The sequence below is a fragment of the Paenibacillus kobensis NBRC 15729 genome (assembly GCF_004000825.1).
GTDB lineage: Bacteria > Bacillota > Bacilli > Paenibacillales > Paenibacillaceae > Paenibacillus_T > Paenibacillus_T kobensis.
Genome location: NZ_BILZ01000048.1, coordinates 1 through 48,087, shown reverse-complemented (window position 1 = coordinate 48,087; position 48,087 = coordinate 1). Strand labels below are relative to the sequence as shown.

General features: G+C 53.0%; 49 protein-coding genes, 2 pseudogenes and 1 riboswitch. Of the genes and pseudogenes, 31 read left to right on the top strand and 20 right to left on the bottom strand.

Annotation, left to right across the window (positions count from 1 at the left end):
• On the top strand, positions 1-275 hold a 275-nt coding region (locus PKO01S_RS29150; RefSeq protein ID WP_218031497.1), incomplete at its 5' end, for a hypothetical protein.
• Between the two features lie 233 nt (positions 276-508).
• On the opposite strand, the gene PKO01S_RS21980 is transcribed toward PKO01S_RS29150, so the two are convergent.
• A complete protein-coding gene (locus tag PKO01S_RS21980; RefSeq protein ID WP_127533587.1) occupies positions 509-1,555 on the bottom strand; it encodes a substrate-binding domain-containing protein in 1,047 nt (348 codons plus the stop codon).
• 81 nt (positions 1,556-1,636) lie between these two features.
• On the opposite strand from PKO01S_RS21980, the gene modA reads away from it, so the two are divergent.
• Together modA and modB are read left to right on the top strand one after the other, a co-directional pair.
• Positions 1,637-2,551: a molybdate ABC transporter substrate-binding protein gene (gene modA, locus PKO01S_RS21975; protein ID WP_407669691.1), complete on the top strand. Its 915-nt coding sequence runs from the start codon at positions 1,637-1,639 to the stop codon at positions 2,549-2,551.
• The gene (modB, locus tag PKO01S_RS21970; protein ID WP_127533586.1) at positions 2,551-3,219 is read left to right on the top strand and encodes a molybdate ABC transporter permease subunit; all 669 of its coding nucleotides are present in this window, start codon (positions 2,551-2,553) and stop codon (positions 3,217-3,219) included. The genes modA and modB overlap by 1 nt, the downstream gene beginning before the upstream one ends.
• Positions 3,220-3,343: 124 nt before the next feature.
• On the opposite strand, the gene PKO01S_RS21965 is transcribed toward modB, so the two are convergent.
• The 4 genes from PKO01S_RS21965 to PKO01S_RS21950 all read right to left on the bottom strand — a co-directional run bounded on the left by PKO01S_RS21965 (position 3,344) and on the right by PKO01S_RS21950 (position 6,435).
• A complete protein-coding gene (locus PKO01S_RS21965) occupies positions 3,344-3,805 on the bottom strand; it encodes a hypothetical protein (protein ID WP_127533585.1) in 462 nt (153 codons plus the stop codon).
• A 57-nt stretch (positions 3,806-3,862) separates the two neighbouring features.
• Positions 3,863-4,594 carry a hypothetical protein gene (locus tag PKO01S_RS21960; protein ID WP_127533584.1) on the bottom strand — a complete coding sequence of 244 codons (732 nt, stop codon included), beginning with the start codon at positions 4,592-4,594 and terminating at the stop codon, positions 3,863-3,865.
• Positions 4,595-4,612: 18 nt separating this feature from the next.
• Positions 4,613-5,278: a hypothetical protein gene (locus PKO01S_RS21955; protein ID WP_127533583.1), complete on the bottom strand. Its 666-nt coding sequence runs from the start codon at positions 5,276-5,278 to the stop codon at positions 4,613-4,615.
• A 467-nt stretch (positions 5,279-5,745) separates the two neighbouring features.
• Entirely contained in the window at positions 5,746-6,435 is a 690-nt protein-coding gene (locus PKO01S_RS21950; RefSeq protein WP_127533582.1) for a YqaA family protein, read from the bottom strand.
• Positions 6,436-6,574: 139 nt separating this feature from the next.
• Between PKO01S_RS21950 and PKO01S_RS21945 the strand changes: the two genes are divergently transcribed.
• The 7 genes from PKO01S_RS21945 to trhA all read left to right on the top strand — a co-directional run bounded on the left by PKO01S_RS21945 (position 6,575) and on the right by trhA (position 11,187).
• On the top strand, positions 6,575-6,802 hold the full coding sequence (locus PKO01S_RS21945; protein WP_127533581.1) for a hypothetical protein: 228 nt from the start codon (positions 6,575-6,577) through the stop codon (positions 6,800-6,802).
• Positions 6,803-6,840: 38 nt separating this feature from the next.
• Positions 6,841-7,341, top strand: coding sequence for an MEKHLA domain-containing protein (locus PKO01S_RS21940; RefSeq protein ID WP_127533580.1), 501 nt, complete (start codon positions 6,841-6,843; stop codon positions 7,339-7,341).
• Complete coding sequence (locus PKO01S_RS21935; protein ID WP_246070679.1) at positions 7,338-8,330, top strand: TRM11 family SAM-dependent methyltransferase; 993 nt, start codon at positions 7,338-7,340, stop codon at positions 8,328-8,330. Before PKO01S_RS21940 ends, PKO01S_RS21935 begins: the two co-directional genes overlap by 4 nt.
• A gap of 332 nt (positions 8,331-8,662) precedes the next feature.
• Positions 8,663-9,361: a hypothetical protein gene (locus tag PKO01S_RS21930; RefSeq protein WP_246070678.1), complete on the top strand. Its 699-nt coding sequence runs from the start codon at positions 8,663-8,665 to the stop codon at positions 9,359-9,361.
• A 43-nt stretch (positions 9,362-9,404) separates the two neighbouring features.
• A complete protein-coding gene (locus PKO01S_RS21925; protein WP_127533578.1) occupies positions 9,405-10,166 on the top strand; it encodes a pirin family protein in 762 nt (253 codons plus the stop codon).
• Positions 10,163-10,543, top strand: coding sequence for a hypothetical protein (locus PKO01S_RS21920; protein ID WP_127533577.1), 381 nt, complete (start codon positions 10,163-10,165; stop codon positions 10,541-10,543). The genes PKO01S_RS21925 and PKO01S_RS21920 overlap by 4 nt, the downstream gene beginning before the upstream one ends.
• Before the next feature lie 5 nt (positions 10,544-10,548).
• Positions 10,549-11,187 (top strand): PAQR family membrane homeostasis protein TrhA, encoded by a 639-nt coding sequence (gene trhA / locus PKO01S_RS21915; RefSeq protein ID WP_127533576.1) that lies wholly within the window; start codon positions 10,549-10,551, stop codon positions 11,185-11,187.
• A 53-nt stretch (positions 11,188-11,240) separates the two neighbouring features.
• Here trhA and PKO01S_RS21910 read toward each other — a convergent pair whose 3' ends face one another.
• A complete protein-coding gene (locus PKO01S_RS21910) occupies positions 11,241-12,911 on the bottom strand; it encodes a glycerol-3-phosphate dehydrogenase/oxidase (protein WP_127533589.1) in 1,671 nt (556 codons plus the stop codon).
• 96 nt (positions 12,912-13,007) lie between these two features.
• Complete coding sequence (gene glpK / locus PKO01S_RS21905) at positions 13,008-14,504, bottom strand: glycerol kinase GlpK (protein ID WP_127533575.1); 1,497 nt, start codon at positions 14,502-14,504, stop codon at positions 13,008-13,010.
• A gap of 389 nt (positions 14,505-14,893) precedes the next feature.
• Between glpK and PKO01S_RS21900 the strand changes: the two genes are divergently transcribed.
• Positions 14,894-15,670, top strand: coding sequence for a GTP cyclohydrolase II (locus PKO01S_RS21900; protein WP_127533574.1), 777 nt, complete (start codon positions 14,894-14,896; stop codon positions 15,668-15,670).
• Between the two features lie 94 nt (positions 15,671-15,764).
• On the opposite strand, the gene PKO01S_RS21895 is transcribed toward PKO01S_RS21900, so the two are convergent.
• On the bottom strand, positions 15,765-16,592 hold the full coding sequence (locus PKO01S_RS21895; RefSeq protein ID WP_127533573.1) for a lipase family protein: 828 nt from the start codon (positions 16,590-16,592) through the stop codon (positions 15,765-15,767).
• Positions 16,593-16,870: 278 nt separating this feature from the next.
• Here PKO01S_RS21895 and PKO01S_RS21890 point away from each other — a divergent pair, with 278 nt between their 5' ends.
• From PKO01S_RS21890 to PKO01S_RS21870, 5 genes are all read left to right on the top strand, one after another.
• A complete protein-coding gene (locus tag PKO01S_RS21890; RefSeq protein WP_127533572.1) occupies positions 16,871-18,217 on the top strand; it encodes a GH1 family beta-glucosidase in 1,347 nt (448 codons plus the stop codon).
• 144 nt (positions 18,218-18,361) lie between these two features.
• The gene (locus PKO01S_RS21885; RefSeq protein WP_127533571.1) at positions 18,362-19,678 is read left to right on the top strand and encodes a glycosyltransferase family 2 protein; all 1,317 of its coding nucleotides are present in this window, start codon (positions 18,362-18,364) and stop codon (positions 19,676-19,678) included.
• 95 nt (positions 19,679-19,773) lie between these two features.
• Positions 19,774-20,508 (top strand): DsbA family protein, encoded by a 735-nt coding sequence (locus PKO01S_RS21880; protein ID WP_127533570.1) that lies wholly within the window; start codon positions 19,774-19,776, stop codon positions 20,506-20,508.
• 4 nt (positions 20,509-20,512) lie between these two features.
• Positions 20,513-20,986, top strand: a complete 474-nt coding sequence (locus tag PKO01S_RS21875) for a disulfide oxidoreductase (protein ID WP_127533569.1) — start codon at positions 20,513-20,515, stop codon at positions 20,984-20,986.
• Between the two features lie 252 nt (positions 20,987-21,238).
• A complete protein-coding gene (locus PKO01S_RS21870; RefSeq protein ID WP_127533588.1) occupies positions 21,239-22,417 on the top strand; it encodes a PP2C family protein-serine/threonine phosphatase in 1,179 nt (392 codons plus the stop codon).
• A gap of 506 nt (positions 22,418-22,923) precedes the next feature.
• On the opposite strand, the gene PKO01S_RS21865 is transcribed toward PKO01S_RS21870, so the two are convergent.
• From PKO01S_RS21865 to PKO01S_RS29830, 5 genes and pseudogenes are all read right to left on the bottom strand, one after another.
• Complete coding sequence (locus PKO01S_RS21865; protein WP_127533568.1) at positions 22,924-24,228, bottom strand: magnesium transporter CorA family protein; 1,305 nt, start codon at positions 24,226-24,228, stop codon at positions 22,924-22,926.
• Between the two features lie 213 nt (positions 24,229-24,441).
• Positions 24,442-25,215 (bottom strand): sigma-70 family RNA polymerase sigma factor, encoded by a 774-nt coding sequence (locus PKO01S_RS21860; protein WP_246070676.1) that lies wholly within the window; start codon positions 25,213-25,215, stop codon positions 24,442-24,444.
• Positions 25,212-25,691 (bottom strand): anti-sigma B factor RsbW, encoded by a 480-nt coding sequence (rsbW, locus tag PKO01S_RS21855; RefSeq protein WP_127533566.1) that lies wholly within the window; start codon positions 25,689-25,691, stop codon positions 25,212-25,214. The genes PKO01S_RS21860 and rsbW overlap by 4 nt, the downstream gene beginning before the upstream one ends.
• Before the next feature lie 23 nt (positions 25,692-25,714).
• Positions 25,715-26,044, bottom strand: a complete 330-nt coding sequence (locus PKO01S_RS21850; RefSeq protein WP_246070675.1) for an STAS domain-containing protein — start codon at positions 26,042-26,044, stop codon at positions 25,715-25,717.
• A gap of 207 nt (positions 26,045-26,251) precedes the next feature.
• Positions 26,252-26,302: pseudogene (locus PKO01S_RS29830) on the bottom strand (hypothetical protein); the annotation flags it as partial.
• An 18-nt stretch (positions 26,303-26,320) separates the two neighbouring features.
• On the opposite strand from PKO01S_RS29830, the gene PKO01S_RS21845 reads away from it, so the two are divergent.
• Positions 26,321-26,884 (top strand): general stress protein, encoded by a 564-nt coding sequence (locus PKO01S_RS21845; protein WP_164779707.1) that lies wholly within the window; start codon positions 26,321-26,323, stop codon positions 26,882-26,884.
• An 87-nt stretch (positions 26,885-26,971) separates the two neighbouring features.
• On the opposite strand, the gene PKO01S_RS21840 is transcribed toward PKO01S_RS21845, so the two are convergent.
• Entirely contained in the window at positions 26,972-28,213 is a 1,242-nt protein-coding gene (locus PKO01S_RS21840) for an NAD(P)/FAD-dependent oxidoreductase (protein WP_127533563.1), read from the bottom strand.
• A 169-nt stretch (positions 28,214-28,382) separates the two neighbouring features.
• On the opposite strand from PKO01S_RS21840, the gene PKO01S_RS21835 reads away from it, so the two are divergent.
• The gene (locus tag PKO01S_RS21835; protein ID WP_164779706.1) at positions 28,383-29,456 is read left to right on the top strand and encodes an asparaginase; all 1,074 of its coding nucleotides are present in this window, start codon (positions 28,383-28,385) and stop codon (positions 29,454-29,456) included.
• Here the strand turns inward: PKO01S_RS21835 and PKO01S_RS21830 are convergent.
• On the bottom strand, positions 29,432-30,304 hold the full coding sequence (locus tag PKO01S_RS21830; protein WP_127533561.1) for an AraC family transcriptional regulator: 873 nt from the start codon (positions 30,302-30,304) through the stop codon (positions 29,432-29,434). The genes PKO01S_RS21835 and PKO01S_RS21830 overlap by 25 nt on opposite strands.
• 259 nt (positions 30,305-30,563) lie before the next feature.
• Between PKO01S_RS21830 and PKO01S_RS21825 the strand changes: the two genes are divergently transcribed.
• The 4 genes from PKO01S_RS21825 (at position 30,564) to PKO01S_RS21810 (ending at position 35,122) form a co-directional block, all read left to right on the top strand.
• Complete coding sequence (locus PKO01S_RS21825) at positions 30,564-31,736, top strand: galactokinase (RefSeq protein ID WP_127533560.1); 1,173 nt, start codon at positions 30,564-30,566, stop codon at positions 31,734-31,736.
• A gap of 35 nt (positions 31,737-31,771) precedes the next feature.
• Complete coding sequence (galE, locus tag PKO01S_RS21820; RefSeq protein WP_127533559.1) at positions 31,772-32,761, top strand: UDP-glucose 4-epimerase GalE; 990 nt, start codon at positions 31,772-31,774, stop codon at positions 32,759-32,761.
• Positions 32,762-32,824: 63 nt separating this feature from the next.
• Complete coding sequence (locus PKO01S_RS21815; protein ID WP_127533558.1) at positions 32,825-34,414, top strand: UDP-glucose--hexose-1-phosphate uridylyltransferase; 1,590 nt, start codon at positions 32,825-32,827, stop codon at positions 34,412-34,414.
• Between the two features lie 243 nt (positions 34,415-34,657).
• A complete protein-coding gene (locus PKO01S_RS21810) occupies positions 34,658-35,122 on the top strand; it encodes a hypothetical protein (protein WP_127533557.1) in 465 nt (154 codons plus the stop codon).
• A 102-nt stretch (positions 35,123-35,224) separates the two neighbouring features.
• On the opposite strand, the gene PKO01S_RS21805 is transcribed toward PKO01S_RS21810, so the two are convergent.
• On the bottom strand, positions 35,225-35,455 hold the full coding sequence (locus PKO01S_RS21805) for a DUF1128 domain-containing protein (RefSeq protein ID WP_127533556.1): 231 nt from the start codon (positions 35,453-35,455) through the stop codon (positions 35,225-35,227).
• A gap of 178 nt (positions 35,456-35,633) precedes the next feature.
• Here PKO01S_RS21805 and yyaC point away from each other — a divergent pair, with 178 nt between their 5' ends.
• The 7 genes from yyaC to PKO01S_RS21770 all read left to right on the top strand — a co-directional run bounded on the left by yyaC (position 35,634) and on the right by PKO01S_RS21770 (position 43,024).
• Entirely contained in the window at positions 35,634-36,191 is a 558-nt protein-coding gene (yyaC, locus tag PKO01S_RS21800; protein WP_127533555.1) for a spore protease YyaC, read from the top strand.
• A 61-nt stretch (positions 36,192-36,252) separates the two neighbouring features.
• Positions 36,253-37,080 (top strand): alpha/beta fold hydrolase, encoded by an 828-nt coding sequence (locus PKO01S_RS21795; protein ID WP_127533554.1) that lies wholly within the window; start codon positions 36,253-36,255, stop codon positions 37,078-37,080.
• A gap of 11 nt (positions 37,081-37,091) precedes the next feature.
• Entirely contained in the window at positions 37,092-37,805 is a 714-nt protein-coding gene (locus tag PKO01S_RS21790; protein WP_127533553.1) for a DUF6483 family protein, read from the top strand.
• A 12-nt stretch (positions 37,806-37,817) separates the two neighbouring features.
• Positions 37,818-39,014: a class I SAM-dependent methyltransferase gene (locus PKO01S_RS21785; RefSeq protein ID WP_127533552.1), complete on the top strand. Its 1,197-nt coding sequence runs from the start codon at positions 37,818-37,820 to the stop codon at positions 39,012-39,014.
• Entirely contained in the window at positions 39,011-40,771 is a 1,761-nt protein-coding gene (locus PKO01S_RS21780) for a histidine kinase N-terminal 7TM domain-containing diguanylate cyclase (protein ID WP_127533551.1), read from the top strand. Before PKO01S_RS21785 ends, PKO01S_RS21780 begins: the two co-directional genes overlap by 4 nt.
• Positions 40,772-40,882: 111 nt before the next feature.
• Complete coding sequence (locus tag PKO01S_RS21775) at positions 40,883-41,965, top strand: HD-GYP domain-containing protein (protein ID WP_127533550.1); 1,083 nt, start codon at positions 40,883-40,885, stop codon at positions 41,963-41,965.
• 33 nt (positions 41,966-41,998) lie between these two features.
• A riboswitch (cyclic di-GMP riboswitch) is annotated at positions 41,999-42,092 on the top strand.
• A gap of 92 nt (positions 42,093-42,184) precedes the next feature.
• On the top strand, positions 42,185-43,024 hold the full coding sequence (locus PKO01S_RS21770; protein ID WP_127533549.1) for a PilZ domain-containing protein: 840 nt from the start codon (positions 42,185-42,187) through the stop codon (positions 43,022-43,024).
• A gap of 87 nt (positions 43,025-43,111) precedes the next feature.
• Here the strand turns inward: PKO01S_RS21770 and PKO01S_RS29825 are convergent, their stop codons facing one another.
• The 4 genes from PKO01S_RS29825 to PKO01S_RS21750 all read right to left on the bottom strand — a co-directional run bounded on the left by PKO01S_RS29825 (position 43,112) and on the right by PKO01S_RS21750 (position 46,238).
• Positions 43,112-43,333: a hypothetical protein gene (locus PKO01S_RS29825; protein ID WP_127533548.1), complete on the bottom strand. Its 222-nt coding sequence runs from the start codon at positions 43,331-43,333 to the stop codon at positions 43,112-43,114.
• A gap of 1 nt (position 43,334) precedes the next feature.
• Positions 43,335-43,634, bottom strand: coding sequence for a hypothetical protein (locus PKO01S_RS29820; RefSeq protein WP_127533547.1), 300 nt, complete (start codon positions 43,632-43,634; stop codon positions 43,335-43,337).
• 607 nt (positions 43,635-44,241) lie between these two features.
• Positions 44,242-45,501: an ABC transporter permease gene (locus PKO01S_RS21755; protein WP_127533546.1), complete on the bottom strand. Its 1,260-nt coding sequence runs from the start codon at positions 45,499-45,501 to the stop codon at positions 44,242-44,244.
• A complete protein-coding gene (locus PKO01S_RS21750; RefSeq protein ID WP_127533545.1) occupies positions 45,498-46,238 on the bottom strand; it encodes an ABC transporter ATP-binding protein in 741 nt (246 codons plus the stop codon). The genes PKO01S_RS21755 and PKO01S_RS21750 overlap by 4 nt, the downstream gene beginning before the upstream one ends.
• A 274-nt stretch (positions 46,239-46,512) precedes the next feature.
• On the opposite strand from PKO01S_RS21750, the gene PKO01S_RS21745 reads away from it, so the two are divergent.
• Both PKO01S_RS21745 and PKO01S_RS21740 read left to right on the top strand, forming a co-directional pair.
• A complete protein-coding gene (locus tag PKO01S_RS21745; protein WP_127533544.1) occupies positions 46,513-47,028 on the top strand; it encodes a hypothetical protein in 516 nt (171 codons plus the stop codon).
• Positions 47,029-47,129: 101 nt separating this feature from the next.
• Positions 47,130-48,087: pseudogene (locus PKO01S_RS21740) on the top strand (hypothetical protein); the annotation flags it as partial.

Here is a 48,087-nt window from a genome sequence, read left to right as displayed (position 1 = left end):
AATGGGGCTCGCTGAATCTCTATCGGACGACCTCATTGCATTTGATACAACGAAAAATCAGCCCATCTGCTAAAAAGCCTTGGATTTGCCTTAATCCGTGGATTTCCATTGTACGTAATACAACGGGGCGCGGCTCATCGAAAGATACGGTCTTATTTCGTTGTATAAATTACAAGGAAGAGAAGAGCGGAGAAGTAGAAGTAGAAGTAGAAGCTCCATGGGGCAACCCGCGAAGCGGGCGGTGTATCCGCTCTCTTCGCTGCCGGTCCGGTTAAGTTGTTTACTATGTTTCCTAATAAAAACAGGCTGCCGATGAGATGGCAGCCTGTTTTTATTAGGTCATACGCTACATGTGGCGTACGTTTCACACTTCATTAAACGAAATGTCACAAAACTTAACACAACCATATTGACTTTGTGAAGGATCAAGCTATATTAATTATAACTAGTTATAATTAGTTATAATTAATTCGATTTTGTTGGCGATTGATTATTCGGTGTGAAAGCTTTAGTTCTCTAACAGCACGTTTCCGGTCATCGACAGGTCATAACCCGACAACGCCTGCAGCTCCTGCTTGAACGGCTTGGACGCAAGAATGTTCAGCAACGAGTCGATCATCGCTTGGTTGTCGTCCTTCTTCATGACGACAAGATCATAACGTTCCTTAATGAGCGGAATGAAATCAACCCCGCCCACGATGCTGGCCGCTCTCTCCGTTCCGACGCCGATGTCAGCGCCGCCGGAGGCCACGGCAGCCGCAACGGACCAATGGTTCGTCTGCTCGTAGGCATAGCCTGCGAGCTGCGCAGGTTTAATGCCATGCAGGCGAAGCTGCTCATCCAGCAGCACACGGGCGCCTGAGCCTCTTTCGCGATTGACGAGTCTCAGTCCAGGCTGCTCCAGATCGGCCCATCCGCGGATGCCTCTCGGGTTGCCTTTCGCAACGTAAAGACCGGCATTGCGCGACAGCAAGTTGACGACGAGGTACGGGAAGCCGACGAGAAGCCTGCGAACATACGGCAAGTTGTATTCGCCTGTGTCTCCGTCCAGCAGATGCGTGCTGACGATGTCGGATTCCCCGCGGTACATACTGATCAAGCTGTCGAGACTGCCGACGTAAGAACGAAGCGGGCGGAAGCTGCCGGATGCCTGTCCTTCCATATGCTTCGCAAGCAAGTCCAGACTCATATCCTGCCCGGTAATGACGACCGATCGCGCAGCAGCTCCGGACGTGTGCCCGGCGGGGGCCGGAGCGGCGGAACCGGCAGCATTGGCTGAGATATGGCCCGACAAGGTCAGGTCCGAAGAAGAGGGGGGCGACAAGGCGGATGCTGCGGACGGCGCTGATAGAGCGGCTGCAGCGGAAGCAGAAGCGGCAGCGGATGTTTTGCTCCGCTGCTTATAAGCTTCCAGATCCGATGCGTCTACGCGCATTTGTTTGCCGACCCGATAGGACGGCAGCAAGCCTTTCTTTATCAGATCGTAGACGGTCAGCTTTGATATTTTTAACAGGGCGGCTATTTCTTCTGCAGTGTATGAGACGTCTTGTGACATCATGTACCTCCCAAATGAACGGTCGATTATGGCATTGTGTGTATTGTATCATAACCCAATAGAGAGAGTGGAGGGATTCCCATGTTGATGAAATCCCATAAAGCTATCGTACTTTCACTGATGCTGATCCTTATGCTGCTGCTTGCAGCTTGCGGTTCCAATTCCGATAAGTCCCCGGATACGGAATCGAATTCTTCATCGGTTTCCTTGGCTGCGGATACAGCAGATTCGACGAAGGATGACGTATCGGATACGCCGGCTGCGGAGCAGCAACCGGATCCGGCGAACCAGTCGAAGCCGTTAGTCGAGCTGACTGTGTCGGCTGCGGCAAGCTTGACCGATGCGTTGAAAGAGCTCGAGATGAATTACGAGCAGCAGAACCCGAATATTGAGCTGACGTTCAACTTCGGCGCATCCGGCGCTCTTCAGAAGCAGATCGAGCAAGGGGCGCCGGCCGATTTGTTCCTGTCGGCTTCTCCTAAGAATATGAATGCGCTTGTCGATCAGTCGCTGATCGAAGCTGACCACCACGCCGATCTGCTTGCGAATAAGCTGGTGGCGGTCGTTCCGGCAGACAGCAGTGCGGCGATTGACGCAATGGACGATCTGGGCCCAAAAGACCTTTACCGTATCGCCATCGGCATTCCGGAGAGCGTGCCGGCTGGCCAATACGCACAGGAAGCGCTGACGAAGGCGAATCTGTGGGGCACGCTGAAAAGCGATATCGTCCAAGGCAAGGACGTTCGGCAAGTGCTGCAATACGTCGAGACCGGAAATGCAGACGTCGGATTCGTGTACAAGACCGATGCGTTAAGCTCGACGAAGTCGAAGGTGGCTTTCGAAGTCGATCCGGCTAGCTACTCGCCGATCGTATATCCTGCGGGCGTGGTGGCATCCACGAAGCATGCCGAGGAAGCGGAAGCGTTGTATACGTATTTGCAGACGGATGAGGCTATAGCGATATTTGAGAAATACGGATTTTCCGTTCCGAACTAATGCCGTTCTCCATTGACTGGACTGCGTTGTGGCCGCCGATCCGTCTGTCGCTTCAGGTTACTTTCTTGTCCAGTCTTATCGTGATCGCGCTTGGAACGGCTGCCGCTTGGCGTTTGTCCCGGTCAAAACGGAAGGGACGCATCGTGATTGAGACGCTCTTCATGCTGCCGCTCGTGCTGCCGCCGACGGTCGTCGGCTTCATCCTTCTGGTGCTGCTTGGAAGAAGAAGTACCGTCGGGAGGTTCATCGAATGGTTATTCGGCGCTCCTGTCGTGTTCACTTGGTGGGCTGCCGTCATTGCGACCTTCGTCGTCGCGTTTCCTCTCGTCTATCAGGCGATGAGGGCGGGCTTCGACTCCGTCGATCCCGAGCTGGAGGCGGCCGCGCGTGCTAGCGGAGCGAGCGAGTGGCAAGTGCTCCGTTACATTAGTCTGCCGCTTGCGTCCCGCTCACTTGTAACGGCGTACATTCTAGGCTTCGCCCGCGGGCTTGGCGAATTCGGCGCGACGCTTATGATAGCAGGCAACATCCCGGGCCGTACCCAGACGGTCCCGACCGCGATTTATGTTGCGGTAGATGCCGGCCATAATTCGATGGCATGGGCGTGGACGATCAGTATGATTGTTTTCTCGTTCCTGATGCTCCTGATCGCTAGAAAACGATACTGACAAGCAACTTAATATAATGTAGACATTATTAAGAAAGGATGAGTCATGTGGAGGGAGTTCCCTTTACATGACTCATCCTTTTCTGACTTATCGATGACAATCAATTACTCTTTATGTCATTAAACTACGAGGTCGAATATTCTTTCCAGAAAAATTGTGCTACGGAACTCGTCACCCATATTTCGTCCTTTTTTGTCAGTATTATTTTATAAACAAATTGATCTTGTGTGATAACGGCAAAAGTGTGAAATAATTCGTTCGACTCTTCTCCTATCGACTGATACGATTCGATTTTCTTTTGCAATTCGTCCTCCACGAAAGAGACAAGAACATGTTTGTAACTTTTCGACTCTGGTACATTTCTCATGTCTGTTAGTTGCTTTTCTGTATAAGTTACCGCGTCGTAATCGTCTATTTGTCGAATTTTCTCAATCAGTGAGTCCCTGTCTTTTATTAACTCCGGATGAACGCTATACTCTGCTTGAACTTCCTCTTTCTGCTCATTAACAAGAGAACAAGCTGAGAACAGTCCCACAATAAGTGAGAGTACGCAAATGCGAATCAAAACAACAGAAACTTTTTTCATCTGTTCCTCCCTCCCCTCTTCCTTCATAAAATAATGTTATAGATTATGCGTATTAGGTTACCCTTCTTTACTTAAGAACGCTTTTTTTTGCAACTCGTCTTTTTTGATCTGATCATGTTGTGCGGAGGTTAATTGACCTTGTTCGAATCCAAAGCGCTTAAGAATTTCTTTTTCCAGATAGTTCACTTCATTTCCCGAAACCTCATCTGGAGTAAGATAAATCCCAGATGTAACCTCTACACACTCGTTGTGTTCACACAACATTTCTTCCGGACTCCATCGATCAGGAGCATTTTTAAAGTGTTTATCAACAACTGACTGATCTACGATAAATATCCCTAGTTGTTCCTTGCTTGCTGTGGAAATAACTCTGTCCAGTTTCTTATTCATATCTCCCGAATAGACAGGATGGGCAGTACCGTTGTCCAACAAAAACGGAGCAAAGGAACATCCTTCTACAATATCGATCTGCTCTTTAGAATAGCCGCTATTTTTCCACTTTATATGTTTTTTTACTTTTTCATTAATGATATTATTAGTTTTCAACTTTAGTTCTTCCGATAATGCCTTATTTGAAGTAGATTGTGTATAGTCTTCAATGCACACAGTGATTTTATCTCTATTAGAAGTTAGCGTTGCCCGATTGGTGAAATTGGAATGGTATTCTTCAGAGTGAGTGTCGTCAGACTCATGTCCTTCATGAGCTAGGCCGCCTTTCCCATAGACCGTAACTCCTAATAGCACTAACGCAGCAAATATTGTTAGAGTAAAATATTTTTTTCTTGTCATCGTTTCTACACCTCACAATTAGCTTTTGTTACTTTCAGCAATTACAGAATTAATATCCGCAGTAGTTGGCCATGCTGGATTGGTTGTACAACCATAAGCGACACTATGCATAATACTAGTTGGGGTACACGTGCCATCTCCATCAATAAGTCCCAGCAAATGACCTGTTTCGTGATTAATGGTATGAGTAGTGGTTGTACTAATCGCGGTATGTTTTAAGTAAGCATGTCCATAGTCATAATGAGTATGGCCACTAACGGAAGTTGGACCATATCGCTTTACGCAGTTCGTGCTGCAGTCGATTACTGCCGACGTCCCCCCGCTGAAATCCTCAGGATTGTCCAATACGTAATATCTAAATTTATATATGGATAACAGAGTGGAGGTCATATCGGAGCAATTTTGACCGCTGGAATGTCCGACAAAAGAAATTTTACCGTTATTCAATTCATCCCATCCATCGTCAGTATTGTATAACACAGTTGTCAGCGTGTTCATAGCCGTGGTGTATGTTACTCTGGATGTATTTTTAACATCTACACAAAATGATTCCCCATCCGTAGAAGAATGAATGCTAGGAATATGTCTTTCGGGGTTGTATGGATGGCTTGCTTGAACTGTACTTATTTGTAACATGATAAGAATAAAAGTGATGGTAAAAAGCTTAAATAGAGTTCTCGTCATCTTGATGACCTCCCTTAATTAATGAGAATAATCTTTCATTACTATCGATTATTCTTATTCTTCATGGATAACGATTGAGATGCTACAGTTTCGGATCTAACCACCTCCAACAAGATACAAAATAATCATATTAGTTGAAGAATTATACATAATTTCAATTTACGTAAAATCAAAGAGGGGGTAAATAGGGCGTGAGAATCAATATTTCTAATTTTTAGATAAATACATAATTTTTATCAAAAAGATCAATGCATTATAGCAGTTGCTTCATCTACGATCATGGTAAATCAGTATGAAATGTCGGTTCTACGAGAAATTGACAATCAAATAAGCACTTAATAAAAAATGGATAAAGATTCAGATGTTATCTGAAATCTCTATCCATTTTAATTTAGCTAGTAAAATGACTATCATATTATTCGATTTCTGGTATTACTGGGTGGTTTATTGGGCTTTCTGTTCTTGCTCTAGCTCGATTGCTCCTGCTCTTGTAATAGAACCTGCTCTTGTCCATGCTCTTGGACTAGCGGCCGGTCTTGAATAGGCTCTTGCACAGTCTTTTGCTGCAGCGCTAGATTCTGTTCTTGCTTGCGGTTCCGTCTGATTCTCCACCTGCGGCGAAGCCAGAGGAACAGAACGATGAGCGGGAATCCGATAGCGAAAATGTACAGCGAGACATCCTTCACCATGCCTTCGGCTGAACGGCCATACATATAGAAGAGAGTCCCGACGGCATAAAATTTGACTGCCCTGCCGACCGCGGCATATGCGAGCAGCTTCCACAGCGGAAACTTAAGGGCGCCGGATAGAATAGTAAATACTTTGAACGGAATCGGCGTGAACGAACCAAGCAGGATGGCGGCCTCGCCGTTCTTGGAGAACAGCTTCTCGGCGGAGTCGACCCAGCTGCGCTTTACGATCCGGTACAGGACAGGTGTGCCGATCGAACGTCCGATCCAGTAGCCGATCGGGGTTCCGATCAAACATCCGATGAAGCCGACTGTCGCGAGCCACAGCGCGTCTGAAGGATGAACGGCGCTGAGCGGAATTTGTAGAAACAGTGCTGGAATCGGGAAAATGATCGCGTCGATCATGCCGTGAATAAACAGTCCAAGCGCGCCGAACTTCTCCAGCAAATCGATAAAGCCCTGGAACATGGGACATAACCTCTTCTCTGTTGCGATTGACAGTACCTAGCAAGAGTCCATTCTCATATATACGTTTAAGCAAACAGCCCGGTTTCATATGGTACAATGGACCTTATTGAAGATTTGGTTAAGGGAGCGATTACGGAACATGCCTAACGAAACGAACGGAACGGACGAACTGCAGCGGCTGGCTGCCGACAATGCCCGGCTCGTGAACGAGAATGAGTCATTATCGCAGCAGTTGGCGAAGTGCAAGGAAGAACTGGCGGCGGCAAGACGGGAGCTGTCTAGACTTAGAGGAAGAAGCGGCGCCGGACGGTCGCCGGAGGCGATGTCGACGATGGCTTCGCGGCTGCGCGACGCGCTGAGGGAATAATACATTTTATTCAAGACATAAGGGAGACAGACTTAATCATGATACAGAATCGGTTAAATGGAACGGGAGCTACCGAAGAGCATGCGCAACTGATCGTGGAGAGCTTCAACAAGTTGCTTGGAAGAGAACTGTTGGTAGCAACGCCGGAAGGCGGCGCTGATATCCCGTTGAGCGAGAGGCTGTTCCAACTGCCGGTCGTCGTATTGTCGCACGGTACGGAAGATGACCCGGTGCTGAATTACGGGAATGCGGCTGCGCTTGCGTTATGGGAGCGGGATTGGGATACGTTCACTTCCATCCCATCCCGATTGACGGCGGAGCCGCTGCTGCGGGAGGAACGGGACAGGCTGCTGAAGCAGGTGGCTGATCAAGGGTACGTGGATGACTTCAGCGGTGTTCGAATATCTTCGACGGGAAGACGCTACTTCGTCCGCGGCGGCATTGTGTGGAATTTGATCGACGAGCATGGCGTATATCAGGGTCAGGCTGCCGCTTTTGCATCCTATGAGGAGTTAGCGTCGAAGGGAACAAGGCAGTGACGGAGCTGCGTTCGCAAGTGAGGATGGAAGGCGAAAGGTCCTATTTGTACATATGGTCATGCCATGAGGATGAGCGGCAGTTGTGCCTGATGGAGCTGCGTACGCTGCTGGCCGTGCCGGAGGCGGATGAACAGGCCCGTTATATCGAAAGCAAGGCGGACATCGAGCCGTCGCGGAGCCCTTTTCTCAAAATGAAAATCGCTGTCCATGCGCAGCATGACGAATTGCAAGGACTAATCGAGCAGGCAGCAGAGCTGGATATCGGGGGCGGCACTTTCAAAGTACGCTATGTCGAAGCAGGGGAAGCCGATTCGGAGAACCGGCCGGAGTATAAGGACCAGCGCAGGATAGAACGGCTCGTTGGAGCCGTTATCCGCGGCAAGGCCGATATGCGGCAACCGGACAAGCTGCTTGGCGTTGCGTTCGCGGGCGGACGCTGGGTGCTTGGTATGGCTGTCGAAGGCGAAGCGGTGTGGCTTAAGCATAATAATAAGCCTAGGCCGTATTCTACTGCGCTAAGTACGAAAGTCGCCCGGGCAGTCGCGAACATCGCCGTGCCGAATCCGTCTGACGGGATCGTAGCGGTCGATCCTTGCTGCGGGATCGGCACCGTCATCATCGAAGCGTTGTCGATGGGCATTCGGATGCGGGGCTTCGACCGGAATCCGCTCGCTGCAATTGGAGCTAGAGAGAACTTGGCGCATTTCGGCTATTCGCCGTCTCTTATCGTTAAGGCGGATATGCTGACGCTTCAAGGCGGCTATTCGGCGGCCGTGCTCGATCTGCCTTACAATCTATGCTCCAAGCTGCCGGAGGAGGAAGAACTCGCTATGCTGCGCGCCCTTGCACGGCTGGCGCCCAGAGCGGTCGTGATCGCAACCGAACCGCTGAACAGCAAGCTCGCGGAGTGCGGCTGGTCGATTGCAGACAGCTGCGAGGTGCGGAAGAGCCAGTTCGTGCGGTATGTTTATTTGGTTCAATGTGCTTAATTATCGGGGTAGATCCTTAGGCGGGCTATAATGCAGCCTAGGTTTCTATCGAATGATTGGCCCCTGGATAGCGCCGGGGGCTTTTGTCGTTATTACAATGATTTTGGAGTAAACTGAAATGAGGAATAAGGACTGAGGAGACAGAATTAGGGCAGCCATTGTATGGTACGCAAGCTTAAACAAAACGGATAGTGCTGTACGCCTGAACCTGGTATACCGTCCGGCCTTTATCTAACTTTCTGTTGTATGAAACCGTACGCAACCTTCAAATAATGTAGATGCGGCATATTTAATCTCTAGTTTGAGCAGTCAATCAGATGGAGGAAAACATCATGACGATGCCTTTAACTGTATACTTGATGGCAGGTGTAGCGACGGCAAGCCAGATGTTCTCGGAATGCTGCCGTAAGCTGGAAGAGTTGCTCGGCCATGAAGCCGGCAAGCTTGATATTCATGTGCTGTTCCCGTATGGGGACAACAGCCGCAATTTATGGGCGCAGGTGCTGGAAGTGGGCAGCGACTTGACGAACGGCATTCGGCTGAGCCGGGTCGGGGGGCGCAAAGCGGCCGAAAGCATTCAAGCGACGTATAAAGGAGCCGGACGGGTGTTGCTGATCGGGCACAGCGGCGGAGGAGCGGCAGCTTATCAAGCTGCTGTCAAGCTGCAACGAAACGGGACGCTCCGCGATTTTCGCGTCGTGCAGATCGGTTCCCCGCGTATTCGGGTGCTTCCCGAGCTGAAGGACCGAGTTAGCTATTTTCATTCGGTCGATGCCGAAGGCAAAGTGAGCGATCCGATCAGCCGGATCGGCACTTGGGGAGGCTGGAGCGTGAGCGGCGGACAGCGGAAGCGGAATGTTCCTTATTGGAACCGGTTGAAGTATGCGCCAGGACTTGTAGAGGGGATTCCGGTTATTGGCGGGCATGCAGACTATTTTCGGCATCAGAATCCGTTTGTGGACAGCCAATCCGTCTGTAATCTTGATAAAACGGTCGACCGGATCGGCAGTTGGTTGAAAGGCTGGGTTTGATCCGATACACTAAGGGTAATTGTATGTATCGGAGGGGATCGCAATGATCGATATTCGGAGGGCGGACACAATCTATGCCCAAGACGCAGGATGGCTGAATAGCCGGCATCATTTCTCGTTCAGCAGTTATTACGACGAGAGTAACCGGTTCTTCGGTCCTCTTTGCGTGTTCAATCACGACATTATTGAAGGCGGACGAGGCTTCGGCGCACATCCGCACCGCGAGATGGAGATCGTATCGGTCGTGCTTCGCGGCGAGCTTCAGCATGAGGACAGCACGGGTCATAAAGCCGTTACGACGTTCGGCGGCATTCAGCGGATGAGTGCCGGAACCGGCATTATTCATTCGGAAGTCAATCCAGGTGCAGAGCCAGTCGAGTTGATGCAAATATGGTTTGCGCCGGCTGAGACTCGCTTAGCGCCGTCATACGAGACGTCGCATTACGATGTAGAGCAATTGCCCGGGAAATGGCTGCCGGTTGTGACGCCCGAAGGCGGAGCGGGTACGGCTGCCATTCATCAAAATGTAACGATATACTTAACAAAGATTGAGCCGGGAACGGAGCTTGGCTTCGACTCTAAGGATGGCCGGCTGCAATACTTGTACGTCATTGAAGGATCGGCTGCGCTGAAATCACCGGAAGGCGGAACAGAGGATAAGCTGGAGCAGGGGGACACGGTCCGGATGACGGGAGAAACCGGATTCCGGCTTTCGGTGTCTGCAGCTGAGCAGCAAGCTTTTGTACTGCTGATCGATTTGCCGGCTTATACGCCGCCAGGCCTTGAAGGAGGCGAAAAGCAGTGACACAACAACCGATAACGGAGCTGCGGCCAGGCCGAATTTCACCTCCGCCAGCTGGCTCGAAGGCGCTTATTAAGCTGGCGATTGGCCGGCTGCTGATCGATACGGCAATAGATGGCTTGGCATTCGACGTCCTGGAAGCGGACGGGTGCTGGACGATCAAGGTAGAGGGGGTAGGAGCTGATCAAGCTTCCTACATTCAATCGAATGCGCCGTATTTGAACTTGTTCTATTTTGAAGGACTGCCGGAAGGCAATGGAGCGGTTCAGAAGTTCTGGATGTATGATCAGGACAAGCCGAAGGCTGGTTACGATGCGCAGCGGTCGACATTGACGCTCACCGTTGATTCTTATATGGCATACTCGAACGAGAAGGTGTAAGGAATATGGCCAACACCCATACTTTTACGAGGCGTGAAGAAGTTGCGAACGCGCTGACACATGGCGTTGGCGCATTGCTAAGCGTTGCTGCGTTGTCGCTGCTTATCGTGTTCGCCGCGCTGAAAGGCAGTGCGACGCATGTTGTGAGCTTTACGATCTATGGCGCTTCCATGTTGCTGCTGTATACTGCGTCGACGCTTGTTCACAGCTTTCCGGAAGGCAAAGCGAAGAAAGTGTTCGAGGTACTCGATCATTCATTTATTTACGTGTTTATTGCGGGAACGTACACACCGATTTTGTTCCATATCGTGAAGGGCGCGTTAGGATGGACGTTGTTCGGCATCGTCTGGGGTGTAGCGGTTGCGGGGGTCATATTCAAATCGTTCTTCGCTTCCAAGTTTCTGTTCACATCGACGCTGCTGTACATTGCCATGGGCTGGATTATCGTCTTCGCATGGGGGCCGCTCGTCGAAGGATTGGCGCCTGGCGGACTGCATTTGCTTATTACGGGCGGCGTGCTCTACACGGCAGGAACAGTGTTTTACGTATGGCGCAGCTTCCCGTACCATCATGCCGTATGGCATCTGTTCGTGCTGGCGGGCTCGATCCTGCATTTCTTTGCAATATTGCTGTTTGTTCTGTAAAAAGGAGCCGCAAGCGACTAAAACATCCGTTCAGTCGCTTGCGGCTTTTGAGCTTACACCACGTCATCCCCTAGCACTGGCGTGACTGCATAATGCAGCTCTGCTTCGAGCTCGGCGTCATATGCCGCGCGCACATGGTCCGGCCAGCCGAACTGGCAGGCCATCACGGCTGAGACGGCGTCTTTCCAGCGTAGAACGAGCGCCCGGTCGAACAGCAGGGCGCCGGTGCGCCGAATCCAGAAGTCGGTTGGCTTGAGAGTCATTTCGTAGCGGATGGCATAATGCAGCTGCGCCAGCAAATCGGGCGCCAAGCCGGTTGCCGCGGCATCGTCGCGGCACTGCGGCACAAGGGCGAACAGCAGCGGCGCGTTCGAGCCGTACCGGCGCACCAGCCGCTCGGCATCTGACGCCTCCAGCCCTGCCTCGATTCCGGCGGCGGTTGCTGCGCGGACGAATGCGGGCATGCCGGCAGAGCCGCCGACATCACCGCCCGATAATGCGAGCGATTGCGTTCGGCACGGACCGAAGCTGCCGGCGCCTTCGGCTTGCAATAGGAGGGCGGCTTTGTCGACGACGTGTTGTGCCATTTTGCGGTAGCCCGTCAGCTTGCCGCCTGCGATGGAGATCATGCCGGAAGGAGAGATGAATATTTCGTCGCGGCGGGATATTTCGGACGGCCCTTTGCCTTCTTGATGGATGAGCGGACGAAGACCGGCCCAGCTTGATTCGACATCACGCGGCTTAAGGGCCAGTCCCGGAAACATTGTATTCGCCGCGTGCAGCAGGTAAGCGAGATCGACCGACGTCATTCGCGGATGAGCAATGTTCGCTTTGTAGGTCGTATCCGTGGTGCCGACATATGTTTTACCGTCCCGAGGGATTGCGAATATCATGCGGCCGTCCGGGGCATCGAAATAGACGGCTTGGCGAAGCGGGAACCTTTCCTTGCTGATCACGACGTGTACGCCCTTCGTCAAATGAAGCGTTTTGCCCCGCTTGGAGCCGTCCGCTTCCCGAACCTTATCGACCCAAGGCCCCGCTGCGTTAATGACTTTGGCCGGTTGAATCAAGGCGGAGCCGCCGTTTATCCGGTCGCGTACCGATACGCTGATCAGTCGGCCGATTTCATCGTACCGGAACGAATCGGCTTCGGCATAAGACAGCGCGACAGCGCCAAGCTCAACCGCTTTCTTGACCGCCTCGATCGTGAGTCGTGCGTCATCGGTCCGGTATTCGACGTAACAGCCGCCTCCTCTTAGCCCTTCTTGCCGCAGCAAAGGTTCTAGCAAAGCTGTCTCTCGGACGTTCAACATCCGTCTTCGCTCCTGCTTCTTTACACCTGCTAACCAGTCGTACAGTCTTAGCCCTAGCGAAGTAGATAGGCGGCCGAACGTCCCGCCTTCATGGATAGGCAGCAGCATTCGCTCGGGCACCGTAACATGGGGACCGTTCTCATAGACGACTGCGCGTTCTCGGCCGACTTCCGCTACGACACCGAATTCAAGCTGCTTCAGATAGCGCAGCCCGCCATGAACAAGCTTGGTCGAGCGGCTGGACGTTCCGGCAGCAAAATCTTGCATATCGATAATAGCGGTCCGCATGCCGCGCGATTGCGCGTCAAGCGCGATCCCGGCGCCGGTAATGCCGCCGCCTATAATGAGCAAATCGAACGATTGCTTCTGAAGGCGTTCGAACAGCGCCGTCCGCGATAAGGCGGACCACATACAGCTGGCTGACGGCTTATCGTTATCGATTCCTGCATTCCGGTATCCATGATCATCCAGAAGGCTCTGCTCCGCCATCGTATCCGCTCCTCTTCGTTAACGGAAAGCTTGCGCGGCTTTAACGGCCCGCTGCCAGCCGTCGTACAGTGCAGTGCGTACGCCGTCATCCATCGCAGGGGAGAAAGTGCGTTCTGATGCAATAAGCGCTGCGACTTCCTCGCGGCTGGTCCAATAACCGACGGCTAGGCCGGCCAAATAGGCTGCGCCAAGCGCTGTTGCTTCGTTGAAGGACGGGCGCTCCACCTTGGCGCCAAGCAGGTCGCTCTGGAACTGCATGAGCCAATCGTTGCCGATGGCGCCTCCGTCGACGCGCAGTGTATTCAACTTGATGCCGGATGAATGCTCCATCGCGTCAAGCACATCCTTCGTCTGATAGGCGATCGATTCAAGCGTAGCACGGACGAAATGCTCCCGTCTCGTTCCGCGCGTCATGCCGAAGGCTGCACCTCGGACGTCGCTGTCCCAGTAAGGCGTTCCCAGACCGACGAAGGCAGGAACGACATAGACGCCCTCCGTCGAATCGACGGACCGTGCGAGTGATTCTGTCTCATCCGCAGACACGATAAGGCCAAGCCCATCGCGAAGCCATTGAATGGCGGAGCCAGCGACGAATACACTGCCTTCGAGCGCATATTCGACCTGGCCGTCTATCCCCCATGCAATAGTCGTAAGCAGCCCATTCTGCGTGAACATTGCTTCCGTACCGGTGTTCATGAGCATAAAGCAGCCGGTGCCGTACGTATTCTTGGCGTCGCCCTTGCCGAAGCAGCCGTGGCCGAACAGAGCAGCCTGCTGATCGCCTGCTGCGCCGGCAATTGGAATCGCTGCTCCGCCCAGCAGATCTGCGTCTGTGCAGCCGTACCATTCGGAAGAGGAACGAACCTCAGGGAGCATCGCCTGCGGAATTTGCAGCAGAGACAGCAAATGATCGTCCCAGTATAGCTCGTTAATGTTATACAGCAGCGTACGCGAAGCGTTCGAATAGTCGGTAATATGCTCCCGGCCGCCTGTCAAATTCCATATCAGCCAGCTGTCGACCGTGCCGAACAGCAACTCGCCCCGTTCCGCTTGCTCTTGCGCACCGGGCACGTGATCGAGCAGCCAGCGGATTTTGGTCCCGGCAAAATAAGGGTCGATCAGCAATCCTGTACGGGAACGGAATGCCTGTTCATGTCCGGCTTCTTTCAATCGTTCGCAAATTGCATCCGTCTGACGGGATTGCCATACGATTGCGCTGGCAATAGGTTGGCCTGTTGCCTTGTTCCAGACGACGGTCGTCTCGCGTTGATTCGTGATGCCGATGGCCGCGATTTGCTCAAAGCCGATGCCGGCCTTCGACACCGCGTTCCGTATGGCTGCCAGCGATGTATGCCACAGTTGAAGGGCATCCTGCTCAACCCAACCAGGCTCGGGGAACAGGCAATCGACCGGCAATTGGGATGAAGCGATGACTCCAGCGCGTTGATTGAATATAATGGCTCTTGTACTTGTCGTACCCTGGTCGAGCGCTAATATGTAAGACGCTTGTTTCATAAGAATAGCCTCCCGTCCAATGATCCAATGTTCGTTCCTCATGCTACAGAGATGGTACTTAGAAACGGGACAAAAGTAAAGAATTGCAGCAAGGAGACTTCTTATATTCGTATTCGGCATCGAACATCCGCATTCGGCCTCTGCAAGACGTGACGAATTGCGTAAGATGTCTAGTCCAGAAGGCTTGCCGTGACGTACAATATAAGAACAATGCAGGTTGCTCCTGAAATCGACGACTTTAGACCGCGCACGGACGATTTGACAAATGAATGGTTAATTCATATACTTACAAAAAGTAACCATTGAATTGAAAGTAACGGATTTGATCGGTACCTTAAGGCTAAACTAGATATACCCGAACGCCGGCGGTATGGAGGGGAGCAATACTTATGCATACGATTCAGACGGACATCATTTCGATATTGAAACGTAAAATAACGGCGGTGCCGAGCGGCGACAAGATGATTTACCTCGTCGGTCCGGTCCGGCTGCCCGTTAACCTTGGCGGCGAGACGCACATCTTCCAATGGTATTGCTGGCTGCGTTGCGACAATATGGCGGGCGATGCATGCGATGACGAAACCGTGTCGACGGAGAAAATGATCGCAAGGCTGAACGCTTCCAATTTGGCGGAAATGCAACAATCGAGCGTGCTCGTCTATGGCGATTTCGCGAACGTCCCGGATGCTGTGATCCGGATGCACAGCATTTGTCATACAGGCGATATTTTCGGCAGCAAACGATGCGATTGCGGTTATCAGTTGAAGCAATCGATGAAGATGATCGTCGCGCATGGCGCAGGCGCATTGTTCTACCTGGCCAATCATGAAGGACGCGGCATCGGCCTATTCAGCAAAGCAATGGCTTATGTGCTGCAAGAGGAAGGCTACGATACGGTCGACGCCAACCTGCAACTTGGCTTCCAGGACGATATTCGCAGCTACGATGATGCGATTCAAGTGCTGAAGACACTTCGTTCGAAGCCGGTAACGCTCATCACGAACAATCCCCGCAAGCTTGATGCTCTCGTTGCATCGGGAGCGGACGTATCCGGACGTGTGCCTCTGTGGGGCGATGTGTCGGAATTTAATAAACGGTATTTGGAGACGAAAGTGAACCGTTCTGGCCACTTCGACAGTTCCACCCGCAGTAACTCAACAACATAATAGACGGTTCATGCCGATATAGGATATATCCAGGACGAGCGAATACTGCTCGTCCTTTGTTGTTTGGAAAGAAGCGGCCGCTTGCGGCAAGCGGTCACTCATCTGCTGGCGGCGGATCGGGCGGCGACGGGCACCAGCCCATCGGGCTTGCGCACAGCGCTGCTGCATAGGAAGGATCGTCCTTCGCCAAGTCGGCGAAATAGCTCCTGAGTACATGATTGCCTGAGACGGTACCCATTCGGAAAGAACGCTTCACTTCACCGCGAACATGCATGTAATAAAATATGTTTTTCGTCTTCGGCTGCCGGTAGACGACCGGAGGCAAATGCGAAACGATATCGTATTCGTTCTGAACGCGCCAATGATGTTTCACTATCCGGTTGTAGGTTCGGGCGAATTTCGGATCTCCGACCCTCGGGGAACCAAACGTATAAACAATCGGCTCTCGCTTTACATTCAGTGCTATATCGAAAGCGGCCAGCGTGGCGAGCGCTCCCCCGAGACTATGCCCTGTTACGAAAAGTTGTTTGTCAGGATCACTAGCCTTTATTAGTGATCTGACTTCCTCTTGGCAACTTGTATAGATGTCTGTAAATCCTTTATGGCACAAGCATCGCGGTTTAACGGGCTTGAACAAAATTTGCTGAGAGATAAAGTCGGATACCCAGTCCATCGTAGAGCGTGTACCTCGAAATGCAAGTATGGCTGCCCGGTCTGATTCGATGAGAAACCCAAAGAAAGCGGGCTCGCTATCATAAGCCTGCGCCTTGAACGAGCCTACAGTACGATAACCATTCGGCATTAGAAACATGCCGGCAGGATTGTAATACTGCACGTAAGATTGTTCGCAAATCGCCGCCATGAACAGCGCCGTACGGGTATCGAATACTCCCTTCTCGTCCACTTCGGTTCTCCATGCCATCCGAAAGCCGCCTCCCTTTAAAACCGCGCGTCTGCCCGTCGGTCATTCTCCCACATTGTATGTGGGCGGCTGTGGATTCGGAACTGCACGGCTGTGTCTAATTCCCTATTCAATGGCAAAATGACATCAAGAAGTGACAAAATGCCACATAGGATGCATCCCGGTAAAGCACTATAATGTTAGGATGATGTATGTCGGACTGGCATGCACGGGTGAGTGGGGCGGTAATAGTGATGTCTGCCGCACGATTATAGAGAAAGATAGGTGACTTCAAGAGCATGGCAATTATTCAGTTTCCGGAAGGCTTCAAGTGGGGCGCAGCAACGGCTTCGTATCAAGTAGAAGGCGCATATCAAGAAGGCGGCCGCGGTCCGTCGATTTGGGATACGTTCTCCCGCACGCCGGGTCGCGTATTTATGGGAGACAACGGGGATGTCGCATGCGACATGTATCACAAGTATCCGGAAGACGTCAAAATGATGGCGGACATGGGCCTTCAAACGTACCGGTTCTCGATCGCTTGGCCTCGCATTATTCCGGATGGTTCAGGTGCTGTTAACGAAGAAGGATTGGCATTCTACCACCGGTTGGTTGATGAACTGCTGAAATATGGCATCGAGCCGATGTGCACACTGTACCATTGGGACCTGCCGCAAGCGCTTCAAGACCAGGGAGGATGGGACAACCGGGAAACGATCGAGCATTTCCTTCGGTACGCCGAAACCGTTTTCGATTCCTTCAAAGGCAAAATCAAGCTGTGGTCGACGTTCAACGAGCCTTGGTGCATTTCGTTCCTGTCGAACTATCTCGGCGAGCATGCGCCAGGCAACCGCGATCTGCAGCTGGCAACGAATGTTGCGCACCATCTGCTTGTTGCGCACGGACGTACGGTCCGTCTGTTCCGCGAACGCGGCATCGGGGGCGAGATCGGCATCGTGCCGAACGTGGACTGGCAAGAGCCTTACAGCTCCCGCCAAGAAGATATCGACGCTTGCTGGCGTAAAGCAGCGTGGCAGAACGAATGGTTCATTCGTCCGGTCATGCACGGCCATTATCCGGAGAAGCTCGTCGAATGGTTCCGCGGCAAAGGCGTCGAGGTGCCGATCCTGCCGGGCGACATGGAAGACATTTCACAGAAGATCGATTTCCTTGGCATTAACTACTACACCGGCGGAGTAGGTAAATATAAAGAGAACGAAGGGTTGTTCGACTGGGAAGAAGTCGATATGGGCTGGGACCGTACGGACATCGGTTGGACGTACTACCCGCAAGGCTTGTACAACTTCCTCGTATTTATTAAAGACCAGTATGGCGACATCCCGGTATACATCACGGAGAACGGCGCATGCTACAACGACGGGCCTTCCGCTGACGGCAAAGTGCACGACGAACGCCGCGTCCGCTATATTAAGTCGCATCTGGCGTCCGTTGCGCGTGCGATCGAATCCGGCGTGAACGTGAAGGGTTACTACGCGTGGTCGCTCATGGACAACTATGAGTGGGCGTTCGGCTATTCGATGCGCTTCGGCATGACGTATGTCGATTACGATACGCAAGTACGCATTCCGAAGGACAGCTTTAAGTTCTATAGCCGTGTAGCGGCATACAACTGGTTTAAAGTATAAATAAAGAGAAAAGTACGGCGATAAAGCCGGTCTGGAAGGTAGCCATTGGATACCTCTCAGGCCGGCTTTTTTGCGTGTTCCGGGCATGATAACAACGAAGTCCTTAAGGATGAATGACACACAGCTGACAGCCAGGTGAACCGTATGCAGTCAAACCAACGCAGATTTTATATATCCGTTGCCGCCAAATTTACAATCAGCCAGGCAGCCGCGATGGTGTGGACGGCTCTATCCGTTTATTTGTCTCTCCCGTGGGTGCATGATTTAGGCGAGCTCGTCACTGTACCGGTTAGTGCCGCCATTATTGCAGGTATTGCTTATATTCCTGGTTATATGAATGCATTCATGGTCGTCAGTCTGCTGCTGGACCGCCAACCGCCGCTTGCGGTCAAATCGCCGGACGATCCGCTTACGATATTGATTGCGTGCCGCAACGAGGAGCCGTCGATCGGTGTCACCCTCTCTTATGTGTGCAAACAAAAATACGCCGGGCCGCTCCGCATCCTTGTAATCGACAACGGCTCGACCGATCGGACAGCGGACGCTGCGGCGGAAGCAGGAGAACGGCTCGGTCTCCATGTCGAAGTGTTGCACGTCGATCGGCCAGGCAAACATTACGCGCTTAATGAGGCGCTTGCGAAGGTGGAAACCCCGCTGCTGCTGACGCTGGATGCGGATACGCTGCTTCATGAGCAAGCGCTGAACCATATCGTATCCCGCTACCGTTCCTCGCCTGGTTCGGTATGTGCCGTGGCGGGCACCGTACTGGTGCGGAACAGCCGCCATAATCTGGTGACGAGAGTGCAGGAATGGGACTATTTTCTCGGCATTGCAAGCATTAAGAGGCTTCAAGGGCTGTTCCAAGGGACGCTCGTCGCGCAAGGGGCATTCTCGTTATACAAGACGGACGCCGTGCGTGCCGTAGGCGGCTGGCCGGATGCGATAGGAGAGGATATCGTTCTCACATGGCGGTTTCTCGGCAACGGCTGGAACGTTTATTTCGAGCCGCTTGCGGTCGCGTTTACCGATGTGCCGGATACGCTGAAACATTTTGTGCGCCAGCGCAGCAGGTGGGCGAGGGGGATGGTTGAGGCGTTGAAGCTGATAAAGCCATGGAATCAGCCTATTCCGTTCGTCAAATATTTGACTGGCGTCAATCTGCTGATGCCGTATATCGACCTTGTTTACACGCTTTGCTGGATGCCTGGACTTGTGCTTGCGCTATTCGGCCATTATTGGATCGTTGGACCGGCGACGTTATTGGTGCTTCCGCTGGCTATACTGCAGAATTATATTTTGTACCGGTATCAGAGAAGGGTGTTCCGCTCGCTTAATTTGAAGATACGCAAAAACCGTTTTGCCTTTGTGTTGTATGTGCTGTTTTACCAAATGATTATGAGTCCGGTGTCGGTGCTTGGCTATTTGCAGGAGACTCTCAAGCGGAATCGGGTATGGAAGTGAACCCCTTAAACTTTTCACTTGTTTTAATGTCATTTTAACAATTGGCAGTTATAATGAGGGTATCTATGCCATTTTGGTGATACGGAGGGGAATTGATGGGACAAGCAGTCAGCAAGTTAGAGCAGAAGAACACCCGCAAGGAGCAACGAGAGCGCGCCAAGAAAAGACAGCAGACGATTCGCCGGTTGATGTATGCGACGGGCGGAATCGTAATTATAGCGGTAATTCTGGTGTTGGTATTGATGCCGAAGCCGGATCCAGCCGATTTCGACTACGACAATTTGCCGACGCTCGGCAGCAAGGACGCGAAGGTGAAGATCGTTGAGTTCGGCGATTTCAAATGTCCGGCATGCCAAATCTTTACCAAAGACGTAAAGCCTGAATTGATTAAGGAATATATCGATAAAGGGATCGTATCGCTATCGTTCATGAACTATCATTTCATCGGACTGGATTCGGAGACAGCGGCGCTTGCAGGCCTTGCCGTCTATCATCAGAACAATGATGCATTCTGGAAATATTACGATGCCCTCTACGCGAATCAGCCGCCGGAAACGGAGACATGGGCGACGGTCGACAATCTCGTGAAGATCGCACAGGATGCGCAGCTGGACATCGATTTCGATAAGCTTCGTTCCGACATCGAGAATAAGACGTATGCGAAAGAATTGAAGGATCAAATGTCGAAGGTACGTCCACTCGGCATTACAGGTACGCCGACGCTGTTCGTGAATGGAACGAAAGTAGGCGGCGGCAACGCAATGCAATACGCTCCGGTGAAGGTCGCTATCGAGAAGGCGCTGAAGGAGCTGGAGGAAGCGGGGAAATAAGCCGATGAGCGCTGAGCGTTCCTCTTTCTTCTACAACTACGGCATTCTGATGGCTTGGATCGTCGCGTTTGTGGCGACCGCAAGCAGCTTGTTTCTAAGCGAAGTGATGCATTTTGAGCCATGCCGCTTGTGCTGGTTCCAACGTATCTTTATGTACCCGATGGTCATCCTGCTTGGAATGGCAGCATACAAAGGAGACCGGAGAATGGCCTCGTACGTGCTGCCGCTCAGCATCATTGGCGGTCTGATCTCCATCTATCATTATGCCGAGCAGAAGATTCCGGGTCTTGCGAGGCTGCTGCCTTGCTCCGTCGGCGTTCCGTGCAACGAGGACTACCTGGATTGGTTCGGCGTCATTACGATTCCGTTAATGGCGTTCGTTGCCTTCGTCCTTATTGCTGGCAATTTGTGGCTTACGGTTCGCGCGGTCAAGTCGGAAGAAGCAGATCAATCGGTCGAATCCTCTTATAATTCTTAATGTGGCACAGACTGTCCCGGAGCGAGCATATCGCGGACCGGGGCAGTTTTTTTGTACAATGAAGTCGGAATGTTAGTGCGGGCGGCAATCGTTTATGATTCGCGGGCGGAAGCGGCGGGTATTAGAGAAAGACGAGAAGAACCGGCGCAAGTTGTAGGTAGAGCGGCTGGAATGCCGCGACAAGCAAGTACAGCGGAAGAGAAACGAGGGTAAGGAATGAGAGGTCAAGAACGGAGCAACGGACGGCATAATATGCGGATTATTGTCGTGGACGACAATGCGATGAACGTAACGGTAGTACAGGAAATGCTGAAGAGGGCAGGCTATCACAACATCAGCTCCTGTTCATCGGCGCTTGAGCTGTATGAACGGCTCGGGTTGGCGGAGGACGGAACGGACCAGCGGCCCGCTTCAGAGGAGCCAGTCGCTGATTTGATTTTGCTCGACATGATGATGCCCCGCGTCGACGGCATTACCGCATGCCGGACGATCCATGGGTTGGAGCGGCTGAAGGATGTGCCGATCATTATGGTTACGGCAATCGGAGATTCGAAGAAGCTGGCAGAGGCGCTTGATGCGGGGGCTGCCGATTATGTGACCAAGCCGATCAATCGGGTGGAACTGATGGCGCGAATCCGTTCGGCGCTCAGGCTGAAACAAGAGAAGAATTGGCATAAGGAGCGGGACCGCCGCCTGCGCGACGAGCTTCGGCTTGCACGGGAGGTGCAATATGCCGTTCTGCCGCAGCGCTTAGAGAATGAGAGGATCGTTATCGATGCGATCTACCGACCGTCAGAGGAGCTGTCAGGCGATTTGTACGCCTGGCACCGGATCGACGACCACCGCTATGCCGTCGCCGTTATCGACGCGATGGGCCACGGGATTTCGTCTTCGCTTGTCTGCATGTTTATCGCCTCGGTGTTGAAGGAAGTGATGAGCAAACTGACCGATCCGGAAGATGTCATTATGGAACTGAACCGCCGGGCGATGCAGCTGCATTTCTCTGATCAGTTGATTCAGTATTATTTTACGGGAATCTACATGATCATCGATTTGGAACAAGGGACAGCCGAGTATGTGAATGCCGGCCATCCGCCGGGACTCGTTATCCGCTGCGGCAAGGAAGAGACGGTTCGTATTGAGGGCGGCAGTCCTGCAATCGGCTTGTTCGACGGCATTACGGTGCGCAAGCAGTCGGTCAGCATCGCATCCGGCGACCGGATCGTGATTGTTACCGACGGTCTGCTCGATTGGTCGTCCGGCGGAACAGAGGATGAGGACGATTCCGATCCGGTGGAACGGCTTCGCTGCACTCTATCGAGCGGAAGCGAGGCGTCCTACCTGGAGCAGTGGACGAACGAACTGTTCGGCAGCGAGGAGCCGGGGGGCAACTCGGACGATCAATGCCTGCTGTGGATCGAGTTGAAGTAAGTAAGGCTCTAGTAGCTGAACGGAAAATGCCTCCCGCTGCCGATTGCCCGGCGGCGGGAGGCATTTTAGTATGTTGAAACTAATTTAACGTCCATTTAATACTCAGCTACACGGTGTAAGGCTGTCCGCTCAACATAGATGACCTTTTTCCACCGCGCGCAGCTCCCCTGCACGCGGTGCTCGGCGTCACATGACGGCGGTCAACCACATTGCTCATTGCATTCTGTACAGCGAATAAGCAGATGATAGCGGACTGTCCGTATTTCATTGTATTCTATACAATCATGATTCAGCTAATTTGCACTTAAAGTGCGGATTTCCCCGTTTCAGCTAATGATAGATTGTACAAAATACAATCAAACTTGCTAATCAGCTCGCCCGATGCTTGTTCATTGTATGCAATACAATGAACGGGTGTCCGGACCTTACAGTTGCCTGGACATCGCGGCGGCAGCCGGCAGCCGGAAGCCGGCTGCCGGAAGTCTCCGAAGCAAGTAAGGGTGCCATTAACCGTTCGTTTTACTGCGTCTGCGAGGTTTATCGGAGCTGAGCGTCAACTCGCTCACCGTGCGGGAAGCGAGCACGCTGGCAGCGTTGTTGTGGGTGTCGGCGTGATTGGCAGGAGGCTTGGTGCCGCTGCGGCCTTTGCGGGACCGGCGAAGCTCCTGCGGCGGGAATTGCTCGGGTATGGCCGCTTGCTTATCGGTAATTCGGGTATTCAGCAGGTCGCCGGTCCAGCCCTTGCGCCATACCCACAAATAGATAAGCGCCGTTGCGATGACTACGGCCGCGCACATGCCGATGAAGCCCCATTCATTTGAAGCCCATGGCAGGTTGATAAAGTTCATCCCCCACAATGTTCCGGCTACGGTCGCCGGCGTGAACAGGACGGTGATGATCGTCAGCGTCTTCATAATGTCGTTGCCGCGAAAGCTGGATATTGCATCATCCATAGAGATAAGCGTATCAATCTCAGAAGCATACGACTGAAGCAGAGACTCGATCCGTTCCAGCTTATGCTGCAATCGTTGAAACGGCTCGCTGCCGCATAGCGGCAACGAGACGAACGCTTCCTTGACGGCTCCGTTCAATTCTTTGATCGGCATGAACAAATGACTCCAGTGCAGCAGATCATATCTCCGCTCGAATATGGCCGTCATCAGGTTCATCCGGTTGCGGCGTCTCATGGCGTGTTCCAGCTCGCCGAGTCTCTTCTCGAAGCCGTCCAGTCCGTGGTGGACATGTTCAAGCAGCGCGCTTAGCAACGTGACGAACGCCTCCTGACCGGAGGCACACTGCTGCATTTGCACTTCCCAAGGAGGCTGCTGCAGCCGAATCGATAAACGCCAATCTTCGTGGATCGTAATAAGACGATCGGCCGTTACCCAGAACCGGAACGGCTGAATGTCCGCTTTATCGGTCGATTGCTGAATCTGCAGCGTTCCGTACAGAACGGGCTCGCCGCTCTGCAGCCGGTGCACGACAATGTGATTGGCGCTTCTCTCGAAGCAATCGTCCAGCCAGGCCGCACATTCCGGCAATCGCTGTTTCAGATTCAGAAGCTGTGCCTGCGCCCGGTCGCGTTCCAGCTTCGTCCGGCTGGCGTCGATCTGTATGCGGCCAGCATCCGTGTGCTTGTCCGAAGCAGCCGCCCGGCTAGACCGCGGCGGTATCGCTTGTGAGGGAGCGAACTCCGCTTGCACGCCCGGCTGGGTGTCCATCATCAGCAGCGGATGCAGCTCTTGGGCGAATGGCTGCCGAAGCAGCAGCCATTCCCAGCCGGACGGAAACCGAAACGTTCGTTCGTTCATACATAGCCTCCTGCCCTTATTCCCTGTCCGAAACCAAAATTTCTTCTCCCATCATAACCCGAACGGGCGAAATAGTTCAACAGAAGCCGCCAGTTCCTGTGTGTGAACAGCTGTAATTGGAATGGGAGGGTAAAGCTTCAAACAGAGCAGCGCACCGGCTTCTGCCTGCATTGCGGGCGGAGGTCGGTGCGCTTCATGTCTGTTTATTTATGATTATGTCTCGTCGCGGGGATGCTCAGCCAGGCTTCGGCGGAGCTTCTCAATGGCACGCCGTTGAATGCGGGAGATGCTCATTTGTGATACGCCAAGCTGTTCGGCGATTAGTCTCTGCGGTTCACCGTCCTCGAAGACGAGTTTCAGTACAGTCCGTTCTTCGGGCTTTAAGGTTGCCATGGCCGATTCAATATCGAGCTTCTTGTCGATATGCTCGAAATCGTCGATCTGCGTACCGATCAGCTCGCCGAGCGTCGTCGTGCTTTCTTCCTCGCTAATAGGCGTATCTAGCGACACATAGTGATACAGATCGCGGCCGCCCAGTATTTCGACGGTCTCCTCGACGGTAAGTTCCATGGCCTCCGCGATTTCTTCCACTTTAGGCGAGCGTTCCAACCGGACCGTTAATTCGTCGATCGCTTGTTGGACAGCAATACCCTTTTCTTTAATGCGCCGCGGCACTTGAATGTACCACGATTTGTCGCGGAGATAATTTTTCATATGGCCGATGATGCTCTTCATAGCGTAAGGCTCGAATTGAACGCCTACGGACGGATCATATTGGCGGAACAGCTTCAGAAGCGACATTTGGCCGACCTGCACGAGATCCTCGAACAGATCAGGGCGGTTTCGGGCGATTTTGCCGGCGGCCATCCGTACCATCGGCGTATGCCGCTCGATAAGCACGGTTGCGATTTCGTTGTTCGGGGCTCGCTGGTAAGCTGCAATCAGCTCGATGCTGTCTTGCAACTGAAGCGAAGAAGGGTTCGTCATGCCCATTCCCCGCTTTTCGTTAATCGCTTCGTCATCATGACCTGCGTGCCCTCGCCGCTTAATACCTCCACCTGATCCATTAATGCTTGCATGAGATAAAGACCGAGCCCGCCTGCCTCGATGTCAGTGATCGACTTGCCGTGCATCGATTCAGCCCGCCGCGCGGCGGCTGCTGCGTCGAAGCTTGTACCGTCGTCTTTCACGACGATCGACAGTGCGTCCGCTTGTTTGATAAACCGGATTTCGACCCTCGGCTCTTGCGCCGCGGCGATAACCGACGCTCCGTCAGGCAAGTCGCCGTATGCATGCAGGACGGCATTGTTGCACGCTTCCGACAGTGCAACTTTCATATCCTCGATTTCTTCGTAGGAGAAGCCCATCTTGCAAGCGATGCCGTAAAGCGCGAGGCGAGCGAGATCGACATATTCGGCGGCAGCAGGAACGAAGATCGTTACGACTTCATCTTTCGTATTCATCGGACCCATGTTCTCCTCTCGGCTCATGATGTAGCAGTGCCCGTCAAGAAAGGCGTTATGCCCGTCATGTCGAACAGCTTGCGGATATTGGGCGGAATGGCTTCCACAATGAATGGCGCTTCTTTCGCATGGCGTGCCTTGAGCACCGAGACCAGAATGCCGATGCCGGTGCTGTCTATATAACGAAGTTCCCGAAGATTAAGCACAAGCTCGCGGTCAGTCAACTCGACAAGAGTAGCCATGGCTGCACGCATCTGCGAAGCGGACTCCAGATCCAGCTCGCCGTTTACATAGACTGTACAGCGTCCTTCTTGATTCTCGGTTCTAAGATAAAACTTATCGGGTGCTTTCATGACCATACCCCACTTTATTGGAATCGTACGTTCATTCTACTATTATCTATGAAATAACCATAACCGCAAATGCGGAGACTTGAAACAGGACGGCGTCCATGGGGCTGCTGGAGAGTGCTGGAACAACCTCGGATTGCTCTCATACTGCCTGAGCGTGCGGCTGTAAATGCGGGATAGAAGAGGCGGCTTCGGGCATAATGTAACCGATTATCTAAGGCAAGCCGCCGGCAGCTTCGTCTGCAAACTTGAGTGCGGCTTATGACAGGGGGCACATCCATGGCGAGCAAAATAGGGCTATTCGCGTCAGAGCGCGAAGCGGTCAATGCGGTGCAGCAATTGCTTCAAGCCGGATTTACGCCGGGCGAGATAAAAGTTATTGCGAAGGACGGCTATCATTCCCGGGCGCTTGAAGCGGAAAGTGGCGTCCATGTCGATGAAATGATGGAGCTGGTCGACACGCGGGAGCATCTGTCGGACAGCGATTATGAGAGCGGCGAGCTGCGGCGTACTTCGCTCGTCGGCAGTTCGATCACTTCGGCAGGGATTACGATGGGCAGCATTACGTATGCCGGCTCGGCTCCGCTTGCCGCTGCCGCTTACTTGTCCGGTAACGGGTATAACGAGGATAACGGGCCTTATGACCGCGCCTTATCATCGCTTGGCATCGAAGAAGACCACTTATCGGCATGCCGGGACGCCGTGAAAGCAGGCAATGCGCTCGTCGTCGTCTCGACGACCGAGAGCAAGACGCTGCTGGAAGTCGACGGAGGCCCCGAACTGTCGGTGCTCAGCAACGCTGAGGCAATCTATCGTTCCTGCGGGGCGAAGCAAATTTATTGAGCGATTATGACCGTTATGACCGCTGCCCTCTGGCTGACTTGCTCAGTCCAGAGGGCTTTTGGCGCGGTGATTATGATTTTGGTTTTATTAAACCGTTGTCAAAGATGGACGGTCTAATGCGACGATGGAAGCCAGGGGCGGAGTCTCGCCGCGGATCATGTCGCGGATCAGCCTGCAGGCCATCAGACTGTAGACTGTACCGTTGCCGCCGTACCCAAGACTATAGTAAACGCCAGACCGGGCTGGGTCGCGTCCGATGAAAGGAAGCCCGTCCCGCGATTCGCCGAACGTAGCGCTCCATTCGTAAGCAACGGGAGCGGTCATGGTCGGAAACATTTCCGTTAGCCGTTGATATAGTTCGTCAATCCGGTCTTTACGCGAATGAACGCCTGCTAGCGGCGCGGGCGTCTCCTCATCCAATCCGCCGATTACGATCCGGTTGTCCTTCATCGTGCGCAAGTACAAGTAGGGACGGGCGGTCTCCCATATCATGAAACGTTCGTGCCAGACGTCGAAAGAAGCGGTCTGAGGCTCCGTTACGAGCGCGAAGCTGCGGTTCAGCCGCGCTTTGATTAATTGGCCTCGAAGCTCCTCGGGCTCGTAACCGACGGCGTAGATGACATTCGAGCAAGTTAAGCTTCCTCCTTCGCTAGACGTGAGCTGGTGTGTCCCATCGCCTGACGTTTCATGCGAAGTGATGTCGGTATGCTCATAGAACGTCAAGCCCGAGGCTGCGGCATCTTCGGCGATGCCGTGAACGAACCGGTATGGATTGACCTCCGCATCACCATGCGTGATGATCGCGCCCGGCTTGGTGAACGGAAACTTCGACCGGATCATGGAAGGCGTCCACCATTCCACGTCGAAGCCGTGCCGATGAAGCATTTCGTATTCCCGCCGAAGCTTCGGCAGATCTTGCTCGGAGCTGGCGGCATACAGGCTGGAACGACGTTTGAAGTCGACTCCACCCGGTATTTTTCCAGAGAGAAGGGCTAGGTATTCGACAGCATGCTTGCAAGCGGCATAGAACATGACGGCGTTGCTTTCTCCAATCTGGTCGGCCAGCTCGGACATCATCATGTCGTTGGAGAATTGAATTATGCCGGTATTGGCGGAGGTGCTACCTCCAGCAATGTCTCCCCGTTCGACGACTGCTGTTCGAATGCCGCTGCAAGCGAGCGTATGCCCGCATAAAATGCCGGACATGCCGCCTCCGATGACGACCGCTTCGAATTGTTCATGTTGTGAGCCGAGCGGCGGATATGACTTCACTTTGCCAATGGTTGTTGGCCAATATAATGATCCCGTATACAATGTTTTACGTGACATTCTGTCGATCACTCCCGCTCCTTACTATGTCCAATCCACGTTATCCAATGCCGGAACGGTGGGGGTTCAGGGGTTCGACGATTAAGCGGGCGGGCTGGAGAATATAATCGAAGCAGGGATGGGAACAGTAGAACAAATAATCGGAAGCAATTCGAAAGGGGAAGACCCGATGGCAGCAAACAGCAGTCAGCTTCGGGACGGTTCGGGCGGCGTACCGTTGGCGGTGTCGCTTCGCGGCGGAGAGATCGAGAATATTCACTACGGACATATAGCGGTCGTGCATACGGACGACCGCCTGTCGGCATGGACGGGCGACCCGGACGTTATGACGTATATGCGCTCAACGGCAAAGCTGGTTCAAGCTATCCCGATACTCCAATCGGGCGTCATGGAAGCTTTCGGCTTGCCGGAAGCGGCGATTGCCATGATGGCGGCCTCGCATCGGGGGGAACAACCTCATGCCGAGATGTTGAAGACGATGTTGAGTTTAACCGGTGTTCTAGAGCAGGAGCTCGTCTTCCATGCCGGGCTTCCGCTTGATCTGGATGCAAGAGATGTCTACATCCGCGAAGGAGGAAGCCCGCGCAAGCTGTTTCATAACTGCGCAGGCAAGCATATCGGTCTGCTAGCGGCTTGCAAGCTAAGAGGCTGGCCCGTGAATGGCTATGCCGACCCGGACCATCCAATTCAGCAAGAGATCAAGCGGCTGATAGCTGAGCTTGCCGATGTACAGACAAGCGGGCTGAACAGCGGCTTCGACGGCTGCGGACTTCCCGTCTATGCCATTCCGCTTAGGAAGCTCGCCGGATTGTATGCAAGGCTTGCTTCGCCTCGGTCTCATGACGTATACGCTGAAGAAGATTGTATGGCAATAGAACGAATTACCGAAGCGATGAATAGCCGTCCCGAACTCGTAGAAGGAAGCGGAAGGCTTGCAAGTCTGCTGCTGAGGGACGTAAATTGCGTGGCGAAGAGCGGCGCCCAAGGGGTATTCGCTATCGGTCTGCGTTATGAGCAACTCGGCATCGTGGTTAAGCTATCGGACGGCACGGAGTCCGCATGGCCGGTCATCGTGTCGCTTGCGCTGCGCCAATTGTCGGAGCAGGGGAAAATCGGGGAACGCGAGGCCGAAGCGATGTGCGCCCGAATCGAAGAGACTTTCCCTGTCGAGATGGCGAATGATGCGGGCCGGGTCATCGGCCGCCGCGAAGCGGTATTTCAATTGAACGGCTCCTCCACCTGAAGCACCTCCCGCCGATAGGCGGAAGGCGACTGCTCATAGAAACGTTTGAACTGCTTCGAGAAATAAAGTGCATCGGGAATGCCCACTGAGGCTGCAATTTGCTCCACGGTCAGCTCTGGCCGTTCCCGGAGCAACTGACGGGCCTTATCGATCCGCAGCCGCAGAAGAAAGGCAACGGGCGTTACGCCAGTTTCGCGCTTGAAGACGCGAGACAAGTACGCCCGGTTATAACCGAGTGCATCAGCCATTTGTTCAATCGATACTGGTACCGCATATTGAGTGGACAAATAATGGGTGACCATCTTAATCAGCGAATCTCCGCGTTCTCCGGTTCGTTCCGCGTCTTTGTCCGTTTTCGCCGCAGAATCGGCGTATGCTCCGAGCAACAGCTGCAAGTAGCCGGCCGCCCGGGAGGCGGCTGCGTCTCCTCCTTCCCGAAGCGCCCGGAATACGTTCCGGTACAGCACGCCGATGCGCCGGTCACGGCCGCTGTCCTTGACCGGTCCCGCCGCAAGCAGGCCGCTTGCCGACAACAGCATTGCGGCATCGTTTCCTTCGAATGCAATCCACCGGTACTGCCATGGATCCGAATCGCTTGAAGCATAGCTGATCAGATTCTCTGGTTCTATCAGAAACGTACTGCCTTGCTGCAGTTCGTATTCATGATCTCCGTCTGTGAATGTGCCGCATCCTGACAGCACGTAGTGCATTAAGTAATAATCGTATACTTTCGGACCCAGCTTATGGCCCGGCTTCGTCTGGCTTTCTCCTGCGAACAATACATTCAGGCCTTTCGGCCGTTCGGAGGCATGATTGGAAGCAACGGCGTACGAGTAAGGATGCCTCATGGGGTTCTTAACCTCCTACTCTTATAGTCACATCTGAACGTCTAGGGATGAAATGAATTCGGAAGATCAGTTAAGTAAATCTTACATTATTGTGCAATATCCAAGTCTTGCGTGCAAGCGGAAGTCACATAAGTCCATGTATTGAGCATTTCCCGCCATTCTCGGAACATTTCCTGATCCTTTATACTGAGTGCATAACACGAACAGCTAACACGTAATCGAATACGACTATGAAATGTAAAGGAATGTGATCGCAGCGATGGCTAATCTTGATCAGTTGAAGCAGCAGTTTGTTGAGCTTTATGGCGGTTCGGACAACGAAATTCGAGTCTATCATGCCCCCGGCCGTGTGAATCTCATCGGCGAGCACACGGACTATAACGGCGGCTACGTATTCCCTGCGGCGCTTACATTCGGAACGACGCTGCTGCTCCGCCCGCGGCCGGATCGGATGCTGGCGCTTGCCTCGACCAATTTCGAATTGCGAGGCTTGCTGTCGCTCGACGCGATTGTATACGATAAGAAAGATGACTGGATGAATTATCCAAAAGGAATTGTGAACGAGCTGCACCAGCGCGGCGTTCAGTTGAGCAGCGGCTTTGAACTGCTGTATCACGGCGAGATTCCGAACGGCTCAGGGCTGTCCTCCTCCGCTTCGATCGAGGTCGTTACCGCTTATGCTCTGCTCCATGCTGCCGGATTGCCGATTGATACAGTTGAAATTGCCAAGCTTGCACAACGGTCCGAGAATGAGTTCAACGGTGTCCAATGCGGCATAATGGACCAATTCGCTGTGGCGAACGGCCGAAAAGATCACGCGATCCTGTTAATGTGTGATACGCTCGAATACGATCTTATTCCGTTCCAACCGGGGGCGTACAAGCTCGTTATCGGCAACACCAACAAACGCCGCGGACTTGTCGATTCCAAATATAACGAGCGCCGCAGCGAATGCGAACGGGCGGTGGCCGATCTGCGCACGGCGTTCCCGGAGCTTACGCTGCTCGGACAGTTGTCGCTTGAGCAATTCAATGCAAATAAGCATTTGATCGCCGATGAGACGGTGCGCCGGCGCGCGCAGCATGTTGTCGAAGAGATTGGCCGGGTACTCCAGTCGATCGAAGTACTCAAAGCAGGCGATCTTGCTGCCTTCGGGTCGCTGATGAACGGGTCGCATGATTCGCTTCGCGATTTGTATGAAGTAACAGGCAAGGAGCTCGACGCAATGGTTGAGGCGGCACGTACGATCGATGGTGTACTGGGTTCGCGGATGACGGGAGCTGGTTTCGGAGGCTGCACCGTATCGCTTGTACATGAGAACGCCGTCGAGCAGTTCAAATCAGAGGTCGGACGCAAGTATACCGAAGCAACCGGCTTAATCGCAGACTTCTACGTCTGCAGCATCGGAAACGGTGTTGAGGAGCTTGCGTAGTCTGAACCTCATTCACATACAGGGAGAGGATTGGGATGGCAGTATTAGTAACAGGCGGAGCGGGTTATATCGGCTCGCATACGGTAGCGGCATTGGCAGAACGCGGCGAAGAGATCGTCGTTATCGATAATTTGGAGCAAGGCCACCGCGATGCGGTTATCAGCGGCAAGCTGTACGTCGGCGACCTGCGTGACGAATCATTCGTTGAGGGTGTCTTTAAAGAGAACAACATCGATGCGGTCATTCATTTCGCGGCGAACTCGCTTGTCGGCGAGAGTATGACGAATCCCGGCAAATATTATCATAACAACGTCTACGGCACGCTCTGCTTGCTTGAGGCGATGAACAAACACGGCGTGAAATCGATCGTCTTCTCCTCTACGGCAGCGACGTACGGTGAGCCTGAGAACGTGCCGATTAACGAATCGGACCGAACGGTACCGACGAATGCATACGGCGAGACGAAGCTGGCGATGGAGAAAATGATGAAATGGTTCGATACCGCACACGGCATCCGGTATGTATCGCTGCGTTATTTTAACGCTGCCGGAGCGCATGAGAGCGGCAGAATCGGCGAAGACCACACCCCGGAAACGCATCTGGTTCCGATTGTCCTCCAAGCGGCGCTCGGTAAACGGTCGCATATCTCGGTGTTCGGCGATGATTATGCGACAGAGGACGGCACCTGTGTCCGCGATTACATCCATGTAAGCGATCTGGCAGACGCGCATCTGCTTGCGGTGGACCGGCTGCGCCGCGGTGAGGCAAGCGCGATTTATAACCTTGGCAGCGGTCAAGGCTTCTCCGTTAAGCAAGTCATCGATATTGCAAGAGCAGTTACGGAGCGTGAAATTCCCGTCGTCTTAGAACAACGCCGCTCCGGCGACCCTGCGGTATTGATCGCTTCCTCTGAGAAGGCGCGGACAGAACTCGGCTGGAAGCCGAAAAGGGACAAGATGGAAGACATTATCCGCAGCGCATGGCAGTGGCACTTATCGAAACCGGAAGGATACGGCGACCGGTAATTCAATCCGAGACGCAGCAAGGCAATCGGCGCTGATCGGATATACAGAAAGGAAGCGACAGTTATGACAGAACGCGAACAACCGGCAATTACGGCTGAGCAGGCTGCGCTGCTGATCGAACGATTGGTCCGATTTGCTTTGCAGCGCGGCATGATCGACGCATTCGACGAATCGTATGCACGCAACGCGCTGCTGGACTTATTCCGGTTCACAGCTCCATATGAAGGGGAACTCCCGCTGGAGTCGCTGGACAGTCCGGTATCATTGCTGGAACCGCTGCTCGATTATGCGGCAGCGAGCGGCTTCATGCCGGACAATACATTGACGCAGCGGGATCAGTTCGATGCTCGCATAATGGGTCTTCTCGTCCCGAGACCATCCGAAGTGGCAAAATCGTTCCGCGAGACGGCACAAGCAGTTGGAATCGAGGCGGCTACGGACCGTTTCTACCAGCTCAGCATCGACTCGAACTATATTCAGATGAACCGTATACGCAAGAACGAGTATTGGCGCCATGAGACGCCTTATGGCAGTCTCGAAATTACGATCAACCTGTCCAAACCAGAGAAGGATCCGAAGGAAATTGCTCTGCTCAAGACGCTGCCGCCGAGCCGTTATCCGAAATGCTTGCTGTGCGAATCGAACGTCGGTTACGCAGGCAGACCGGATCATCCTGCAAGGCAAAATCACCGCGTCATTCCGTTGGAGCTGAACGGCGAGAGTTGGTTGTACCAATATTCACCTTACGTTTATTACAATGAGCACAGCATTGTGCTCAAGAGCGCTCATGAGCCGATGCGAATTTCGCACGCGACGTTCCGCCGGCTGCTCGATTTCATCGAGCAGATGCCGCATTATTTTATAGGCTCGAATGCGGATTTGCCGATCGTTGGCGGTTCGATCTTGAACCATGACCATTTCCAAGCGGGCAGACATTCGTTTCCTATGGAGGAAGCGCCGGTCGAAGCGCTATATGCGGATCAATCGGAGCCTAGCGTCCGGTACGGCATTGTGAATTGGCCGATGTCGGTCGTGCGTCTTACCGGTCCCGACCGCGAAGCGGTGCTTAGAGCGGCGAACCGTCTGCACGACGCTTGGCGGGACTATTCTGATGACAGTGCGCAAGTTGCTGCATATAGCGAAGAAGCCGGCGGCACCAGCACCCCGCACAATACGATTACGCCAATTGCCCGCCGCCGCGGCAGCGAGTATGAGCTTGATCTCGTGCTTCGCAATAACCGTACGAGCGAAGAGCATCCAGACGGCATTTTTCATCCTCATCAAGAGCTGCATCATATCAAGAAGGAAAATATCGGCTTGATCGAAGTGATGGGGCTTGCGATCTTGCCCGGCAGGCTGAAGGCAGAGCTGGAATCGATCGCTTCGTATTTAACCGGGGAGACGGTGTGGAATGAGGCCGACGCTCAACAGAAGTCGCTACCGCTGCATCAACATGCGGCATGGATCGGAGAGCTAATCGACCGTTATGGAACGGGTATGAGCCGAGAGGAGGCCGCCCTGTCGCTGCGTCAGGAGACGGGCGTTAAGTTTGCAGCTGTGTTGCAGGACGCAGGGGTATTTAAGTCGGACGGCCAAGGAAGAGCGGCTTTCCATCGTTTTATGGAATCGTTGGAACTATTCATTTGTAAATAATTATGATCGTCATACAATAAACCGTTTTCGTTCGTCATAATTTGGCAAACGGGAACGGTTCTTTTTGTATACAAAGCGCTATTGCACTCGAATCGTGTCTGAAAGTTTTTAATTGCGGCTGTTGGCAGTCTTAGAAAAATTATGGTATTATTTTATATAAATTTAATAATAAATGAATGGTTATTATTGAATGTTTATTTTACTGCCGAATTATAGGTGAATAGCAGATAGGAGGATCCAATTATGACAAGCACGATCATTCCATTGGATGATTTTTTAAAGCTTGAAACGGACGACCAGATTGAGAATTTGAAACGCTGGAAGATGGATTACACGCTGAAAGATATTCGCGATGCGTGGGGATTTAAGCATTCCGCTCAGTACTATATGCTGCTGAAGAAGCTCCGCATTTATGAACGCGTCGTGAACAAGTCGGATAAGTTCTTTCCTGGTGAGGCTGTCGCTCCTGCGCAATTCGGCGGGGACCGTTACTCTTCCCCATCCGTTTATAACGCAGCAAGACAATCCGGCGATCATTTCTCTTATAACTTAAATGTAACGCTTAGCGGCAATGAGCTCGCAGAGAAGCTTGAACGCGCAGCGCAGTTCCTTAAAGGCGAGAACAAGCAAGTAACGGTGAAGCTGTCGATCGAGACGATCGCAGCGGTTGAAGCGGCAGAGCCTGCTAACGTCAGTACGGAAGAATAGCATCATAACAGCTTTAAAGAAACAAAAACCGGGGCGTTCGACAACGCCTCGGTTTTGTTTGATTATTTTATGTCGAATACTATAAAATAATGTTATAAAATGTTAATCTTGATTCGATCTCAGCTTGCCTAATTCAGATACAAGCGCCTCTACTTCCGAAATACTGAACGATGGCTTGGAAACGACAACGTCATACAAATCTTTAATGTCCTCGTACAGGTCCATATTGAAGTGCGAAGCTTGCATCGCGGCTGCGGTCGCCATGCGAAGCTTGGATTTGATCGTGTCGATCATATATGCCATATTGTCTGCTGTTGGCTCGTTTAAGTTCATGAGAATCCCCTTCCATCATGCTATTTGAAGTATTGTACCACGCCTTCGCGCCGACCGCCATTCACGGGCTGCCGGCGGTGTCAATAAGACTTTAGATGAGGGCTGGTCGTTCATTGCTGATCGGGCTGAAATCAAGTATCATGAATGAGGATGAAGGAAGGAACGGGACACGGCAATTATGGGAATACGCAAAAGTGACAGACATAAGCGGAAGGCTCCCCAGCGGACGAAAATCACAGTTGATGCAGAGGGTGTTCGCAACTTTCTTGCTCCGGTTGCTGCGCAACTACGACGGGGGGCTGCATGTGCGTTCGTCTGCATCGGTACCGATTGCTCCACCGGTGACGCTTTCGGTCCGTTAGTCGGGACGGCTCTTAAGGCCCGCGGCTGGAGCCGCGTGTACGGCACAATGGAGCATCCGCTGGATGCGGTGCGGCTATCTTCGGAGGGGATAATTGTGCCGGAAGACACAATTGTCGTAACAATAGATGCCTGTCTAGGCAAAGCGGATTCAGTAGGCAAATTCGCAGTCGCAGAAGGGCCGCTGCAGCCTGGCGAAGGAGTAGGGCTTCAGCTTCCGCCGATCGGCGACTATTCCATCGCTGCTGTCGTCAATCAACTGGGACCTAAGCCATATTGGACGCTTCAGACGACATCGCTCCATCTGGTCATGAGATTGGCTGATGAAGCAGCTGAGGCGATCGATGATGCGCTACGGGAAGCGGTTATGTTATAAGTCTATGAATCGGACAACCCGATTATTCTATTAATATAGCATTAATTTAGGAGGAATATAGATGAACGTCCTATCGCTGGCGAACCGTACAGTAGAATGCCATAATGGCGCTCTGACGATTGCTTATGCCGATTCCCTTCCAGAGGGGGGAGCAGAGCAGAATGTTATTCTGCTGCACGGCTTTTGCGGAAGTTCGGCCTATTGGGAGCAGCTTCTGCCGCTGATCAGCAAGCCGGGCAGACGAATCATTGTACCGGATGCGAGAGGGCACGGTCGTTCATCATCACCCCGCTCCGACGTCTATTCGATGGAGATAATGGCCGATGACGTCGCGGCGCTTGCCGATCAACTTGGCATTGCCCGGTTTGTTGTGCTGGGCCATTCAATGGGCGGTTATGCATCGCTAGCATTAGCAGAGCGGCATGCGGACCGACTGCTCGGGTTCGGACTTGTTCATTCCACGGGATACCCGGACGGCGAAGCGGCCAAGGGCAATCGCGATCGTGCAGTGAAGAAGATCGCGGAAGAAGGAATTGAGAAGTTCGCAGAAGGACTCGTCCCGAATTTGTTCGCACCAGAAGCGGAGGCGCGGCTCGTGGAGCATGCGATCCAGATCGGACATCAGACGTCTGCTTCAGGCGCTCAAGCTTCTGCGTTGGGCATGAAGGAGCGTCCAGACCGCCGGAGCGTGATCGATTCGTCTGAGTTGCCGGTGCTGCTGGTCGCAGGGAAGATGGACGGAGTTATTCCGGTGGAAAGAACGTTCACGTCTAGCCGAAGCGGTGTCAGACAAGAACTGCTGGAGCAGGCGGGACATATGGGAATGATCGAAACGCCGCAGCAGATGGCGGATGCGGTGAGTGGATATTTGGACCTGATTAAGGGCTAGGGGGCGATCCGATGCTTCAGCGGGATTATATGATGCGTCTCATCGCCGGCATGACCGAAGCGTTAGGCGCGATGATGGGGCTCCGTAAGCAGCAAAAGTACGAGGAGGCGCTGGCGCTGTCGGGCGATTTGCTCGAAAAGCTGCTGCGCATGAAGCCGGAACTGGCTCGCAAGCTGTCAGCTGAAGATTTAATATCGATGCTCGGCCAGCGGGGAACCGCAGATCCGGACGATTTGCGGGCGCTTGGCAGACTGATGTCGGCAGAAGCCGATACGATGGAGGATATGGGGCGCGAATCGGAAGCGTTATCGCTTCGAGGCAAAGCGCTTCATATGCTGCTTGCTGCAGAGGTCGAGGAGTATGCGCATGCGCAGACGCTTGCCGAAGGCCTTCTCGCATCAGGCGGCGTGGAACGCATTATCGGGGAGCAAAAGGATGAGAAGCGGGCTGATGATTCAGCGCAGCTGCTTGCCAAGCTCGCCAATGTCAGGCTTCCGCGCAGCACGGGGCTGCTGGCGGCGGCTGCCTGCGAGAGACGCGGACAGTTCGACAAAGCTGAAAACCGCTGGTATGCCATGCTGACCGACGGCGATGCGCGTGCAAGTGAGGTTGCCGCTTTCTACGAGCGGCTGCAAGCGATGACCGACGACCGATTAGAAGCAGGAGGACTCCCGAGAGAGGAAGTTCTGCTGGGCGCTGCTGAGCTAGACCGAATGAAGGAGTGACCAATTTAGGCTATGGAACAATGGCGTTCAGATATATTACGCTGGGGTGAGGAAGGGATCGTGCTGCAAGCGACGTTCAGTCAACTGCGGCGCAAAGACACCGATGCTCCGGCGCGCACAACGATTCGGCCTGTCCAGTTGAAGGACGGCCTGTATATGCAATTTGAATATCATTATTCGAATAAGGCGATTCACGAGAACGTACCGATGGCGCAGGCCGGCGAGAAGATGGCCGATTGGCTGGAAGCACATTACCGGCAGGCGCTCGTGAAGACATCGGAAGCGGATTATCAAATCTTGTTCAGCAAGAAAGGCAAAGCTGCTGTGCTGCGCAAGCCTGCTTCGATGCAGCTGGCAGATGCGGCAGATCATAACCGCCGTAAGAAACGCGTCATTGAAGAGGGCGCACCTGCACCGTTCCTCGTGGAGCTGGGCATTATGACGGCTGAAGGCAAAGTGAAGGAAAGCCGAATGGATAAGTATCGGCAAATCAACCGTTTCCTCGAAATGGTGACCGACGTGCTGCCGCATCTTCCGAGCGACCGGCCGATTACCGTAATTGATTTTGGCTGCGGCAAGTCGTACCTGACTTTTGCGCTGTATCATCTGCTCGTCATCGAGAAAGGGTATCAGCTGTCGGTTGTCGGACTTGATTTGAAGAAAGATGTGATCGCATTCTGCCAGTCACTTGCGGACAAGCTCGGCTACGACGGCTTGTCATTCCAGGTTGGCGATATTGCGCAGTATGAAGAGAAAGCGGCTGCCGATATGGTCGTCACGCTTCACGCATGCGATACCGCAACCGATGCGGCGCTTGCGAAGGCGGTCGGCTGGGGGGCGAAAGTGATTTTGTCCGTGCCATGCTGCCAGCACGAATTGTTCCGCCAGATCGACAACGAAGATCTGAAGCCGCTGCTTGGACACGGGCTGCTGAAGGAGCGGTTCGCTGCTCTAGCTACGGATGCGGCGCGCGGCTCATTGCTTGAAGCTGTTGGCTACAAAGTTCAAATGCTGGAGTTCATCGACCCGGAGCATACGCCGAAAAATTTGCTAATACGGGCCGTTGTCTCTCCGACTTCCGATGCAGTCAAGCAGCGGAAGTGGAACGAGTATGTAAGGTACCGGGACATGCTGTCCGTCCGGCCTTATTTAGAGCAGGCGCTGCAGGAGCGTCTTCCAATGTCTGTGCATACGGGTGATTCCTATTGATCGGCATATGGATTGAATTCAGTTATTATATCATTCTGCTGGCGTTGTTCATTCTCGTCTTCATGAGGGGATCGTTCACGACGCTGCACCGAATATATTTGCTGTTCCATCTGTTCATGCTCAACTGGCCGCTAGGCCAGACGGTGCTGTACATGGCGGAAGAGCCTGAATTTCGACAATACATATCGCAAATCATGTATGTTTGTTTAGCTGTGCTCGGATTCGGCTGGTACTTATTCGCCGTTTTTTTGACTGGCCGTTCCTATATTTTGTCCCGGAGAAGAATAGCGCTGTCTCTTACGCCTTCTCTGATCACTGTCCTGCTCATCATGTGGAATCCGTCCGGACTGTTCGTCGAACAATCGGCAACGAGGCTGACGGACTCCACGTATGGGCCGCTGTTCTGGCTGCTTATTGCTGTACTCGCAGGTTATATGACTGCGTCGATTAAGATCATGACCGCCACGCTGCGCAGCTCTTCCAGTACGGTGCATCTTCGCAAGCAAGTGCAGATGTCGCTGCGGGGATTAATTCTATTATTATTGTTCGGATTTGCCGATATAATGGTCAACGTCGTATGGGAAGTACAAGGGCATGTCGTACCAGGGCTGCTGTCGCTTGGGATGACAATCAGCGGTGTCTATTTTGTCTTCGCCATTCAGCGCAACCGGGTATTCGATCTTGTTCAATTCGCTCAGCGTGACGTGATCAATTCGATGACGACGGGCATTGTTGTGATGAATGAAGAAGGAATTATCGCGGACGTGAATAAGGCGATGAAGTCGATCGTCAACTTTCGCGTTGGAGACAAATTCGATGTGCGGACGATGCTTAGCGCGATGCGCGCCATTGCCGACCAAGCGGAGCTGTTCATTGAATGGCATGAGGCGAATTCACCCGAGCGCCTGGAGATTGAAGTGCTGGTGCCGTCTTATACTCAGGCGAAGAAACATATCGTCATCGTATCCGCACCGATCGAGCGAAGGAAGCAGCGGGCTGCCGGCCGCATTGTAACGGTTCAGGATGTAACCGATTACCGGCTGCTTATGGAAGAGACGCGCACGCAGAACGAGACACTGCAGGAGCAGAATCAAGAACTGCTGATGATGCAGAAAGAGCTGTCAGACGCGAATCAGAAGCTGGAGCGGATGGCAGTGACGGACAGCCTGACCGGTTGTTATAACCGGCGTTATCTGATGGGGAAACTGGAGAGCGAACTGCCGAAGCTGGCCGTGGCCCGCACGTCGTTCGCGATACTGTTGTTCGACATCGACTTGTTCAAGAAGGTCAACGATACGTACGGGCATTTAGCGGGTGACGAGGTCCTCGTAAGAACAGCAGATACGATTCGGGGCGAGCTGCGCCCCGTCGACGTGCTGGCAAGATACGGGGGTGAGGAATTTACGGTCTATCTGCCTAATGCGAATGTACAGACGGCAGCTGAGATGGCTGAACGGATCCGCAGAGCAGTTGAGCAGAGTGAAGTAAGCTGGGACGGTTGCGGTCAAGAAGGCCTTGGCGGCTGGAACGGACAAGCAGCGGATGAAGCAGCAGCAGCCGGCGAAGAGGTGTCGAAGCTGTCCGTTACAATCAGCATGGGCGTAATTGTGGAAGAGGCGCTGCACCCAGGTGCGGTGCAGGAATCGGCATCTTATTTGCGGCAATTGTTTGCATCCGCAGATGATGCATTATATGAGGCGAAGAATGCCGGAAGAAACCAAGTTGTGTGCCGGAAACTGGTAGTTCCAGCAGGCTAGCAAAAATGTTTCTTCTCCGAGCATTCGACAGCATAGTCAGTTAACGTAACATCATGGTACAATAAATTTGCGCTCCATATTTTTTGGTATATAAAAAGGCGGGAAATTAGTATGAAGAAGGTAAACATTCATCAGATCAAGCCTGGCGATAAGCTGGCCAAGCCTGTACTACAGGAGAACGGAAACGTTTTGCTTGGTGCCGGAGTTGAGCTGAATGAACGGTTTATCGAGCGGTTGCGGAAGCTTGGCGTAGATATGCTTTTCATTGAAGATCCTTTTACGGAAGACCTTGAACCGCCTGAAGTGATCCGGGATGCAACGAGACAGAAAGCAATGGATGCCATCTACAAGACGGTTGCAAACTTTAAGGATCAGAATTATATGAAAGGCAAGACCGTCGCTCCCGAGATGGGACGTACGCTGCGGCAGGTGTTCGGCGACATTTTGAACGATGTTATGCTGCGCGGCGATGTGATGGTCAATCTGACCAACATTCACGTTACGGACGCCTACTTGTACCAGCATTCTGTTAATGTTGCGATATTATCCGGTATCATCGGCATAGCCAAAGGATATAACCGTCAGCAATTGGAGGAGCTAGGCATAGGCGCGCTGCTGTTCGATATCGGCATGAGTAAAGTACCGGCTGAGCTGATCAATAAGCAAGGAGCGCTGACGGACGCTGAGAAGGCACTAGTTGAGCGCCACACGACGGACGGTTTCGATATTCTGCGCAAACAGCATGATATTTCCTTGCTATCTGCGCACTGCGCTTTGCAGCATCACGAGCGGTTCGATGGTTCGGGGTATCCGAGAGGTCTGAAGGGTGACGAGATTCATATGTACGCTCAGATCGTCGGAATAGCCGATACCTATGATGCCTTAACATCCCCGCGGCCTCATCGTAAGAGATATACGCCGTCAGAGGCGATCGAATTTCTGTTCGCGTCGGGCAATACTTTCTTCGATTTCGAATTGGTCAAGCTGTTCTGCAAGCATATATCGGTGTACCCTGTTGCAACGACGGTATTGCTTAATACTGGTCAGATTGGCGTAGTAGCGGCTAACAATTCGCTGGCTGTCCATCGTCCGATCGTACGGATCGTCGAAGAGGCGGACGGCAGCAGACCTAAGAGCAATTATGAAATTGATCTGAAGAACGAAATCAGTATTTTGATTATGAAAGAGCTGTAATAGCTTATCTTCTAAATCGAATAGCAAGATTTCGAACGATAATAGCAAACTTGTCGAAAGGCAAGGACGCAAAGCCATAGGGCCTAACTGCCGGTGAAGTCGGCTGGTTTGGCAGCCGGTTGCCGAATTCGCTCCCTTGCATGCAGTATGGAGCGGCTTCTAATTAGATAGCGGCTTTTTTTGCTGTTTATGCCACAATGATAGGGAGGATCGGTTGGGATGTCGATTAAGGGCGGTAATGAAGTGCTCCGCAAGGAGAAAGAACTGATTGCGCCGAAGGCGCTTGTACATAGCAGAACGATCGTGGAGAAGCAGGATTATGTCACGACCGGGATATCGACCTATGTGGAAGGGGAACTGCTCGGTATTGATTTGAATGAATACAAGCGGTTCGAACTTGGAGATTCGGTGCAATTGACCTTTTATTCGCCAGTCGGCATTCATCGGCTGCAGTCAACGATCATCGGCAAGGACGAGGGCTCAATCGCCGTTATCTTTCCTCCCAAAGCGTTCCAGTTCGTCGAGAAGCGCGAGAGTCCGCGTGTTCAGGTTGAGGCGTACGGAAGGCTTCGAGTGGGGATGGCGGATTTGACACCTATTGACCAGATGAAGCTGCAATGGTCGCAGGAGCTGTCGGTGGAAGACCTTGACGAAGGTCTGTTAGCCCGATTGGAGCAGTTGATCGATTCTCCAGCATCTTCCGAATCTCTTGTTTCTGATAAGGAAGAAGAGATTGAAGAGGGCGTAATTCCTATTTCGATTCGAAATATAAGTACATCGGGGATCGGTTTTGTAGTCGAGAGGTCGACGTTCGTACCGTTAGCTGCTGGCGATTCCGTAGCAGCTGAGCTAAGAATCGAAGGTCAACTGCCGTTGCCTTGCAAGCTCGTCATCGTACGTTCGGAGGACCGGCCGGAAGGCCGGTATTACGGGGCACGGATCGAGGAGATTCGGCACGAGCAGCAGCGAACGCTGCGCGCCTACATTCTGCGCGAGCAAGTGAACATGTTCTACCGGAACCGGAATAAGAAAATGGGTTCTGCCGGCGGCAAGATATAGACGTAACAACGGATTGAAATCGAAAGTGGCCCTTTGCGGGTCGCTTTTTTTGTGGAGAAAAGGGCTGTGTCCGGTTTACCTCTGAAGTTACCGGTAAGACGGAGGAATGATGCCGCCAGCGGCAACGGACTCGAAGCGGTTGCCCGTAAAGGCTAGCTCTTCGTTCCCGGTTGCCAAGAATGGAAAGCTTCGTCCCTCGAAGCAGATTTGGCCCTGAACTGTTCTTGCGCTCATCCCGATATTGGAACGGAGACTGCCTTGCCGATCGGTCACGACGCGGATGCGGGACGGAAACTTTATATGTTCCATTCTATCCCGATAGATCCTGCATTCGGCCGGTGTATTCACGAGCTCGAACATAGTCGAGCAGACAAAGCATAGCAGGAGAATAAGTGTTGGTGAGGCCTTCTTCGCCCGTCCATGGGCTAATGCATTGCGGGAACCGCTTCATCCTCGACATGGCGCTTACAATCGGCTGCATGACCCACGTCAGTTCGACGTGGCGGCGGTGGAACTCGAACGCATGCGGTGCGCGGACGAGACTCAAGAAATTCGAAGGGCCGCCCCAGCTGTTATAAGCTGCAGACGGATCGAATCGGGGATCGTCCATCGCAATCGGTAGATGTCCTATATCGCTTGGATGCCCAGGGCTGAGGTAGATGCCTATATTGCTTGGATTGTCCTGGGCTGAGGTAGATGCCTATATCGCTTGGATTGCCTTGGGCTGAGCTAAGTGCCTATACCTTAATCCAACACAGGAACATCGGCCTATAGGCATTTATCTCAGACGGCTTCGTCACGCAACACAGACTAGTCGGGTTGTTCGGTGAGCCAACTCGCGGCTGCGCTTAGTTGTAATTTGTACAATGAAAACAATAGGTCGGATCATTAAAAGTAAGGTTCGCTGCAGTTCGTACAATGGGGATGGAGTGGTATGGTGCTTTAGTGGTGATTTTGGGTGGACAAGCGGCGATGCAATTGTACAAAGTGCAATGAGAAGCGGGTTAGAGACTCTGATAGGGTCTGTCCATTGTACGGAGTGCATCGAATAACAAGGCGCGGGTAAGTGCACCAGTGGGGGTTCGAGTTCAAGTGAATGGAATATAGCAGGTAACCTAACAGATGGCCTATTAGCGCAAAAAAACAAAGCTTCTGCCATGCACCGGAATCGTGCAGGGAAGAAGCTTTGTTCATTTTTGATAAGCGAGGCTGCAAAATTACAAGTCTCGTCGCAGCGCGCGGAGAACATCGATGCCTGTTGCGCGCGCAGCGGGACGAAGGCCGGACAAGATGGCAACACCAGCGCTGATGAGAACGCTCAGTACGGTCAACGTCCATGGGATATAGGAGAAGACGAAGCCGTCCGGCAAGTTCGAATCGAGCGATGCATGAACAATAGGAGGTACTATCGCATTCACCAGCATACTGAGGATATAAGCGACTGCGGTGCCGATTATCGCGCCGATAATACCGATTCCGAAGCTTTCGAGCAGGAAGACGCTTCGGATCGTGCGCGGATGCGCCCCGATCGCTTTCATGATACCGATATCCGGAGCACGCTCCGTCACGGCCATCGTCATTGTATTATAAATACCGATCGAAGCGATTAGGACCGCAATCGTGCCGACAAATACGAGACCGATCTTCATAATGAGGAACACGATGTCGATCTGCTTCAGTTCGTCCGCCACTGAGTAGACCAAGAAGCCTTCGGCGCGCAGCGCTTTCGAAACGCTGTTCACTTTGCTTGCGTTTGTGACGAACACATTTACGCCTATCGGCTCCTGATCGGCCAAGAAACCGGTCGTTTGGAATAAAGCCTGGTCAGTCATGAAGGAGTTGTCATACACGACTTCCTTGGCCGGCTTCTCGAGAATACCGACAATCTTAATCGGATGGACTTCCGTGCGCGCCTGAACGTTTTCTTCGCCCTGTGCGGGATACACGGAGAAGGTCGTCATAAGGGTAGTGCCGACAAGAGATCCTGAATAAGCTTGGCCGTCCGCGTTCTTCATATCTTGTGCAAAATGGTAGCCGACGACGGCTTCGTCCGGTGCTTGCGGCAGCCTGCCTTCGGATAACGGCAAGTCGGTTTTGATCTCCGCTGCCATGTCTGTGACGGAGATCAAGCCCTGAGCCGAGTAACCGCCGTCAAGCTCCCACTTGCCTTCGGCTCTGTAAGCGACCGTAACGGCCTTCACATGTTTCGGTTGGCGAAGCGCATCGATATCGGAGGCAATAATCCGCCGGTTGTCGTTTCTACTCGCATCAACCGCGCGTGCGTTAATTTCGATCTGCGTCACTTTGCGTCCATGAAGAGCTTCGTCGACGATGCTCTTCTGCAATCCGAAGGCAACGGATGCAATCATGATAAGGAACGTACAGCCCATCGCGGTTGCAAGGACGGTCAGTGCAATACGTGACTTGTTCTTGCCCATATTTTGACGAACGAAGCGGAAACGGTCTTTCGTTTTCATCTCGAGGACACCTCCTGCTGCTGCGCGGAGGCAGTGCTGGCAAGCGGACGAGGTGAAGCGATCTCGGATAAGCGGCCGTCCTCGATTCGTACGATTCGATGACCGATTGACGCGACATGCTCATCGTGGGTAATGATCAGAAATGTAATTCGTTCTTCCGCATTAAGCTGCTGCAGGGTATCTAGAAACTGGCGCTCGTTATCGGAATCGAGGCTGCCAGTCGGTTCGTCGGCCATTACGATGCGCGGCTTGAGCGCAAGCGCGCGGGCGATACCGACACGCTGCTGCTGTCCGCCGGACAGTTCGCCCGGATAATGCTCCGCATAGCCTGCCAGGCCGAATCGCTCGAGCAGCTGATTCGTCCGCTGGTTGCGTTCGGTTTCTCCTATTCCTTCAAGAACGAGCGGGAGTTCAATATTTTCGTAGGCGGTCATGCTTGGGATGAGCTGAAAGCTTTGAAAAATGACGCCGATCCGTTGGCGCCGGAAATCAGCCCAGTCGCCTTCGCTGAAGTTGGCCGTATCCTGGCCGTCGATGATGACCCGGCCGCTGGAGGGCCGGATAAAACCGCACGCCGCGTGAAGCAGCGTCGACTTCCCCGATCCGCTCCGGCCGACAAGCGTTACGATTTCTCCTTCCTTCACGTGCAGATCGATGTCGTGAAGCACTGACACGCTCCGGTCCTTGCTTTTGGCTCCTAGCTGATAACGGTGGCTGAGCCGTTCTATTCGAATCATTACATGCCCTCCAGCTCTACTCCCGTAGAATGATTTTAATATTGCTGTATATGGCTTACGCATTCCGTCCAGTTCGAACTAAGGAACGAGCGAGAGGGATAGAAAGTTTCAGCAGTACTTGTACGAAGGGGGAATAATGCATAAAAAAATGAGTACGGGAGCAGTAGGGTTCAGTGTGAAAACGCTGTCAAATATACTAATATGAGTAAATGGTCGGATACGATTCAAATGCCGATATTGACTCAGTAGGTCATCCATTAAAGGAGCGAAAGCATTGAAGTTCAAACTATTCATAGGGGTTGCGCTAGCGATTGTCTTCCTTACAGTGTGGTATTTAAGCCCGTTCGGCGTAAAAGGGGCGAAATTCGCTAACGCTCATTTGGAGGCTGGCGGCATTCAGCTCGGCATGTCTCAGCAAGAAGTTGAGGATCTGCTTCATGAAACGCCCGTCGTACAAATGGGTGAATCGAAGCAGTTTACGAACATTTTTGAGAAGAACGGACTTCAAGTGGAATATGACAAAAACCAAGCTGTTCGATCTATTTCGTTGAGACAGGAGTCCTACTCAGCTTTCGGCATACGGGTAGGCGACAAGATGAGGAAACCGGGGCAGGCTGGGGAAACATTCGGATTAAAGATGAACAGAACATTTTCACAAAACGGATTTCTTCGGTATGACGGAAATGGGATTCAGCTCATTGTCGGTTCCGCGAACCCGTCTTATGAGAAGGTCGAATATATTACGGTTTCGTTGGATGATGGCCGCTATTCGGACGATGTCGATTATTAAGAACTGACTTCTAGCAGCTACATGTCTTAGACTCATGCTTACGTTAATGCAGCGGCGGACATACTGCGTAACAAAGACCTGCCATGTTAGGGGGAGGACGGTTGCAAAGTGTGAAGGAGAAGGAGAAACGCTGGCAGCTTTTACTCATGCGGCTGCCGAATGAGAGGCGTAGATTTGCGGGAGCAGCAGTTGCTGGCGCGGCCGCGGTGCTGACGGGGGCTGTAATAGCGGAAGCCGGGCTGTATGCGGACGGCTCCGCTGCGGTTGCGGCGTTGGCGGTGACAATAAGCGCATCGGTCAAATCGCTGCATACGGGATACTCAGCCCGTCGGCGTTTATTAACCGGTAATGAAAAGCCTCGATTCCATGCGGACAAAGCAATCATCGTTAGTTGTCTTGGTTTGGCGCTTTGCTGCATCGTGTCGACAGTCGCAACTGAGGGAGGGGGGGCTGCTGCATCCGCATCTGCTGCCGTAAGATGGCTTGGTACTGCTGGACTCGCTTACTTGCTGCTTGGAAATCGATATACTAGCGAGGAACCGAAGAATGGCGGTGTAATCAGCAAGTGCATCTTAACGGTGGCTGCATGGCTGATCGGACCTGTTTCGGCAGCGGTATGGCTTGGTTGGCTGCCATCCGCGAATGGCTTCGTCATGCTTACAGAAGACTTCCGTATCTCATCGGCAGGCGCAAGGTTGTCCGGTTTCTTACAATACCCGAACGCGCAAGGCGTGTGGGCAGCCGCGCTGCTGGTGGGGATGCTTGCGAGGCTGACTGAGCGGACGGGTGACGGGCATGATCGGGCCGGCATCGGCGGCGAGAAGGACGATGCAGCAACCGGCCGTATCATACCCGACGCGGCAGCACTGCTGCCTTTGCCGCTGCTGCTTGCGCTGCTGCTGTCGGAGTCGCGCGGCGCAGCGCTTGCCGGCATCGCAGGCTTCGCCGCCGGCTCGCTGCTGCTGCGCGGCCGGCAGCTCGCGCTCTGGCTCGCGTCCGCCGGCTGGACATGCGCCTGCGCGGCGCCTGCGTATGTGCTCGCGAGCGCAACGCCTGCGG

What these genes read in the sequence shown, in the direction of transcription:
- PKO01S_RS21980 (WP_127533587.1), bottom strand. Translation starts at nt 1,555, where the DNA reads ATGTCACAAGACGTCTCATACACTGCAGAAGAAATAGCCGCCCTGTTA.
- modA (WP_407669691.1), top strand. Translation starts at nt 1,637, where the DNA reads ATGTTGATGAAATCCCATAAAGCTATCGTACTTTCACTGATGCTGATC.
- modB (WP_127533586.1), top strand. Translation starts at nt 2,551, where the DNA reads ATGCCGTTCTCCATTGACTGGACTGCGTTGTGGCCGCCGATCCGTCTG.
- PKO01S_RS21965 (WP_127533585.1), bottom strand. Translation starts at nt 3,805, where the DNA reads ATGAAAAAAGTTTCTGTTGTTTTGATTCGCATTTGCGTACTCTCACTT.
- PKO01S_RS21960 (WP_127533584.1), bottom strand. Translation starts at nt 4,594, where the DNA reads ATGACAAGAAAAAAATATTTTACTCTAACAATATTTGCTGCGTTAGTG.
- PKO01S_RS21955 (WP_127533583.1), bottom strand. Translation starts at nt 5,278, where the DNA reads ATGACGAGAACTCTATTTAAGCTTTTTACCATCACTTTTATTCTTATC.
- PKO01S_RS21950 (WP_127533582.1), bottom strand. Translation starts at nt 6,435, where the DNA reads ATGTTCCAGGGCTTTATCGATTTGCTGGAGAAGTTCGGCGCGCTTGGA.
- PKO01S_RS21945 (WP_127533581.1), top strand. Translation starts at nt 6,575, where the DNA reads ATGCCTAACGAAACGAACGGAACGGACGAACTGCAGCGGCTGGCTGCC.
- PKO01S_RS21940 (WP_127533580.1), top strand. Translation starts at nt 6,841, where the DNA reads ATGATACAGAATCGGTTAAATGGAACGGGAGCTACCGAAGAGCATGCG.
- PKO01S_RS21930 (WP_246070678.1), top strand. Translation starts at nt 8,663, where the DNA reads ATGACGATGCCTTTAACTGTATACTTGATGGCAGGTGTAGCGACGGCA.
- PKO01S_RS21925 (WP_127533578.1), top strand. Translation starts at nt 9,405, where the DNA reads ATGATCGATATTCGGAGGGCGGACACAATCTATGCCCAAGACGCAGGA.
- trhA (WP_127533576.1), top strand. Translation starts at nt 10,549, where the DNA reads ATGGCCAACACCCATACTTTTACGAGGCGTGAAGAAGTTGCGAACGCG.
- PKO01S_RS21910 (WP_127533589.1), bottom strand. Translation starts at nt 12,911, where the DNA reads ATGTGGTCCGCCTTATCGCGGACGGCGCTGTTCGAACGCCTTCAGAAG.
- glpK (WP_127533575.1), bottom strand. Translation starts at nt 14,504, where the DNA reads ATGAAACAAGCGTCTTACATATTAGCGCTCGACCAGGGTACGACAAGT.
- PKO01S_RS21900 (WP_127533574.1), top strand. Translation starts at nt 14,894, where the DNA reads ATGCATACGATTCAGACGGACATCATTTCGATATTGAAACGTAAAATA.
- PKO01S_RS21895 (WP_127533573.1), bottom strand. Translation starts at nt 16,592, where the DNA reads ATGGCATGGAGAACCGAAGTGGACGAGAAGGGAGTATTCGATACCCGT.
- PKO01S_RS21890 (WP_127533572.1), top strand. Translation starts at nt 16,871, where the DNA reads ATGGCAATTATTCAGTTTCCGGAAGGCTTCAAGTGGGGCGCAGCAACG.
- PKO01S_RS21885 (WP_127533571.1), top strand. Translation starts at nt 18,362, where the DNA reads ATGCAGTCAAACCAACGCAGATTTTATATATCCGTTGCCGCCAAATTT.
- PKO01S_RS21880 (WP_127533570.1), top strand. Translation starts at nt 19,774, where the DNA reads ATGGGACAAGCAGTCAGCAAGTTAGAGCAGAAGAACACCCGCAAGGAG.
- PKO01S_RS21875 (WP_127533569.1), top strand. Translation starts at nt 20,513, where the DNA reads ATGAGCGCTGAGCGTTCCTCTTTCTTCTACAACTACGGCATTCTGATG.
- PKO01S_RS21870 (WP_127533588.1), top strand. Translation starts at nt 21,239, where the DNA reads ATGCGGATTATTGTCGTGGACGACAATGCGATGAACGTAACGGTAGTA.
- PKO01S_RS21865 (WP_127533568.1), bottom strand. Translation starts at nt 24,228, where the DNA reads ATGAACGAACGAACGTTTCGGTTTCCGTCCGGCTGGGAATGGCTGCTG.
- PKO01S_RS21860 (WP_246070676.1), bottom strand. Translation starts at nt 25,215, where the DNA reads ATGACGAACCCTTCTTCGCTTCAGTTGCAAGACAGCATCGAGCTGATT.
- rsbW (WP_127533566.1), bottom strand. Translation starts at nt 25,691, where the DNA reads ATGAATACGAAAGATGAAGTCGTAACGATCTTCGTTCCTGCTGCCGCC.
- PKO01S_RS21850 (WP_246070675.1), bottom strand. Translation starts at nt 26,044, where the DNA reads ATGAAAGCACCCGATAAGTTTTATCTTAGAACCGAGAATCAAGAAGGA.
- PKO01S_RS21845 (WP_164779707.1), top strand. Translation starts at nt 26,321, where the DNA reads ATGGCGAGCAAAATAGGGCTATTCGCGTCAGAGCGCGAAGCGGTCAAT.
- PKO01S_RS21840 (WP_127533563.1), bottom strand. Translation starts at nt 28,213, where the DNA reads ATGTCACGTAAAACATTGTATACGGGATCATTATATTGGCCAACAACC.
- PKO01S_RS21835 (WP_164779706.1), top strand. Translation starts at nt 28,383, where the DNA reads ATGGCAGCAAACAGCAGTCAGCTTCGGGACGGTTCGGGCGGCGTACCG.
- PKO01S_RS21830 (WP_127533561.1), bottom strand. Translation starts at nt 30,304, where the DNA reads ATGAGGCATCCTTACTCGTACGCCGTTGCTTCCAATCATGCCTCCGAA.
- PKO01S_RS21825 (WP_127533560.1), top strand. Translation starts at nt 30,564, where the DNA reads ATGGCTAATCTTGATCAGTTGAAGCAGCAGTTTGTTGAGCTTTATGGC.
- galE (WP_127533559.1), top strand. Translation starts at nt 31,772, where the DNA reads ATGGCAGTATTAGTAACAGGCGGAGCGGGTTATATCGGCTCGCATACG.
- PKO01S_RS21815 (WP_127533558.1), top strand. Translation starts at nt 32,825, where the DNA reads ATGACAGAACGCGAACAACCGGCAATTACGGCTGAGCAGGCTGCGCTG.
- PKO01S_RS21810 (WP_127533557.1), top strand. Translation starts at nt 34,658, where the DNA reads ATGACAAGCACGATCATTCCATTGGATGATTTTTTAAAGCTTGAAACG.
- PKO01S_RS21805 (WP_127533556.1), bottom strand. Translation starts at nt 35,455, where the DNA reads ATGAACTTAAACGAGCCAACAGCAGACAATATGGCATATATGATCGAC.
- yyaC (WP_127533555.1), top strand. Translation starts at nt 35,634, where the DNA reads ATGGGAATACGCAAAAGTGACAGACATAAGCGGAAGGCTCCCCAGCGG.
- PKO01S_RS21795 (WP_127533554.1), top strand. Translation starts at nt 36,253, where the DNA reads ATGAACGTCCTATCGCTGGCGAACCGTACAGTAGAATGCCATAATGGC.
- PKO01S_RS21790 (WP_127533553.1), top strand. Translation starts at nt 37,092, where the DNA reads ATGCTTCAGCGGGATTATATGATGCGTCTCATCGCCGGCATGACCGAA.
- PKO01S_RS21785 (WP_127533552.1), top strand. Translation starts at nt 37,818, where the DNA reads ATGGAACAATGGCGTTCAGATATATTACGCTGGGGTGAGGAAGGGATC.
- PKO01S_RS21775 (WP_127533550.1), top strand. Translation starts at nt 40,883, where the DNA reads ATGAAGAAGGTAAACATTCATCAGATCAAGCCTGGCGATAAGCTGGCC.
- PKO01S_RS21770 (WP_127533549.1), top strand. Translation starts at nt 42,185, where the DNA reads ATGTCGATTAAGGGCGGTAATGAAGTGCTCCGCAAGGAGAAAGAACTG.
- PKO01S_RS29825 (WP_127533548.1), bottom strand. Translation starts at nt 43,333, where the DNA reads ATGGAACATATAAAGTTTCCGTCCCGCATCCGCGTCGTGACCGATCGG.
- PKO01S_RS29820 (WP_127533547.1), bottom strand. Translation starts at nt 43,634, where the DNA reads ATGGACGATCCCCGATTCGATCCGTCTGCAGCTTATAACAGCTGGGGC.
- PKO01S_RS21755 (WP_127533546.1), bottom strand. Translation starts at nt 45,501, where the DNA reads ATGAAAACGAAAGACCGTTTCCGCTTCGTTCGTCAAAATATGGGCAAG.
- PKO01S_RS21750 (WP_127533545.1), bottom strand. Translation starts at nt 46,238, where the DNA reads ATGATTCGAATAGAACGGCTCAGCCACCGTTATCAGCTAGGAGCCAAA.